The organism is Microcosmobacter mediterraneus (genome assembly GCF_031846265.1).
Taxonomy (GTDB): domain Bacteria; phylum Bacteroidota; class Bacteroidia; order Flavobacteriales; family Flavobacteriaceae; genus Microcosmobacter; species Microcosmobacter mediterraneus.
The window spans coordinates 1-57,671 of record NZ_JAVRIA010000004.1 but is presented as its reverse complement, the minus strand read 5'-3'; the positions used below and the strand labels follow the sequence as shown (position 1 = coordinate 57,671).

General features: G+C 33.2%; 58 protein-coding genes (1 of these 58 running past the window's edge). 22 read left to right on the top strand and 36 right to left on the bottom strand.

Annotated elements, in window-relative coordinates; genetic code table 11:
• The 16 genes from hisH to RM697_RS08440 all read right to left on the bottom strand — a co-directional run.
• Positions 1-359: the 5' portion of an imidazole glycerol phosphate synthase subunit HisH gene (gene hisH / locus RM697_RS08515; RefSeq protein ID WP_311427453.1), read on the bottom strand. Its footprint begins 223 nt before the window's first position; the window shows 359 of its 582 coding nt (coding positions 1-359); its start codon is at positions 357-359; the stop codon falls past the left edge of the window.
• Positions 360-439: 80 nt separating this feature from the next.
• The gene (hisB, locus tag RM697_RS08510; RefSeq protein WP_311427452.1) at positions 440-1,576 is read right to left on the bottom strand and encodes a bifunctional histidinol-phosphatase/imidazoleglycerol-phosphate dehydratase HisB; all 1,137 of its coding nucleotides are present in this window, start codon (positions 1,574-1,576) and stop codon (positions 440-442) included.
• Positions 1,577-1,774: 198 nt separating this feature from the next.
• Positions 1,775-2,821 (bottom strand): histidinol-phosphate transaminase, encoded by a 1,047-nt coding sequence (gene hisC / locus RM697_RS08505; RefSeq protein WP_311427451.1) that lies wholly within the window; start codon positions 2,819-2,821, stop codon positions 1,775-1,777.
• A 52-nt stretch (positions 2,822-2,873) separates the two neighbouring features.
• Positions 2,874-4,157, bottom strand: a complete 1,284-nt coding sequence (gene hisD, locus RM697_RS08500; RefSeq protein WP_311427450.1) for a histidinol dehydrogenase — start codon at positions 4,155-4,157, stop codon at positions 2,874-2,876.
• A gap of 64 nt (positions 4,158-4,221) precedes the next feature.
• Entirely contained in the window at positions 4,222-5,079 is an 858-nt protein-coding gene (hisG, locus tag RM697_RS08495; RefSeq protein WP_311427449.1) for an ATP phosphoribosyltransferase, read from the bottom strand.
• 264 nt (positions 5,080-5,343) lie between these two features.
• Positions 5,344-6,156 (bottom strand): prohibitin family protein, encoded by an 813-nt coding sequence (locus RM697_RS08490; RefSeq protein WP_311427448.1) that lies wholly within the window; start codon positions 6,154-6,156, stop codon positions 5,344-5,346.
• A 23-nt stretch (positions 6,157-6,179) separates the two neighbouring features.
• Complete coding sequence (locus tag RM697_RS08485) at positions 6,180-8,213, bottom strand: VWA domain-containing protein (protein ID WP_311427447.1); 2,034 nt, start codon at positions 8,211-8,213, stop codon at positions 6,180-6,182.
• 47 nt (positions 8,214-8,260) lie between these two features.
• Positions 8,261-9,007, bottom strand: coding sequence for a 3-oxoacyl-[acyl-carrier-protein] reductase (fabG, locus tag RM697_RS08480; protein WP_311427446.1), 747 nt, complete (start codon positions 9,005-9,007; stop codon positions 8,261-8,263).
• 151 nt (positions 9,008-9,158) lie between these two features.
• A complete protein-coding gene (gene sucD, locus RM697_RS08475) occupies positions 9,159-10,031 on the bottom strand; it encodes a succinate--CoA ligase subunit alpha (protein ID WP_311427445.1) in 873 nt (290 codons plus the stop codon).
• A 73-nt stretch (positions 10,032-10,104) separates the two neighbouring features.
• Positions 10,105-10,515: a nuclear transport factor 2 family protein gene (locus RM697_RS08470; RefSeq protein ID WP_311427444.1), complete on the bottom strand. Its 411-nt coding sequence runs from the start codon at positions 10,513-10,515 to the stop codon at positions 10,105-10,107.
• Positions 10,515-11,456, bottom strand: a complete 942-nt coding sequence (locus RM697_RS08465; protein WP_311427443.1) for a UDP-3-O-(3-hydroxymyristoyl)glucosamine N-acyltransferase — start codon at positions 11,454-11,456, stop codon at positions 10,515-10,517. Before RM697_RS08465 ends, RM697_RS08470 begins: the two co-directional genes overlap by 1 nt.
• Positions 11,457-11,493: 37 nt before the next feature.
• Entirely contained in the window at positions 11,494-12,060 is a 567-nt protein-coding gene (gene efp, locus RM697_RS08460) for an elongation factor P (RefSeq protein WP_311427442.1), read from the bottom strand.
• Between the two features lie 50 nt (positions 12,061-12,110).
• Positions 12,111-12,896, bottom strand: coding sequence for an acyl-ACP--UDP-N-acetylglucosamine O-acyltransferase (gene lpxA, locus RM697_RS08455; protein ID WP_311427441.1), 786 nt, complete (start codon positions 12,894-12,896; stop codon positions 12,111-12,113).
• Between the two features lie 5 nt (positions 12,897-12,901).
• Positions 12,902-14,308 carry a bifunctional UDP-3-O-[3-hydroxymyristoyl] N-acetylglucosamine deacetylase/3-hydroxyacyl-ACP dehydratase gene (locus tag RM697_RS08450; RefSeq protein WP_311427440.1) on the bottom strand — a complete coding sequence of 469 codons (1,407 nt, stop codon included), beginning with the start codon at positions 14,306-14,308 and terminating at the stop codon, positions 12,902-12,904.
• Complete coding sequence (lpxD, locus tag RM697_RS08445; protein WP_311427439.1) at positions 14,295-15,323, bottom strand: UDP-3-O-(3-hydroxymyristoyl)glucosamine N-acyltransferase; 1,029 nt, start codon at positions 15,321-15,323, stop codon at positions 14,295-14,297. Before lpxD ends, RM697_RS08450 begins: the two co-directional genes overlap by 14 nt.
• A gap of 25 nt (positions 15,324-15,348) precedes the next feature.
• On the bottom strand, positions 15,349-16,578 hold the full coding sequence (locus tag RM697_RS08440; protein WP_311427660.1) for an HD domain-containing protein: 1,230 nt from the start codon (positions 16,576-16,578) through the stop codon (positions 15,349-15,351).
• Positions 16,579-16,611: 33 nt separating this feature from the next.
• Here RM697_RS08440 and porX point away from each other — a divergent pair, with 33 nt between their 5' ends.
• The 3 genes from porX (at position 16,612) to RM697_RS08425 (ending at position 19,697) form a co-directional block, all read left to right on the top strand.
• Positions 16,612-18,165 carry a T9SS response regulator signal transducer PorX gene (gene porX / locus RM697_RS08435; RefSeq protein WP_311427438.1) on the top strand — a complete coding sequence of 518 codons (1,554 nt, stop codon included), beginning with the start codon at positions 16,612-16,614 and terminating at the stop codon, positions 18,163-18,165.
• 283 nt (positions 18,166-18,448) lie between these two features.
• Positions 18,449-18,904, top strand: a complete 456-nt coding sequence (gene tsaE, locus RM697_RS08430) for a tRNA (adenosine(37)-N6)-threonylcarbamoyltransferase complex ATPase subunit type 1 TsaE (protein ID WP_311427437.1) — start codon at positions 18,449-18,451, stop codon at positions 18,902-18,904.
• Between the two features lie 241 nt (positions 18,905-19,145).
• Entirely contained in the window at positions 19,146-19,697 is a 552-nt protein-coding gene (locus RM697_RS08425) for a hypothetical protein (RefSeq protein ID WP_311427436.1), read from the top strand.
• Between the two features lie 63 nt (positions 19,698-19,760).
• Here the strand turns inward: RM697_RS08425 and RM697_RS08420 are convergent, their stop codons facing one another.
• The 3 genes from RM697_RS08420 to RM697_RS08410 are packed head-to-tail and all read right to left on the bottom strand — an operon-like array spanning position 19,761 to position 23,277.
• A complete protein-coding gene (locus RM697_RS08420) occupies positions 19,761-21,074 on the bottom strand; it encodes an MFS transporter (protein ID WP_311427435.1) in 1,314 nt (437 codons plus the stop codon).
• Positions 21,071-22,393, bottom strand: coding sequence for an MFS transporter (locus tag RM697_RS08415; protein ID WP_311427434.1), 1,323 nt, complete (start codon positions 22,391-22,393; stop codon positions 21,071-21,073). Before RM697_RS08415 ends, RM697_RS08420 begins: the two co-directional genes overlap by 4 nt.
• A gap of 53 nt (positions 22,394-22,446) precedes the next feature.
• Entirely contained in the window at positions 22,447-23,277 is an 831-nt protein-coding gene (locus RM697_RS08410) for a M48 family metallopeptidase (RefSeq protein WP_311427433.1), read from the bottom strand.
• Positions 23,278-23,470: 193 nt separating this feature from the next.
• Between RM697_RS08410 and msrB the strand changes: the two genes are divergently transcribed.
• The 3 genes from msrB (at position 23,471) to RM697_RS08395 (ending at position 25,039) form a co-directional block, all read left to right on the top strand.
• A complete protein-coding gene (msrB, locus tag RM697_RS08405) occupies positions 23,471-23,950 on the top strand; it encodes a peptide-methionine (R)-S-oxide reductase MsrB (RefSeq protein WP_311427432.1) in 480 nt (159 codons plus the stop codon).
• A gap of 83 nt (positions 23,951-24,033) precedes the next feature.
• Complete coding sequence (locus RM697_RS08400; RefSeq protein ID WP_311427431.1) at positions 24,034-24,588, top strand: DUF1572 family protein; 555 nt, start codon at positions 24,034-24,036, stop codon at positions 24,586-24,588.
• A 22-nt stretch (positions 24,589-24,610) separates the two neighbouring features.
• On the top strand, positions 24,611-25,039 hold the full coding sequence (locus tag RM697_RS08395; protein ID WP_311427430.1) for a DUF4268 domain-containing protein: 429 nt from the start codon (positions 24,611-24,613) through the stop codon (positions 25,037-25,039).
• Here RM697_RS08395 and RM697_RS08390 read toward each other — a convergent pair.
• The 3 genes from RM697_RS08390 to RM697_RS08380 are packed head-to-tail and all read right to left on the bottom strand — an operon-like array spanning position 25,029 to position 26,882.
• Positions 25,029-25,523, bottom strand: coding sequence for a GNAT family N-acetyltransferase (locus tag RM697_RS08390; protein WP_311427429.1), 495 nt, complete (start codon positions 25,521-25,523; stop codon positions 25,029-25,031). The two genes, RM697_RS08395 and RM697_RS08390, sit on opposite strands and share 11 nt — an antisense overlap.
• A gap of 56 nt (positions 25,524-25,579) precedes the next feature.
• Entirely contained in the window at positions 25,580-26,206 is a 627-nt protein-coding gene (gene trhA / locus RM697_RS08385) for a PAQR family membrane homeostasis protein TrhA (protein ID WP_311427428.1), read from the bottom strand.
• Positions 26,190-26,882: a DUF4294 domain-containing protein gene (locus RM697_RS08380; RefSeq protein WP_311427659.1), complete on the bottom strand. Its 693-nt coding sequence runs from the start codon at positions 26,880-26,882 to the stop codon at positions 26,190-26,192. The genes trhA and RM697_RS08380 overlap by 17 nt, the downstream gene beginning before the upstream one ends.
• A 113-nt stretch (positions 26,883-26,995) precedes the next feature.
• Between RM697_RS08380 and RM697_RS08375 the strand changes: the two genes are divergently transcribed.
• The 8 genes from RM697_RS08375 to RM697_RS08340 all read left to right on the top strand — a co-directional run bounded on the left by RM697_RS08375 (position 26,996) and on the right by RM697_RS08340 (position 34,892).
• Positions 26,996-28,084 (top strand): M42 family metallopeptidase, encoded by a 1,089-nt coding sequence (locus RM697_RS08375; RefSeq protein WP_311427427.1) that lies wholly within the window; start codon positions 26,996-26,998, stop codon positions 28,082-28,084.
• Between the two features lie 125 nt (positions 28,085-28,209).
• Entirely contained in the window at positions 28,210-29,364 is a 1,155-nt protein-coding gene (locus RM697_RS08370) for an aminotransferase class V-fold PLP-dependent enzyme (protein ID WP_311427426.1), read from the top strand.
• Positions 29,365-29,491: 127 nt separating this feature from the next.
• Entirely contained in the window at positions 29,492-30,037 is a 546-nt protein-coding gene (locus RM697_RS08365; protein WP_311427425.1) for a hypothetical protein, read from the top strand.
• Positions 30,038-30,158: 121 nt separating this feature from the next.
• Complete coding sequence (locus tag RM697_RS08360) at positions 30,159-30,707, top strand: NUDIX hydrolase (protein ID WP_311427424.1); 549 nt, start codon at positions 30,159-30,161, stop codon at positions 30,705-30,707.
• 3 nt (positions 30,708-30,710) lie between these two features.
• Complete coding sequence (locus tag RM697_RS08355) at positions 30,711-31,391, top strand: PrsW family intramembrane metalloprotease (RefSeq protein WP_311427423.1); 681 nt, start codon at positions 30,711-30,713, stop codon at positions 31,389-31,391.
• A gap of 30 nt (positions 31,392-31,421) precedes the next feature.
• Positions 31,422-31,907 (top strand): acyl-CoA carboxylase biotin carboxyl carrier protein subunit, encoded by a 486-nt coding sequence (locus RM697_RS08350; protein ID WP_311427422.1) that lies wholly within the window; start codon positions 31,422-31,424, stop codon positions 31,905-31,907.
• Between the two features lies 1 nt (position 31,908).
• Positions 31,909-33,351 carry an acetyl-CoA carboxylase biotin carboxylase subunit gene (gene accC / locus RM697_RS08345; RefSeq protein ID WP_311427421.1) on the top strand — a complete coding sequence of 481 codons (1,443 nt, stop codon included), beginning with the start codon at positions 31,909-31,911 and terminating at the stop codon, positions 33,349-33,351.
• On the top strand, positions 33,351-34,892 hold the full coding sequence (locus RM697_RS08340) for an acyl-CoA carboxylase subunit beta (protein ID WP_311427420.1): 1,542 nt from the start codon (positions 33,351-33,353) through the stop codon (positions 34,890-34,892). Before accC ends, RM697_RS08340 begins: the two co-directional genes overlap by 1 nt.
• Before the next feature lie 6 nt (positions 34,893-34,898).
• Here RM697_RS08340 and RM697_RS08335 read toward each other — a convergent pair whose 3' ends face one another.
• From RM697_RS08335 to RM697_RS08315, 5 genes are read right to left on the bottom strand one after another with little or no spacing between them, the layout of a single operon-like run.
• Complete coding sequence (locus RM697_RS08335; protein WP_311427419.1) at positions 34,899-35,537, bottom strand: DUF7103 family protein; 639 nt, start codon at positions 35,535-35,537, stop codon at positions 34,899-34,901.
• A complete protein-coding gene (locus RM697_RS08330; RefSeq protein WP_311427418.1) occupies positions 35,537-36,145 on the bottom strand; it encodes a DUF2306 domain-containing protein in 609 nt (202 codons plus the stop codon). The genes RM697_RS08335 and RM697_RS08330 overlap by 1 nt, the downstream gene beginning before the upstream one ends.
• A gap of 15 nt (positions 36,146-36,160) precedes the next feature.
• On the bottom strand, positions 36,161-36,631 hold the full coding sequence (locus RM697_RS08325) for a hypothetical protein (RefSeq protein WP_311427417.1): 471 nt from the start codon (positions 36,629-36,631) through the stop codon (positions 36,161-36,163).
• Between the two features lie 2 nt (positions 36,632-36,633).
• Positions 36,634-37,164, bottom strand: a complete 531-nt coding sequence (locus RM697_RS08320) for a GNAT family N-acetyltransferase (RefSeq protein ID WP_311427416.1) — start codon at positions 37,162-37,164, stop codon at positions 36,634-36,636.
• Between the two features lie 2 nt (positions 37,165-37,166).
• Positions 37,167-37,610, bottom strand: coding sequence for a DinB family protein (locus tag RM697_RS08315; protein WP_311427415.1), 444 nt, complete (start codon positions 37,608-37,610; stop codon positions 37,167-37,169).
• A gap of 73 nt (positions 37,611-37,683) precedes the next feature.
• Here RM697_RS08315 and RM697_RS08310 point away from each other — a divergent pair, with 73 nt between their 5' ends.
• Positions 37,684-38,928 carry a multidrug effflux MFS transporter gene (locus tag RM697_RS08310; protein ID WP_311427414.1) on the top strand — a complete coding sequence of 415 codons (1,245 nt, stop codon included), beginning with the start codon at positions 37,684-37,686 and terminating at the stop codon, positions 38,926-38,928.
• Here the strand turns inward: RM697_RS08310 and RM697_RS08305 are convergent.
• From RM697_RS08305 to RM697_RS08285, 5 genes are read right to left on the bottom strand one after another with little or no spacing between them, the layout of a single operon-like run.
• Positions 38,925-40,007, bottom strand: coding sequence for a proline iminopeptidase-family hydrolase (locus RM697_RS08305; protein WP_311427413.1), 1,083 nt, complete (start codon positions 40,005-40,007; stop codon positions 38,925-38,927). The two genes, RM697_RS08310 and RM697_RS08305, sit on opposite strands and share 4 nt — an antisense overlap.
• A gap of 9 nt (positions 40,008-40,016) precedes the next feature.
• Positions 40,017-41,924 carry an acetate--CoA ligase gene (gene acs, locus RM697_RS08300; protein ID WP_311427412.1) on the bottom strand — a complete coding sequence of 636 codons (1,908 nt, stop codon included), beginning with the start codon at positions 41,922-41,924 and terminating at the stop codon, positions 40,017-40,019.
• Between the two features lie 42 nt (positions 41,925-41,966).
• Positions 41,967-43,667 carry a sodium:solute symporter family protein gene (locus tag RM697_RS08295; protein WP_311427658.1) on the bottom strand — a complete coding sequence of 567 codons (1,701 nt, stop codon included), beginning with the start codon at positions 43,665-43,667 and terminating at the stop codon, positions 41,967-41,969.
• A gap of 13 nt (positions 43,668-43,680) precedes the next feature.
• Positions 43,681-43,941 carry a DUF4212 domain-containing protein gene (locus tag RM697_RS08290; RefSeq protein WP_311427411.1) on the bottom strand — a complete coding sequence of 87 codons (261 nt, stop codon included), beginning with the start codon at positions 43,939-43,941 and terminating at the stop codon, positions 43,681-43,683.
• Positions 43,928-45,313, bottom strand: a complete 1,386-nt coding sequence (locus RM697_RS08285; RefSeq protein ID WP_311427410.1) for an alanine/glycine:cation symporter family protein — start codon at positions 45,311-45,313, stop codon at positions 43,928-43,930. The genes RM697_RS08290 and RM697_RS08285 overlap by 14 nt, the downstream gene beginning before the upstream one ends.
• A gap of 203 nt (positions 45,314-45,516) precedes the next feature.
• Here RM697_RS08285 and RM697_RS08280 point away from each other — a divergent pair, with 203 nt between their 5' ends.
• Together RM697_RS08280 and RM697_RS08275 are read left to right on the top strand one after the other, a co-directional pair.
• A complete protein-coding gene (locus tag RM697_RS08280) occupies positions 45,517-46,389 on the top strand; it encodes an alpha/beta hydrolase (RefSeq protein ID WP_311427409.1) in 873 nt (290 codons plus the stop codon).
• A gap of 108 nt (positions 46,390-46,497) precedes the next feature.
• On the top strand, positions 46,498-47,592 hold the full coding sequence (locus RM697_RS08275; protein ID WP_311427408.1) for a heparan-alpha-glucosaminide N-acetyltransferase domain-containing protein: 1,095 nt from the start codon (positions 46,498-46,500) through the stop codon (positions 47,590-47,592).
• Here the strand turns inward: RM697_RS08275 and holA are convergent.
• Positions 47,582-48,589 carry a DNA polymerase III subunit delta gene (gene holA, locus RM697_RS08270; RefSeq protein WP_311427407.1) on the bottom strand — a complete coding sequence of 336 codons (1,008 nt, stop codon included), beginning with the start codon at positions 48,587-48,589 and terminating at the stop codon, positions 47,582-47,584. The genes RM697_RS08275 and holA overlap by 11 nt on opposite strands.
• 59 nt (positions 48,590-48,648) lie before the next feature.
• On the opposite strand from holA, the gene RM697_RS08265 reads away from it, so the two are divergent.
• The 3 genes from RM697_RS08265 to RM697_RS08255 all read left to right on the top strand — a co-directional run bounded on the left by RM697_RS08265 (position 48,649) and on the right by RM697_RS08255 (position 51,016).
• On the top strand, positions 48,649-49,092 hold the full coding sequence (locus tag RM697_RS08265) for a type I restriction enzyme HsdR N-terminal domain-containing protein (RefSeq protein ID WP_311427406.1): 444 nt from the start codon (positions 48,649-48,651) through the stop codon (positions 49,090-49,092).
• Positions 49,092-50,078, top strand: coding sequence for a glycosyltransferase family 2 protein (locus tag RM697_RS08260; protein ID WP_311427405.1), 987 nt, complete (start codon positions 49,092-49,094; stop codon positions 50,076-50,078). Before RM697_RS08265 ends, RM697_RS08260 begins: the two co-directional genes overlap by 1 nt.
• Before the next feature lie 86 nt (positions 50,079-50,164).
• Complete coding sequence (locus RM697_RS08255; protein ID WP_311427404.1) at positions 50,165-51,016, top strand: OmpA/MotB family protein; 852 nt, start codon at positions 50,165-50,167, stop codon at positions 51,014-51,016.
• Positions 51,017-51,065: 49 nt separating this feature from the next.
• Here RM697_RS08255 and RM697_RS08250 read toward each other — a convergent pair whose 3' ends face one another.
• A complete protein-coding gene (locus RM697_RS08250; protein ID WP_311427403.1) occupies positions 51,066-52,295 on the bottom strand; it encodes a class I SAM-dependent rRNA methyltransferase in 1,230 nt (409 codons plus the stop codon).
• Positions 52,296-52,297: 2 nt separating this feature from the next.
• On the bottom strand, positions 52,298-54,763 hold the full coding sequence (locus RM697_RS08245) for a zinc-dependent metalloprotease (protein ID WP_311427402.1): 2,466 nt from the start codon (positions 54,761-54,763) through the stop codon (positions 52,298-52,300).
• 128 nt (positions 54,764-54,891) lie between these two features.
• Between RM697_RS08245 and RM697_RS08240 the strand changes: the two genes are divergently transcribed.
• Together RM697_RS08240 and RM697_RS08235 are read left to right on the top strand one after the other, a co-directional pair.
• A complete protein-coding gene (locus RM697_RS08240) occupies positions 54,892-55,176 on the top strand; it encodes a DUF3817 domain-containing protein (protein ID WP_311427401.1) in 285 nt (94 codons plus the stop codon).
• Positions 55,177-55,179: 3 nt separating this feature from the next.
• Positions 55,180-56,424 carry a mechanosensitive ion channel family protein gene (locus RM697_RS08235; RefSeq protein ID WP_311427400.1) on the top strand — a complete coding sequence of 415 codons (1,245 nt, stop codon included), beginning with the start codon at positions 55,180-55,182 and terminating at the stop codon, positions 56,422-56,424.
• Here RM697_RS08235 and RM697_RS08230 read toward each other — a convergent pair.
• The gene (locus RM697_RS08230; protein ID WP_311427399.1) at positions 56,411-57,487 is read right to left on the bottom strand and encodes a DUF3667 domain-containing protein; all 1,077 of its coding nucleotides are present in this window, start codon (positions 57,485-57,487) and stop codon (positions 56,411-56,413) included. The two genes, RM697_RS08235 and RM697_RS08230, sit on opposite strands and share 14 nt — an antisense overlap.
• Positions 57,488-57,671: the final 184 nt, after the last annotated feature.

Sequence of the window (57,671 nt, the reverse complement as noted above, 5' to 3'; positions counted from 1 at the left end):
TTGATGGTATTCCAACCCATTTGTGGCACTTTTACCTTACTTGAAAAGCGTTTCACATTGGTATTGAATATCCCTAGACCTTTAGTGCCACCTTCTTCAGTATGGTTACACATCAATTGCATACCCAAACAAATTCCTAAAACCGGTTGTTTAAGTTTTGGGATGAGTTTATCTAAACCACTTTCTTTTAGTTTTTTCATGGCTGAACTAGCTTCTCCTACTCCAGGAAATATCACCTTATCTGCTTTAAGAATTTCGTTTGAGTCTGATGTCAAAATAGCATCATAACCCAATCGCTGAAAAGCAAACTGAATGCTTTTAATATTTCCAGCTCCGTAATTGACTATTTTTAAATTCATAATTATTTTTTGTCATTTTGACCGAATGTGAGAAATCTCATAATGAGATTCCTCGTCGCTACGCTCTGTCGGAATGACATTTACAACATCCCTTTTGTTGATGGCAAAATCATTTTTTCTACATCTTGTTTTACAGCCATTTTTATGGCCTTTGCAAACGCTTTGAATATGGCTTCAATCTTGTGGTGTTCATTGGTGCCTTCGACCTTAATATTTAAGTTACACTTTGCGCCATCAGTAAAAGATTTAAAGAAGTGATAAAACATTTCTGTTGGCATTTTACCAATCATTTCACGTTTAAAATTGGCGTCCCAAACCAACCAATTCCGACCACCAAAATCTATAGTCACTTGTGCTAAACAATCATCCATTGGTAAACAAAACCCATAGCGTTCTATACCTAATTTATTACCTAAAGTTTTTGAAAAAACTTCTCCCAAGGCAATAGCTGTATCTTCAATAGTGTGATGCTCATCTACTTCTAAGTCACCATCAACTTTAATGTTTAAGTCCATTTGTCCGTGACGTGCAATTTGGTCTAACATGTGATCAAAGAATGCTATTCCTGTATCTATATTGCTTCTACCTTTACCATCTAAATTTAAGTCGATCTTAATCTTAGTTTCATTGGTATTCCGTACAATTGAACCAACACGTTCTGTTGTTTTTAAAAATCTATATATAGTCTCCCAATCACTAGTTTCTAACGCAATAGAATCTTGTAACTCATTAGGACTAATGTTCACTTCGTCAGTTCCAAGATTGGTATTGTCATTAATAAATATGCCTTTAGAACCTAAATTCTTGGCCAATTCAACATCCGTTAATCGATCACCAATGACAAATGAATTTGCTAAATCGTAATCTTCAGAAAAATACTTGGTTAATAATCCAGTATTTGGCTTCCGTGTTAGTGCGTTATCTTTTGCAAAAGTTCTATCAATAAACTGCTCTTTAAATACTACGCCTTCATGCTCAAATGTTTTTAAAACAAAATTATGAACTGGCCAAAAAGAATCTTCAGGATAAGCATCTGTGCCTAATCCATCTTGATTTGTAATCATTACGATTTCAAAATTCAATTCCTTTTCAATTTTACTTAAGTATTGAAATACTTTTGGGTAAAACTCTAGCTTATCAAAAGAGTCTATTTGTTCGTCTGCTGGTTCTTTTATTAAAGTTCCGTCTCTGTCTATGAATAGTACTGTTTTTTTCATCTTTTTTGTCAATCCTGCATAGGCAGGAATCTATTTTTATTTGTGCTTCAAAGTTGATTCCGCATCAAGTGCGGAATGACAACCTTAGTTTTTATATGTTTTACGTCAGTTCGAGTGATTTTCTTTTTGAAAATCGTATCGAGAACCCATTACATCTTGATACAATTTCTCATACTTCGAATTCACTCGATGTGACGTTTATAGTTCATTTAATATTTTAATTAGTTGCTTATTTTCATTTTGTGTACCCACTGTAAATCGTAAGCAGTTTTCACATAAAGGCTGTGTAGTTCTGTTTCGTACTACAATGCCATTGTCAATCAATTGGTCATAACGCAAATTGGCATTGTCTACTTTGACTAATATGAAATTCGCATCCGAAGGATATATAGTTTTAATAAATGAAATTTCTGACAATTGCTCTATTATAAACTCTCGTTCTTTTAATATGGATTCAACTTCACTATTAACTTTGTCTAAGTTTGACAAACGTTCTAATGCCTTATCCTGAGTTAATTGATTTACATTATATGGTGGTTTGATTTTGTTTAGAATTGATATGATATATTCGGATGCATAACAAATACCAAGTCTAATTCCTGCTAAGCCATAAGCTTTAGACAACGTTTGTGTAACTACCAAATTTGGAAACTCATTTAACCTACCTAACCAACTTTCTTGAGAAGAAAATTCAATATAAGCTTCATCTATAACAACTAAGCCATTAAAGCCATTGATTAATTCTTCTACTTTATAAGCATTAAAACTATTTGCTGTTGGGTTGTTTGGAGAACATAAAAACAGAATTTTTGAATTCTCAGTTTGAGCTGCAAGGATTTCAGGTACTTTAGGCTCAAAATTAGTGTCTAATTCAACAGATAATATATCTATAGCGTTTAAATCTGCTAGTACTTCATACATACCATATGTTGGTGGTAACGTAATTACATTATCGTTTTTAGGTTCACAAAATGCTCTAAACAAAAGGTCTAAAATTTCATCGCTACCATTGCTTAATAGGATTTGAGAAGTTGGTACACCTCTAATTTCAGACAATCGTTCCTTTAGTTTACTTTGTTGAGGGTCTGGGTAACGATTCACCTTGGTTTGAAATGGATTCTCATTTGCATCCATAAATATCATATCTGCAGAGGCATCCTTGTATTCATCTCTGGCAGATGAATAGGATTCCAAAGATTTAATATTTTCTCTTACTAAATTATTTATTTTAAAATTTCGTTTCATTTGATTAGTTGTTCTTCAAATTGGATTCCGCATCAAGTGCGGAATGACAAAATCATTTTAAATCATTCAATCTTTTTGTTATCGCATTCTTATGAGCTTGCAAGCCTTCAGCTTCAGCCATTAATTCGATTGCTGGTCCAATATTTTTAATACCTTTTCGAGATATTTTTTGAAAGGTCATACTCTTCAGAAAACTATCGAGATTCACACCAGAATAAGCTTTCGAAAAGCCGTTAGTAGGCAAAGTATGATTTGTACCAGATGCATAATCACCAGCACTTTCAGGTGTATAATCACCAATAAATACTGAACCTGCATTTCCAATATTATCTACAAAGAAATTGTTATAATTTGTACAAACTATAAAATGTTCTGGACCATATTCGTCAATTAATTCTAAAGCCGTTTCGAAATTATCCACAACAATTGATTTAGAATTATTGATAGCATTTGTAGCCATCTCTTTTCTAGGTAAATCTTTAAGTTGTGATTTGACTTCTTGATTGACTTGCTCAGCAAATTTCATTGAACTGGTAACTAAAATAACCTGACTGTCTGAACCATGTTCTGCCTGACTCAACAAATCTGAGGCCACATAAGCCGAATTTGCAGATTCATCTGCCATGACCAATAATTCACTAGGACCAGCTGGCATATCGATAGCGACACCATATTTTGTTGCTAGTTGTTTAGCAACTGTTACGTATTGATTTCCTGGTCCAAAAATTTTATAAACCTTAGGGATAGTTTCTGTACCAAACGTCAGTCCTGCTATAGCTTGAATTCCTCCTACTTTTATAATTTTAGTTACACCACATAATTGTGCTGTATATAAAATTTCATCAGCAATCTTACCATCTTTATTTGGAGGAGAGCAGAGCACAATTTCATCACAGTCAGCAATTTGAGCAGGTACAGCAAGCATTAAAACTGTCGAGAATAAAGGTGCTGTGCCACCAGGAATATATAAACCAATTTTTTGAATAGGTCTTTTTTCTTGCCAGCATTCTACACCTTCTATCGTTTCTAGAAAAACCCTATCCGTTTTTTGAGCTGAATGGAATTTTTCAATATTCGATTTTGCCAAATTAATGGCTTCTTTTAGTTCCTTTGAGATTTTATTGGAAGCATCATTTATTTCATCTTCGGCAACTAAAAAAGTAGTCAATTCAACTTTATCAAACTTTGAAGTATAATCAGCAACTGCTTTGTCTCCAGATGTTTTAATAGCATTAAAAATAGCATTAACAATAGTTTCAATATCGCCTACAGTCTCTGATGGACGCTTAAGCAACTCTGACCATTCGGATTTATCTGGATTTATATATATTTTCATTTTTAAGTCCTTACTAAATTCATTACAATTAATTATGAGATTCCTGCCTTCGCAGGAATGACATTTATAGCACCATATTTTCAATAGGACAAACTAATATACCCTCTGCGCCATTTTGTTTGAGCTCATCAATAACTTCCCAGAATTCATTCTTATTAATTACTGAGTGTAGCGAACTCCAGCCTTCTTTTGCCAGTGGTAAAATAGTTGGGCTATTCATTCCTGGTAGTATTTTGATGATATCCTCTAATTTCTCATTAGGTGCGTTAAGCAGTACATATTTGTTTTGCCTCCCTTTTAATACAGATTTTAGTCTAAATTGAAGTTTATCTACTAACTTTTGATTCTCATCTAAAATCAATGGAGACGTGGCTAGAACTGCTTCAGATTTTAAAAGAACCTCTACTTCTTTTAAACCATTTTTAAAGAGTGTGCTTCCACTAGAAACAATATCACAGATTCCATCTGCTAGCCCAATATTTGGAGCAATTTCTACAGAGCCGTTAATAATATGTAATTGGGCATTTATACCTTCTGTCTCTAAAAACTGATTTACAGTATTTGGGTATGAGGTTGCTATGCGTTTATCTTCTAAATCTTTAAGACTTTTGGCATCCGAAGATTTAGGCACTGCAATAGACACTTTACACTTAGAAAACCCTAATCGCTCAACAATTGAAATGTCCTTTCCTTTTTCAATTAACACATTCTCTCCAATGATCGCTGCATCTACAACACCATCTCTTAGATATTGAGGTATGTCGCCATTTCTTAAATAGAAAACTTCTAAAGGAAAGTTTCGAGCTGAGGCCTTTAACTGATCTTTACCATTGTCTACGGAAATTCCTATTTCCTTTAGGATTTTCATTGAATCATCATGAAGACGACCAGATTTCTGAACTGCAATCTTTAATTTACTCATAACTTTTTTCCGAGAAAGCGGAAATCTTTTGTTTTATGTTTGAGTAAATCTTTTCGGAGGAATTTCCAATTTCATGGAAATAAAAAACCGCTTGATTTACTCAAACGGTTTTAAAAATATCTTGATTTATTCAATACATTTTCAGCTCGCTTGAGTGCAAGTATGAAAATGATGGTGATGTAATTGAATAAAATTCATATCAGTTTTTGTTCTGAACAAAGTTTCAGAAAATAAATTCATAAAACCAAGTCTTTTATGAAATTTTTATTGGTTCCCTAAAATTATTGGCATACCTGAGTCTCCAGATCCAATGACAATAACCTTACTATTAGGCGATTCAGACAATTTTATTGTTGCTTCAATCCCTTTATCCTGAAGGATTTTATCTGTTAACGAAGCACTTAAAATTCGGTTTGCATCTGCTTTACCTTGCGCTTCGATTCGTTGTTTCTGTGCTTCTTTGTCTGCTGTTACAAGTCTAAACTCATACTCTAAAGATTCTTGCTCTTGTTTCAATTTACGCTCTATTGCTCCTTTAATTGTTGGAGGCAATTGCACATCTTCAACTAGCACTCGCTTTACGATTAAATATTGGCCATCTAATAACTTTGTAACCTCATCTAATATTTCTTGTTCAATAACATCACGCTTACTAGAATACAATTGTTCTGGTGTGTAACGACCAACAACACTTCGAGCAGCTGCATTAATAGCAGGATCCAGAAGTTCGTGTTCGTAATCTTCACCTTTAGTTTTGATTAATTTACCAAGGTTACTATACTCTGGTTCGTACCATATAGTTCCGTTTACCTTTACTTCTAGTCCATTTACTGAAAGTACATTCATTTGATCTGATACTGACTGTTGTCGAACTTTACGAACAATCATGTTATTCCAAGGTGCTACAATATGAAATCCTTCACCATAAGTTTTCTCAGTATTGATACCTTCTCCTAAACGCTCAAAAATAACTCCGCCTTCACCTGGACCTATAGTTACTGCAGACTTAGATATAAGTATTATTAAAACAATAATTGCAATTAAAATTGGCAATCCAATTTTTGGTAATTTTTCCATAGTATATGTTTGTTTTTTTAGTGTTAAATAAGGCCTTTATATTTTCTCATAAACCACTCTATAGCAAGGCTTAAAGCTATTAGAGCCAATAAATATTTAAAGTCTATCAAAGGTACGATATTTTTAGTACTCTTTTGTATGATTGCAAAGCGATTGTCTTGTAATAAAACATCAATTAACTCTTGGGATTCTGTATTAAAAAATGCTTTACCATTGCTATTAGTAGCCAATCGCTGTAACTTTGTTACATCTGCATTTAAAAATTGTTGCTCAACATTATAATCTAGTATTTTAATGGAGCTAGATCTTGAAATGTTCTCTCCGTTGACGCTTACTGTAAATTGATAATCACCAGCTTTAATACCACTTATATCTACTTCGTAACTGTTTGATTTTAAAATAAAAGGAAATTGAATCGTAGAATTATTATCTATGTTCTTAAGAGTTATAGTTAGATTTTTATCGCCATCAAATTCATAATTTTTATTAAAATATTGTGCAGAAATAATAACATTATCGTTTCCATTGTAAAAGGATTCGTAATCTATATTTAAGCGATTTCTTCTAAAATCAGATCCTAAATACTGAACCAACTTACCTATAAAATCATCAAATTCATTAAAATCATTTTTACTTAAATAGCTCTGAGCTCTCCATTTCCAAAGATGCTCACCTAATAAAATAGCTTCTCTTATTCCATTAGTTTCATAGGTTGCTAATAATGGTTCAGTAGTTTCAATACCATTTACCGTTTTATATAAAATAGTCTCAATGGGTAAATTAAAGGTTACTTCTCCAAAATTACCTTTAAGTGGTGGGAAATTATCAAAGCCAATATCTTCTACTATGAAAGAACTATAGTTTCTATTTAAATTAGCTTGAAAATCTTCTACCTGATTTGTGATTTTATAATTGTAATTAGCTTGTAATGCATTAAGCAATGCCCAATTAGTTTTTGCTCCAGCAACAAGAAAGCTATTCAACTTTTTAGCTTGAATTTCTTGAATAACTGATCTAAACTTATTATTTGGCTGATACAGTATAACCAATTGATAATCATAAATTTTACTTAAATATTCTGTTGGTTTAATAATTCTAACTTTTCGTTGTTCGTTACGTTCAATGGCAGATTTTAATGCACCTAAATCTGGATGCGTAATATCTGAAACTAAAGCTACATTAGTTTGCTGATCTATAACTTCTACAGCAAAACTTTTAGCATTATTAATGGTATTTTTCTCCGTAGATAATGGTTCTACTACTGCTCTAAAAGTTTTAACACCAACACGATTTGCTGGTAGATTAAATGAAATAACTTGTGAAGAATTTGTTTTACTAAAATTCAGATTTTTACTGAATACTATTGAGTTTCCTATATTCACTTTAAACGTAGTGGAAACAGATTCTGTTCCATTATAGACCACAATGGCTTCAACAGGGAATTGATTCTTTAAATATGCGTATTTATTAACATTTAACTTCTGAAGCTTTAAATCTGCGTATGTAATGGTATCTCCTAGTATAACTGGGAAAATAGGTTGCTTAAACTTACTTGCTGAAAACTCATAGTCATTTCCGTAAGTTTGGTTTCCATCTGTTATAAATACAATGGGTGTTATTGAACTCTCATAGACTTCTTTAAAGCGTTCAAAAACTAAGTTTAAATCAGATTGTGAATCTTTAAAACTGAGAGTATCTAACTGTTGAACAGAATTACCAAAAGAGAATTGTTCTACATTAAAGCGTTCTTGTATTTCAGGATTGTTTGTTATAGATTCTAAGAGTGACTTTACATTCTCATCCTGATCTAAATAAGCAATGGATTCTGAATTATCTACGGCAATTACCAAATTTGGTTTTTCGTTAAAGTAAGAACGTTTTTCAAACTTTGGATTAATTAGTAATACCAACAGTGCAAAAACAGAGATAAATCTTAGCAAAGCTAAAATGAAAATATTCTTATGAATAAACTTTCCTTTAGGTTTATATTGAAATAGCGCTACAAGTAGCGCTAAAATTCCTGCAAGGATGATATATACTATGGTTGTTGAACTCATTAAAATTTTAGGCTTTGTAGAATACGATTCCTGCTTAACTAGGAAAGTTAGGTTAGCATTCCTCCATCAACGTTTAAGGTCTGACCTGTAACGTAAGCAGACATATCACTTGCTAGAAAAACACAAGCATTAGCGATATCTTCTGGAGTTCCGCCACGTTTTAATGGAATTGCTGAACGCCAACCATCAACTGTAGCTTCATCTAATTTTGCTGTCATTTCTGTCTCAATAAAACCTGGAGCAATTACATTACTTCTAATATTTCTAGATCCTAGTTCTAAAGCTACTGATTTTGAAAAGCCAATAATTCCGGCTTTTGATGCTGCATAATTGGTTTGACCTGCATTACCTTTTACACCTACAACTGAACTCATGTTTATTATTGAACCCTTACGCTGCTTTAGCATGGTACGTTGTACAGCTTTAGTCATGTTAAAAACTGACTTTAAATTAACTTCAATGACTTTATCAAAATCTTCTTCAGTAATACGCATTAACAAATTATCCTTTGTAATACCAGCATTATTAACCAATATGTCTATACTTCCAAACTCTTCTTTAACGGCTTCAGCTAAGGTTTGTGCATCATCAAAACTAGCAGCATTACTTTGATAGCCTTTTGCTTTTACTCCTAATCCATTCAATTCTTTTTCTAATGCATTCGCAGCGTCTACGGATGAACTGTAAGTAAATGCTACATCTGCTCCATGTTCGGCAAAAACTCTCGCAATACCTTTACCAATACCTCTACTAGCTCCTGTAATTATGGCTGTTTTTCCTTCTAATAATTTCATTCTTAATTGTTAATTAGTTGTATATCAAATATAGCAAATACAAGTTGCATCAAATAAAAAAACCTCACAAGATTTTGTAAGGTTTTTAACAGTTTATGTAAGATCCTGAAACAAGTTCAGGATGACAAGTCATTAAAATTATAACTTAAAATTAACCAAGTACCTCAGCTACTTTCTTTCCTATTTCTGCAGGTGAATCTACTACATGAATACCACATGCTCTCATAATTTTCTTTTTTGCTTGTGCAGTATCATCACTACCTCCAACAATAGCTCCTGCATGACCCATTGTACGGCCTGCTGGTGCTGTCTCACCTGCAATAAAACCTACAACTGGTTTATTACTACCACTCTCTTTGTACCAATTAGCAGCATCTGCTTCTAACTGACCTCCTATCTCACCAATCATAACTACAGCTTCAGTCTCTGGATCATTAATTAATAGTTCCACAGCTTCCTTGGTTGTTGTTCCGATAATAGGATCTCCACCAATACCAATAGCAGTTGTAATCCCAAGCCCTTGTTTAACTACCTGGTCAGCAGCTTCATAAGTTAATGTTCCAGATTTTGAAACAATTCCTACTTTACCTGACTTAAACACAAAACCTGGCATAATACCAACTTTAGCTTCACCTGGAGTAATGACTCCTGGACAGTTAGGACCAATAAGTCTACAGTTTTTATCTTGTATATAGTCTGAAGCCTTAATCATGTCAGCTACAGGAATTCCTTCAGTTATTGTAATAATTACTTTTATACCTGCATCAGCAGCTTCCATAATAGCATCTGCTGCAAATGCTGGTGGTACAAAAATAATCGTAGTATCTGCCCCAAGTTTACTAACAGCCTCTTCTACAGTATTAAAAACAGGCTTATCTAAATGCGTTTGTCCTCCTTTTCCAGGAGTTACACCTCCTACAACATTGGTTCCATATTCAATCATTTGACCAGCGTGAAAAGTACCTTCACTACCAGTAAATCCTTGTACAATTATCTTTGAATCTTTATTAACTAATACACTCATTATTTGTGATTATTTTTTTTAAATTTTCGTTGAGCAAAAATAAGAGTTTTGTCACGTAATTACGACCTCTTTTTTATAATTTTCTTTTAGCGTATGAATCCATACTTGACTTATCTGTTTCATCTGCTTGCTGACTAATTTCATAGCATCGGAAAAGCTTATTATCTTTTACTTCCCATATAGCCATAAAATGCCCTAAAGCCATTTCACTTTCAGAATTTTCTATGGTTTGAGCATAGAGCGTATGTCTTGTTACTACGCTATCATTAGCTTCAAATAGGTGTGAGAATTCAAAGCGTAATTGGTGGTAAGATTTTCTTATTCCTTCAAAAAAATCAACAATTCCATCATAATTTAATAGCATAAAACCCTGGCTACCTGTCCAATGCAATTCACAATCTTTGTGAAATATTGTTTTGATAATGTCACTATCATTTGCTAAATCGCTATTGTAAAATGATTTTACGAGTTCTAATGCTTGCATTATATATTATTTTCTTTTAAGCGTTGAAGTATATCTGGTATTTGCCTAATATTAGCAATCTCCTTGTATTTTGTTCTAAAATCTTCTGCAGGAATTCCAAAATAATGTTTATTCCCTTCCAAAGATTTACTTACACCTGCTTTGGCAGAAATTACCGTTTTATCACCAATAGTGATGCCACTAGTAATACCTACTTGTCCCCAAATAGTAACCTCATCTCCTATGATAACACAACCTGCAATACCTACTTGTGAAGCAATTAAACATTTTTTACCAATAACAGTATCGTGTCCTATTTGGATTTGATTATCTAACATAGAGCCTGCTCCAATAGTTGTATCTGCTGTTACACCTTTATCTATAGTGCACAATGCACCTAAATGCACATTATCTTCTATGACTACTCTACCACCTGATAACAATTGATCGAATCCTTCTGGTCGTTTTTTGTAGTAAAATGCACTTCCTCCTAAAATAGTTCCTGCGTGGATAACAACATTATCTCCAATAATGGTATCGTCATAAATGCTGACGTTTGAATGAATAACACAATTATCTCCTATAACCACATTATTCCCTACAAAACAATTGGGTTGTATGATGGTTCCTTTACCTATTGTAGCTGATGGTGATATTGATGAACTTGAAGCTGTAAAGGGTTTAAAATAATTAGTAAGTTTGTTAAAATCTCTAAAAGGATCGTCACTAATAAGTAAAGCTTTACCTTCAGGACACTCAACTTCTTTGTTAATCAATATTATAGTCGCAGCAGAATTAAGTGCTTTATCATAATATTTAGGATGATCAACAAATACAATATCTCCTGGTTCTACAACATGAATTTCGTTCATACCTAAGACCGAAAATTCAGAAGAGCCTACAAATTGGCAGTTAATAATATCTGCTATTTCTTTTAATGTATGCTTTTTTGGAAACTTCATAATGAAATGCTCATTTCGAGAGCCTCAATGACCATTTTTAATCCTTAACTCTTTCTTTATAAGTACCTTTTGCTGTTTCAATTTTTATTTTGTCACCTTCGTTGATAAACAATGGGACATTAACAGTAGCACCTGTTTCTACTGTTGCAGGTTTAGTTGCATTAGTCGCAGTATTGCCTTTAACTCCTGGTTCTGTATGAGTAACTTCAAGTATAACACTTGCTGGCATGTCTACAGAAAGCGGCAAGTTATCTTCTGTATTAATTAACACAGTAACCACTTCACCCTCTTTCATTAATCCTGGCGCATCTAATGCTGCTTCTAGTAAACGTATTTGGGTGTAGTCAGCTTCATTCATAAAATGATAAAACTCGCCATCATTGTATAAGTATTGAAATTTGTGCGTTTCTACTCTGACGTCTTCTATTTTGTGTCCTGCTGAAAATGTATTATCAACTACTTTACCTGTTGTAACACTTTTTAATTTAGTCCTCACAAATGCTGGACCTTTTCCAGGTTTTACATGAAGGAACTCTATGATTTTATATATATCGTGATTAAATCTGATGCACAATCCATTTCTTATATCTGATGTACTTGCCATATTTGAGTATTTATTTATTAGTCCTCATGCAAAAGTTTTAGAGGATAAATTTAATTTGATTTAAAATAGCCTTTCATAATACCTCGATGCGAATTTTTGATAAACTGTAAAATCTCATCGCGTTCTGTAGTAGCTTCCATTTCTGCTTCAATAATTTCTGAAGCTTGGGTATTATTATAATTTTTCTGATACAGTATTCTATAGATATTCTGTATTTCTCTAATTTTTTCTGTTGAAAACCCTCTTCGTCTTAATCCTACTGAATTAATACCAACATAAGATAATGGCTCTCGAGCTGCTTTAACAAAAGGAGGTACATCTTTTCTTACTAAGGATCCACCTGTAACAAAGGCATGATTACCAATAGAGCAGAATTGATGCACAGCAGTCATACCAGCCAATACCACAAAATCACCTACATTAATATGACCAGCAAGTGTACTATTATTAGAGAATATACAGTTATTACCAACGATACAATCGTGAGCAACATGGCAATAAGCCATAATTAAACAATTATCTCCAATAACTGTTTTCATCTTATCTGTGGTACCTCTGTTTATAGTAACACACTCTCTTATAGTAACATTATTACCAATCTCTGCAGTAGTATCTTCATCATTATATTTTAAATCTTGTGGCACAGCAGAAATAACTGCTCCTGGAAAAATATTACAATTTTTTCCGATGCGAGCACCTTCCATAATAGTAACATTGCTTCCTATCCAAGTTCCTTCTCCAATAACAACATTATTATGTATAGTTGCAAAAGGTTCAATAACTACATTCTTGGCGATTTTTGCTCCAGGATGTACGTATGCTAAGGGTTGGTTCATTCTATTTATTTTACTTTAGAAATTTGTGCCATGAGTTCTGCTTCTGCACAAAGTTTACCATTAGAATAGGCATAACCTTGCATATGACAAATACCACGTCTAATAGGTGTAATTAATTCGCACTTAAATATTAATGTATCACCAGGAACTACTTTTTTCTTAAATTTTACATTATCAATTTTCATGAAAAACGTCAAATAATTTTCAGGATCTGGTACAGTACTTAATACTAGAATTCCTCCTGTCTGTGCCATAGCTTCAACAATGAGTACTCCAGGCATTACAGGTGCTCCAGGAAAATGACCAGCAAAAAAAGGCTCATTCATAGTGACGTTTTTCATACCTATAACACGAGACTCTGTTAACTCAAAAACTTTATCTAATAATAGAAATGGTTGCCTGTGAGGTAACATATTCATTATCTGATTGACATCCATTAAAGGTTCTGCATTCAGATCTACAACCGGAACATTATTTCGTCGCTCATTTTTTATAATCTTTGACATTTTTTTTGCAAACTGCGTGTTCACAAAATGTCCTGGTTTATTTGCAATTACTTTTCCTTTTATTCTGGTTCTAATTAATGCTAAATCACCTATAACATCCAAAAGTTTATGCCTAGCTGCTTCATTAGGATGATGCAAGGTTAGGTTATCCAAAATACCATTAGATTTCACTGCAATACTATCTTTATTGAAAGCAATACGCAACTTCTCCATAGTTTCAGGAGATAGTTCTTTATCTACATAAACAATAGCATTGTTAAGATCACCTCCTTTAATTAAACCATGTTCAAGAAGAGTTTCTAACTCATGTAAAAAACTAAACGTTCTAGAATCTGCAATTTCTGTCTTAAATTCTGAAACATGATTTAAAGTAGCGTTTTGGGTTCCTAAAACTTTGGTTCCAAAATCTACCATAGTAGTTACCTTATAGTTTTTAGAAGGCATGATGAGTATTTCACTACCTGATTCTTCATCAGTATAAGAGATGACATCTGTAACCACATACTCTTCTCTGAAAGCATCTTGCTCTTCAATACCAGCAGATTCTAAAGCTTCTACAAAGAATTTTGACGAACCGTCCATAATTGGTGGTTCTGAAGCATTAAGTTCAATTAATGCATTATCAATATCTAAACCAACTAATGCTGCTAAAACATGCTCACAAGTTTGGATAATAACACCATTTTTTTCAAGCATTGTGCCTCGTTGCGTATTGGTAACATAATTAGCGTCTGCTTCAATAATTGGACTTCCTTCTAAATCAATTCTTTTAAAAGCGAATCCTTGATTAGTTGCAGCAGGTTTAAAGGTTAAGGTTACATCTTTGCCTGTATGTAAACCAACACCTTGTAATGACACCTCACTAGCAATGGTTCGCTGTTTTGTTTCGGTATTAACTATTGCCATTTACTGTTTTTTGAATTTCATTTAAATCCTTCACAATCTTAGGAAGGTTTTTAAAATATACGTATGATTTGTTATAATCGCCATAGCTTAAAGCTGGTGATCCTTGGAGTACTTCATTATCCTTGACGTTTCTTCCTATACCAGATTGAGCCTGTATCTTTACATTATTACCAATAGTAATATGGCCAACAATACCTACTTGTCCTCCTATTTGACAGTTTTCACCAATTTTAGTAGAACCTGCAATTCCTGTTTGGGCAGCGATAACTGTGTTCTTACCTATCTCAACATTATGTGCTATCTGAATTTGGTTATCTAACTTAACTCCTCGTCTAATGACTGTAGAACCTAGCGTTGCTCTATCTATCGTAGTACCAGCTCCAATATCTACAAAATCCTCTAAGATTACATTACCTGTTTGTGGTACTTTAGAATACTCCCCTTTTTCGTTTGGTGCAAAACCGAAACCATCTGCTCCAATAATTGCTCCAGAATTTATAACACAACCATTACCAATTAGACATTCTGCATAAATCTTAGCTCCTGAAAAAATCATAGTATTATCACCAATGGTAACATTGTCTCCTATATAACTATTTGGAAAAATCTTTACATTATTACCAATGACGACATTATCTCCTAAATAACTAAAAGCACCAATGTAAATATTATCGCCTTGTTTTACACTTTCAGAAATGAAGCAAGGCTCCTCTATACCAGACTTATTAAATTTTATTTGATTATAATATTCTAATAACTTAGAAAACGCTTTATATGCATCCTCAACTTTTATAAGTGTCGTTGTAATTGGATTCTCTGGTTCAAAAGCTTTATCTACAATTGTTATTGAAGCTTCGGTTGAATAGATATAGGATTTATATTTTGGATTGGCTAAAAAGGTTAAGGTCCCTTTTTTACCTTCTTCAATTTTTGCAAGTTTAGAGACTTCTACTTCAGGATTGCCAACGACATCACCTTCTAAAATTCCTGCTATTTGTTGTGCTGTAAATTTCATGTTCCGCAAAAATAGAAAAAATGTATTACAATCTGTCTTTAGGATAACATATATAGTACTTGGTTACTGGTTTAGAAAGTGCTTTAAGGTTTAACTGATCTGAAGCCTTAACTATATCCTCTATTTTACCAGATTTATGAAGAATGTTAATATTCTGCTTTTTTAACTCATAAGCCTGATTAGAAATCTGACCTAAAAACACAAAATATTCAGCTTCACCTCTAGTGATTTCATATTTACCAATAAGCTTATCTATATGCTCATTAAGCAATTCTTTTTTAATGGGTTTATTTTTTAGTTTTATTTTTAATAAATCCCTATTAATTAGCATATCTGAGAGATTACTTAGAACAAAATCATCACTGTATTGCCATGCTTTCATTGCAGAAATAATATCGTAATCATCTAGCTTAGCAAAAATATTCAGTGTGTTTTCATCAAAACTATCGTGCTTAATATTATGACTTAAAAAGTAATTTAAGGCTTCACTAGAATCTAGTTTTACGCCGTGTTCAGTTAATTCTTTGGCTCTCTTTAGTACACGCATTAGTAATTCTTCTGCAACTAATCCTGTTTTATGCAAATAGACTTGCCAATACATTAATCGTCTCGCAACTAAAAATTTTTCTGCACTGTATATGCCCTTTTCTTCAAGTACTAACAGATCATCAACCACATTAAGCATGGTTATTAAACGTTCAGAATTAATGTTACCTTCAGCAACACCTGTGTAAAAACTATCGCGTTTCAAATAATCTGCTCTGTCCATATCTAACTGGCCAGAAATCAACTGATTCATAAAAGGTCTATGATATTCTCCTTTAAATATTTTTATCGCTAATGCTAATTTTCCGTTAAATTGTTTATTTAATTCTTGCATAAATAGTAATGAAATTTCCTCGTGAGAGATATCATTTACTATACTATGTTCCATGGCATGAGAGAATGGACCATGCCCAATATCGTGTAATAAAATAGCTATTAAAAGTCCATTTTCTTCATCATCAGAAATGCTAACACCTTTAAAACGAAGCACATTAATAGCATTTTGCATTAAATGCATTGAACCTAAAGCATGATGGAATCTTGTGTGGTGCGCACCAGGATAAACAAGGTAAGACATTCCCATTTGAGTTATCCGTCGAAGTCTCTGGAAATATTTGTGTTCTATAAGATCAAAAATTAACGCATTAGGAATTGTAATAAAACCGTAAATTGGGTCGTTAAATATCTTAAGTTTGTTCTTCGTTCTCAAACGTTGATCTTCCATTAATTTAAACAAATATACATGAACAATATAAATATTCTCTGGGTTGATGATGAAATTGATTTACTTAAACCTCATATTCTTTTCTTAGAGAAAAAGCAATATAATGTAACCACTTGCCAAAGCGGAACCGAAGCTCTAGAGATTATTGGAGATACAAATTTCGATATCGTATTCCTAGATGAGAATATGCCAGGACTCACAGGTCTTGAAACGCTTAATGAAATTAAGGAGAAACGTGCTAACCTTCCGGTTGTAATGATAACCAAAAGTGAGGAGGAGTATATTATGGAAGAAGCTATTGGCAGTAAAATTGCTGATTATCTAATAAAACCTGTAAATCCAAATCAGATTTTATTAAGCCTAAAAAAGAATCTTGACCTCTCAAGACTTGTATCTGAAAAGACTACGTCTAATTATCAGCAAGAATTTAGAAAAATTGCTATGGATTTATCTATGGTAAATACATTTGATGGCTGGGCAGAACTATACCAAAAACTTATTTATTGGGAATTACAACTAGAAGATATTGAAGATATTGGTATGACTGAAATTTTAGAATCTCAGAAAACCGAGGCTAATCTTCAATTTGGAAAGTTTATAGAGAAGGAATACGCCTCATGGTTTGATCATAAGAATGATGCACCTATAATGTCTCATACTTTATTTAAAGACAAGGTTGTTCCTGAACTTTCAAAAAATCAACCAACACTACTTATTGTAGTAGATAATTTGCGTTTTGATCAATGGAAATCGTTTGAGCCTACGATTACTAATTACTACAAGAAAACATCAGAAATACCATTTTATAGCATTCTACCAACAGCTACTCAGTATGCCAGAAATGCCATATTCTCTGGATTAATGCCAAGCGATATGGAAAAATTATTTCCTAAATACTGGAAAAATGATACTGACGAAGGTGGAAAAAACATGTTTGAAGCAGAATTTTTAGAAGCTCAATTAAAACGCTTAGGATTAACGCATTTAAAACACGACTATTTTAAAATCACAAATCTTAAAGCAGGGAAAAAATTAGTTGATAATTTTAAATCCCTAAAAGATAATGACCTCAGTGTTATAGTATATAACTTTGTAGATATGCTATCACACTCCAAAACCGAAATGGAAGTTGTAAAAGAATTAGCATCTAATGATAAAGCTTACAGATCTTTAACACAAAGTTGGTTTAAAAACTCACCATTATTAGAAGTGATACAACAGGCGCAACAATTAGGTTTTAAACTCATTATTACTACAGATCATGGAACTATAAATGTTGGGAGTCCATCTAAAGTTATTGGAGACAGAGATACAAGTCTTAATTTAAGATATAAAACAGGTCGAAGCCTCACTTACCAAGATAGAGAAGTTATGGCTGCAAAAGATCCTAGAGAGATTCATTTACCTTCTATGAGTATGAGTAGCTCTTTTATTTTTGCTAAAGGCGATTACTTTTTAGCGTATCCAAACAACTATAATCATTATGTAAGTTATTATCGTAACACCTATCAGCATGGTGGTATATCCCTAGAGGAGATGATTATTCCATTTGTAGTTTTAGAACCGAAATAGTTTTGTTAGTTGTTAGTTGAAATACAATTAAACCCTACAATTCAAATTCTGAATAGTATGTTTTGCTTTAATCTCTATATTTTTATGTTTACAGGTTATTAGTTAACACCTATAGGTATATGTTTTAAATCATAGCTAAAACTAGATGCTATTTAAACAGTAAATTCAGAATAAAAATTCTACGTAATGCATAAAAAACCGACGAAATGCACTTTTTTCTAGGTTTTTCCAATAAAATTTACTATCATTGCTTGATTTGAATTTTATATTCAGGTAAACTATAATGGAACGAACCTACACTTTACAAAACATAGATAATGTAGCCGAAGAGCTTTTAGCGTCCTTAAGCAGTAAAACGTTGTTGTTTTATGGTGCTATGGGAACTGGTAAAACTACTTTAATTAAGTCGTTAATAAAGACTTTAGGTAGTGAAGATACTGTTAGCAGCCCTACATTTTCTCTTGTAAATGAATACCACACACCTGAGTCCAAGATTTATCATTTTGACTTATATCGCATAGAATCGTCTGAAGAATTATACGATTTTGGTATAGAAGATTATTTGCATGCTGACTGCTATAAATTTATAGAATGGCCAGAACGTTTAGAAGAAATCGTTATTGATGATGTGAATTTTCTTACAATTAAAATGCTTGAAAATGGTGCTAGACACCTAAAATTAAAAGAAAATAATCGTTTAACCCCAAATTTGCCAATGTACACACAACATTTATTGTAAAAAAATGGCAATTTGCCGCCACGTTATTGCTAAAGACTACGGAAAAACCGTAACTCTTAGCCCTTATAAACACTGGGTTTTAACATTTCTTTAACACTAAGAAATGACACTTCATTTTAACTTTGGAGTATTAATTAATTAAATCCCTTTTGAATTATGAAAGCTAAGAAACTAGTTTTAGCGATTGCGATTTTCGGCGGTATGTTGTTCACTGTACAGGCAACAAATATTATCGACCTTGATGGACAATCAACAACAGAACTTAAAAAGAAGAAAAGACCAATCGCTGGTAACGGATAAACCGACTGGAAAATCTTTAATAATAGGGAGTATTATTGCAACATTTATTGCAATTACTCCCTATTTGTTTTATCTATATGAAAGTATTCCTGAGACTCAAGTTTGGGAAAACTGGCTATTTACTTATGATAGTAAAAGTTGGGCCGATGCCAACTTTGCGATGTGGGTTTTTACTAATAAAGTTATTCCATTTTGTTTTATTTTAATATGGTTTTTCACATGCAGACATTGGTGGTATCATGTATTACTTGTTCCTATTGCAATGTATATCTATCAAATTGTGGGAATTTTTAACGATAATATTGAACATATAGATAAATTTGAGTTGCTCCATTTAATTCCAGTGATGGCAATAGTAATACCTTCTATTTATTTATTAAGAGCTAGGATGTTTAATAAGCTGAATACAGCTGATAAAACAATGCAAGAATTAGAGGAAGAATTTATGATTAAACCAAAAGGTTTAGTAGGAAAACTTAAACAGTATTTTTAAACTATTTTGCTAATACATAAAACAAAAAAGGCGCTAATTTAATTAGCGCCTTTTTTGTTTTAATTATCTCACATACTTGGTCTTCTTAATAGTACTTAAAATAATAAATGCTATAACGAAGAAAACTCCTAAAGACAATACTGACCATTGCATAGAGCCTCCTGTTAAAGCTATAAGCAATCCAAAGACGAGCATACCAACAACAATTGCTAATTTTTCTGTAACGTCATAAAAGCTAAAATATGTAGTCGTATCTTCTGTCTCTGGTAATAATTTTGAATAGGTAGAGCGTGATAACGACTGTATTGCTCCTAAAACCAAACCTAATAAACCACCTAAAGCGTAAAAATAAATAGCTACATTCTCCTGAGATTTATCTATAAAAAAGGCTATGAAACATACTAAGGTCCATATAGCTAAAGTTATTTTTAATGTCGATAAATTTCCTATCTTATCTGATAATCTAGAAAATAAATAAGCACCTACAACGGCTACAAGTTGTACCAATAATATGGTAACTATTAAGTTTAGAGTTGGCAAACCTAATTCATCACTTCCAAAGATTCCTGCCATATAAATAATGGTTTGAGCACTTACGCTAAAAAAGAAAAAAGAAAACAAAAATGTTTTTAACTGAGGATAGTTAGCAACCTCCTTAGCAACATTCTTTAATTCTTTGAATCCTTTCCAGATATAATCTTTTTCTGGTTTTCGTTGATGTATGTTGTTAGGTAATCTTCTGTAAGTTATTTGGGCAAAACCAAGCCACCAAAGGCCTACTAAAATAAAAGATAATTGTGTTGCAAGACCTTTATCAATGCCAAACATTTCATTGCCTTCTATAAGAACTAAACAAATAATAAGCAATATTACAGAACCTACATAACCAAAAATAAAGCCTTTTGCACTGACTTTATCTTGTTGTTCAGGATGAGCAACTTCTGGTAAATACGCATTATAAAATACGATGCTGCCCCAAAATCCTATACCAGCTGTAATAGTCAATACTATACCTAACCATAAGGTCTCTTCTTTAAAGAAAAACAAGCCCATTACTGATAATGATCCCAGTAAACAAAAGCGCTTTAAAAACCCTAATTTATTACCTGTATAATCAGCAATACCAGATAAAATTGGGGAAATAATTGCCACAACCAACATATAAAAACCTATCGTATAATTTAATAATGTTGTAGAATACCATTCAGATCCTAAAAACATAATTTTACCATCTGCATTTTCTAAATTTTGAGTAACAGTACTATAATAAATTGGAAAGATAGCTGTACTTATTACCAATGAATATACAGAGTTTGCCCAATCGTAAAAAGACCATGCATTTATTAGTTTTTTACTTCCTTTCTCGTAAGTTTTCATATATCTTTTATTAAATGTTCTTGTTTTGGCACTCTTAATAGTAACACGATTCCAATAACAAAAAACACGAATAAAAATAGTATTGACATTCGCATGCCTTTGTATTGATCAACGATACCATAAATGAGCATGCCTAAGATAATTCCTATTTTTTCAGTGATATCATAAAAACTGAAAAAAGATGTAGAATCTTCCGTTTTTGGCAAAAACTTGGAATAGGTAGAGCGTGATAATGCTTGAATTCCTCCCATAACAAGTCCAACAACAAATGCAGCGACATAAAAGTGAATAGGCTCAATCATAAAATAGGCGTAAATGCAAATACAAACCCAAATACTATTTATACCAATTAATGTTTTAATGTTTCCAAATTGAGCAGAAGCCTTAGAGGTAAGAAAAGCTCCAAGTATAGCTACTAATTGAATAATTAAAATACTAATAATTAATCCTAGAGTTTTTTCATCTTTAGAATGCCATAAAATTTCTTGCTCACCAAAATAAGTAGCCATTAGCATTATGGTTTGCACAGCCATACTATAAACAAAAAAAGCAACCAAATAGCGTTTTAATCTTTTGTTTTGACTAAGTTGTTTCCAGACTAAAGACAATTCTTTAAAACCGTTTGATAACACTTTTTTGAATGCAATATCCTTAGTTCTATTATTATGTTTTGGTAAATGATAAAACGTATATTGACTAAACACCAACCACCAAATACCCACTGATAAGAATGAATATCTCATAGCTTGTATAGCTGGCTGTTCTCCTTCTATCCCAAAAGTATCAGGATACATAACCATAGCCAAATTAATTAATAACAATAGAACACTTCCAAAATAACCTACAGAGAAACCTTTTGCGCTAATAGCATCTTGTTGCTCTTTATAAGCAATGTCAGGCAAGTATGAATTATAAAACACCAAACTTCCCCAATATCCCCAAAGTCCAAGAAAATAAGTAAAAAGACTCCAATAGATAAGATCTAAACTAAACCAGTACAAACCAAAACATCCTATACTGCCCATATAAGAAAAGAATTTAAGAAATAGCCTTTTGTTTTTTATATAGTCTGCTATACCTGATAAGATTGGTGATGAGATTACAATAACTAAAAATGCAAAGGCAGTTACAAAAGATATTAATACCGTATTTTTTAATGTAAATCCAAAAACCTCAATAGTATTCGTCTCAATAAATAGTTCACCATAAAAAATAGGAAATACAGCAGAGGCTATAGTGAGTGTATAAGGAGAATTAGCCCAATCGAAGAAAGCCCAAGCATTGAGAAGTTTTTTACTTCCTTTTTTAAGTTTAGTCATAAAAAAAGCTGTTCTATTTAAGAACAGCTTCTAAATTAAAACTTTTATGTAAACTAAAAGCTCGAAATTGGTCTAAAAGAGGTTACGCCAAACTTCTTAGCTTCAGCTTTAGCTTGTGGAGCCCAATTTGTTAAATTCTGGATTCTCGTATCATTAGATGGATGTGTACTTAAAAACTCTGGTGGTGCTTGTCCTCCACTATTGGCTTTCATACGTTTCCAAAGTTCAGCAGCTTCATCTGGATTATAACCAGCAATTGCCATTAAATAGGTGCCAATTTGATCAGATTCTGACTCATGACCTCTACTAAAAGGTAACATTAAACCAACATTAGAACCAATACCATAAGCTTGATTAAAAATTGCTCTATCTTGATCATTTTTAATCGCGAAATTACCAGCTAAGGCTACACCTGCTTGGATATAACTAGCACTCATACGTTGCTGTCCATGATTAGCTAAAGCATGAGCTACCTCATGACCCATTATAGCTGCAACTCCTGTTTCATTTTGGGCAATTGGCAAAATCCCAGTGTAGAACACAATTTTACCTCCTGGCATACACCAAGCATTAACAGTCTTATCGTCTACCAAATTGTATTCCCATTTATAATCTTTAAGGTAACCTTGTTGACCGTTGGCATTTAGCCAACGCTCAGCAGCTACTGCAATTCTCTGACCTACACGCTTAATCATTTCAGAATCCTTAGTGCCATTGAGAACTTTATTCTCAGTTAAAAACTGATCGTACTGGGCAAAAGCAGTTGGAAATAATTGAGCATTAGAAACTAACGCTAATGTTTTTTTACCAGTGAAAGGATTAGTAGAACATGCTAAAAATAGCAATATAGTTCCTGTAGTTATTATGATATTTTTAAATCGCATTACCTTAGAATTTTGATGATTGTGATGTTTTAACTATAAAGTTACAAATTAACTTTTAAACTTTAGACACTACCATACAGAATAAGTCACACACATATTGTAAAAAATGAAATTGAGAATTAAATTACATTTCTGTAATGTTACTCATCTAGTATCGACTTATAAAACATTAAAAATACCTTATCTTTACATTATGAAAAAGATCATTCTATTAGTTGCGTTAATGCTATGTTTTAATTGTAATTCTAACGCTCAAAAAACTCAAAAAGCTGAAGTTTATAAAATTACCAAAACTGATGCCGAATGGAAATCTCAGTTAAGTGCATCAGCTTATAATGTTCTAAGAAGAGCTGGTACTGAACGTCCTTTCTCTAGTCCACTAAACAAAAACTATAAAAAAGGAACTTACCATTGTGCTGGTTGCGATACGCCATTATTTAAAAGTGAACATAAGTTTGATTCTGGAACAGGTTGGCCAAGCTTTGATCGTGAGATAAAAGGTAACGTTGCCTTTGGAACAGATAATAAATTAGGTTACAGCAGAGATGAAGAGCATTGTGCCACTTGTGGTGGACATTTAGGTCATGTATTTAATGATGGGCCAAGAGAAACAACTGGGAAACGCCACTGTATTAATGGTGTAGCACTAAAGTTTGTTCCTGCTGAGGACTAAAAATCTAAAAGTATAATTAACGTATTGATAGAAACGATAGATCATTTGATGTATCGTTTTTCTTTTTGAATAACTTTAAACTTATGGAAACATCTTATTTATCTAGCGCAATAAAACAGTTTGAGTATTACCAATCACTTGGAGAGAAAACTTTTAAACAACTTAAAGAAGCAGAACTCCATTGGCAATACAATAACGATTCTAATAGTATTGCTATCGTTGTAAAACATATGGTAGGTAACATGCTAAGCAGATGGACTAACTTTTTAACTGAAGATGGAGAAAAAGAATGGAGACAACGAGATGATGAATTTATAGATTCACTAAAAACTAAAACAGAATTATTAGAATATTGGAACAAAGGATGGGATTGTCTTTATAATGCAATATCACCTTTAAAATCTAAAGATACTGAACGTATTATTTTTATTAGAAATCAAGGGCATACAGTTACAGAAGCTATCAATAGACAATTATCTCATTATGCTTATCATGTTGGTCAAATTGTATTAATAGGTAAACTTATTAAAGGTGAACGATGGCAATCTCTTTCTATACCCAAAGGTCTATCTACCGATTACAATAAAGATAAATTTTCTAAGGATAAAAGAAGAACTCATTTTACTGATGACCTTTAATTTTCTTTTCTATTTTTGATTTGTGTTTAGTAAAGAACAAAGTAGATTATTAAGAGAAAACTTCTGGACAAGTTTTGGGAAATCGTTTCCCAAAAAGTGGATTCTGTACAATACAAAAATTAAAGGGCTCTCATTTAAGTTTCATTTTGATACTAAGAGAGCACTGGTTGCTTTAGATTTAGAGGATGATTTGGAAAACAGAATTAATTGTTGGGAAAAACTCCTAGTCCTTAAATTTATTTTACAATCTAAGTATTTACCAAAGGCACTTTACGAAGAAGAGTATTATCTAGAAAATGGCAAAGAATTGTCTCGAATCTATGTGCCTTTAGAACTTAAAGTCTCCATACATAATAAAAATTCGTGGCGAGATGTCATGGAGTTCTTCAATGAAACGATGTCTAAGTTTGAAGCGTTTTTTGAGGAATATAAAGATATCATTAAGAGATGAGTACCTTTTCCATCCTATAATCATCCATTACAAAACCATTCCCTATATCAAAAACAACAGCTTCTGTTATTTTAAATCCCATACGTTTGTAGGCTTCTATACTATTTGAGTTGTATTTATTCACAGTAAGTTCTATTTTTAAACAATTAAGGCTATCTGCTCTCTCATTTATAAAATTTAGAGCTTGTTTACCAAAACCTTTACCTCGTTCAGATTCAAGAACATAGAACTTACTTAAAAACAAAGCAATTTTACGTTTCTGGATACTAAAATAACCGATAGATTTATTGCTATTCTGGATAAGGTAGTACTCATAATCTTCAGAAATCTGACCTTCAATCGCATCTTTAGACTGAAATTTATCGAGCATATAAGTAACTTGCGCAGCGCCAATTATTGGTGTGTAATGTGACGACCAAATGACCTTAGCTAAGACTTCAACTTCATTAATTTGTTGACTACTATTAACCTTAATAATTTTCATTTCCTTTCAATAAGAGATTGCCTCGTCGTAGTACTCCTCGCAATGACAACTCAAAGTTAAATGACATATCCAAATATCATAAAAAAATGAAAAATGGCACCAGCTAAAACAAACAAATGCCAAATCACATGATTATAAGGAATCTTTTCTACAGCATAAAAAATGATTCCAACTGTATAAGCAACACCACCTGCTATTAAAAGATTAAGTCCAGCGGAATCTATTCGTTCTGCTAAGGTTGAAAAATCGAAAACTATAAGCCAACCCATTACTAAATACAACAGCGTTGAAAAGGTTTCCCATTTTCCTGTAAAAAACAGTTTGAGAATAACACCAAAAATGGCAATACTCCATACAACCCAAAACAATAACCAACCTTTACTATCTGCAAGAAGTATTAGAAGCACTGGTGTATATGTTCCTGCAATAAGAAGATATATACTAATATGATCTACAATTCTAAAATAATGTTTTCTGCGTTCTCCTGTGACAGCATGGTAAAATGTAGATGCCATAAAAAGAATAATAATTGAAATACCGTAAACAATAACACTAAAAAGATCATAATCAGCATTTTTATTACTAAAAACAATTAACAAAACTAATCCAGCAATACCAAGTGCAGCACCAATAGCATGGCTCCAAGCATTTAATTGTTCTTCTAATTTAGTCTGTACTCGCATTATTAGATGTTTTATTATGAATCCACTTATCAGTAAGATCATAAAAATCAATATCAAAAGCTGGCTTCTGTCGATCTAATCGACCATTCTGAAAGGCACGCTCTAGAATATCTTCAATTAAAAAATCCTCTTTAATGTTAATGGGTTGAAATTTTTCCTTCAAAGAAATATCAAATAATTTAGCTGTATTCTGAAACCAAAATGCTCGCCAACCACTACGTAATTCCTTAATCAATTCAAAGGTAGTTCTACCTGTTTGTCTGTGTATGAGTTTTATTAAAATCTGGCCTTCTGTTCGCGTTAGCTTTTTTAATTCTGCAGAAAATTCATCTTCAATGTATTTCTGAATACGCTTGGCATATTTACGTCTTTTGCGTTTAGAATCTAATGTTTCAAGTCGCTCACTTAAGGTTGTCAAACGTTCTGCAGCAAGTTTAGCATAAGGATAAACCTTAATGGTCTTCCGTTTTAAAATTAAATACTTAATACGTTCGTCCTTAGATTCAAATTTTAATTTATGGAGTACAATAACCTCATCAAGATCAATGATTGATTTAGGTATAGAATCACCTTCAATAATATAATATTCAACATCAGTAGAATCTTGAGGAAAGGGCTGTTGTTGAGACATTACCAAAAACGGAATCATAAATATTATGTGCAGAAGTTTTTTCATCATTTACTTAGAAAGCCAAAACCGTTCCAAAGCATATTCAAAATTAAGCATTTAGTTAATCTTTAACCTTAAAATAAAGTGAATATTGTTATTTTAGAGAAAAATTTTAAAACATGGCAAAAAAGAGCATTCTGAATAAAAAATCTTTAGATTTTCTTGAAAAATACTTAAACAATGCTGCACCAACAGGTTATGAATGGGATGGTCAAAAATTATGGATGGATTATCTAAAACCTTATGCAGATGAGTTTATTACTGATACTTACGGAACTGCAGTTGCCGTTATTAATCCTAAAGCAAAATATAAAGTTGTTATTGAAGGTCATGCCGATGAAATTTCATGGTATGTTAACTATATTTCTGACAAAGGGTTAATCTATGTCATTAGAAATGGTGGAAGTGATCACCAGATTGCGCCAAGTAAAGTGGTAAATATTCACACTAAAAAAGGCATCGTAAAAGGTGTATTTGGCTGGCCTGCTATTCATACAAGAAGTCGTGCTAAAGAAGTCCCTCCTAAACCAGATAACATTTGTATTGATGTTGGTGCAAAAGACAAGGAAGAAGTAGAAAAAATGGGAGTTCATGTTGGTTGCGTAATCACGTATCCAGATGAATTTCATATCCTGAATAAAGACAAATTTGTATGTCGTGCTTTAGATAATAGAATGGGTGGATTTATGATTGCTGAAGTTGCTCGCTTACTTCATGAAAATAAAAAGAAATTACCTTTTGGATTATACGTTACGAATTCTGTACAAGAGGAAATTGGTCTTCGTGGTGCAGAAATGATTACGCATACCATACAACCCAATGTTGCCATTGTTACTGATGTAACGCATGATACGACTACACCAATGATCGATATGAAAAAACAAGGTCATGCCGAAATAGGCAAAGGTCCTGTTGTTGCCTATGCACCTGCGGTGCAGCAAAAATTACGCGATCTTATCACAGATACTGCTGAAGAAAAGAAAATCCCATTTCAACGCGCTGCATTATCTAGAGCAACTGGAACAGATACTGACGCCTTCGCTTACAGTAATGGTGGTGTTGCCTCTGCTCTCATTTCTTTGCCTTTACGTTATATGCATACCACAGTAGAAATGGTTCATAGAGATGATGTAGAAAATGTAATACGAATGATTTATGAAACGCTTTTAAAAATTAAAGCAGGAGATACATTCTCGTATTTTGAGTAGCAATGTTATCCTGAACGTGATTCAGTATCAAAAAATAACACAAGTCAGTTCGAGCGCAGTCGAGAACTAATCATTATAAGAATTTCAATACCTCTCGACTACGCTCGAGGACACAACTCATAACTATGCTACAAAACCAAAAGCATCTTTTTGATATTCCAGAAGATGTCACTTATTTAAATATCGCCAGTCAGTCACCAGCTTTTAAAGCTATTTATGAAGCTGGATTGGAAGGTTTAAGACAAAAGCAAGAACCTTACAGGATTAGACTCTCGGATTATTTTGAACCCGTTAAAGAATTGAAGCAGCTCTTTGCCAAATTAGTGGATGCGGATGATTACAATCGTGTGGTAACCATTCCTTCTGTGTCTTATGGCATGGCTACTGTAGCAAAAAACATAGCTATTAATGAAGGTGATGAAATCCTAATCGTTGATGAGCAATTTCCGAGTAACTATTATGCTTGGAAAAAATTAGCAGATGCAAATGGTGCAATTCTAAAAACCATTGCTCACCTAAAGTCAAATGAACAGTCTGTTAAACAATGGAATGAAGATATCCTAAATGCTATTTCAGATACTACTGCTTTTGTAGCTATGGGAAATATCCATTGGTCTAATGGATGTTTATTTAATCTGAAAGCTATACGTAAAAAGACAAAAAAACACAACGCGTTATTAATTATTGATGGAAGTCAGACCATTGGTGTTTTGCCTTTTTCGATAAAAGAGATTCAACCAGACGCATTAATTTGTGCTGGTTACAAATGGTTATTTGGGCCTTATGGTTGTGCTTATGCCTATTATGGTTCGTACTTTGATCATGGCACTCCAATTGAAGAAAATTGGTCTAATAGACTTAATAGCGAAAACTTTGCAGGACTCACTAATTATGAATCAGAGTATAAACCTTTAGCTAATAGATATTCTGTAGGTGAAAGCGGAAACTTTATTTATGTTAGGATGCAAATAGCAGCTCTAAAACAAGTTATTGAATGGACACCTAAAGCTATCCAAGAGTATTGTAAAACGATCTCTGCTGAGGCTGTTGCAGAGCTCAAAAGATTAGGTTGCAAAATTGAAAATGATGATGATAGAACGCATCATTTATTCGGTATAGAATTACCTGAGAATTTAGACCTCCATGCTCTAAAAAAAGATTTATTCAATAGAAAAATATTTGTGTCGTTTAGAGGAAACTATATTAGAATTTCGTGCCACCTGTATAATACACCAGATGATTTTAAACCCTTAATTCATTGTTTAAAATCTCACGTATAGTATACGAACATAGATAAACTATTGGTGTAGTTATAATCTGCAAATTTGTCGTTTTAAAGTTTAGAGTAATACAACTGATGACATTATTAGTTTTATTCGATGTTTAATAAACAATAAAAATATCGACATGAAATCTAAACTTCTTTTAATTGTACTAAGTATCTTTATTGCATCTTGTTCTAACTCGGATGATAACAATGATGATTCTTTATCTTCAATGGAAACATTCATTATCACCATCGATAAGGATACTGTAAACGAAATCCTTATTGATATAGATGATCCTGACTCAATTCTTGATTGTGTAACTTTTGATTTTACAATTCCAGATGGTAATTATGAAGGAATTTTAATTAGTAACTTTTTACTTTCAACACCAGACAATACAACAATAAATGAAGAAACAATAAATATTGGTGATACAGTTTTAGATTCTGATATGTTTCCTATTTTCTGGGGATTTGAAATCGTTATTGATAATAAATCCTTTGAAGCTACTTCTGGAATTTTAAGCATTACAGAATATGATGATAGTAATTTTACTACAATAGGTGATATTGTCTTTATTAGTGGTTCCTTAGATGTTGTTGTGACAGAAATTGGTGGATCAGAAACACGAACTATTTTAATTAGCTTCAATGATGTTGAGTCTGAAGTTTTTGGTGCTTGCTAGTACCTTCATATTTTATCACAATAATTTGTAACGCTTTAATTTCATAGACTACAAATTACAGCATAATTATTCGTCATTTATTTTCTTTTTGATGAATTTATTTTGTTGTAATTTTATTTTAATGGAAGAGTTAATTGATATTGTTGATAAAAACGGAGAGCCAACAGGAGAAACTGCCTTAAAGTCTGTTATTCATTCTAAAGGGTATTATCATAATACAGCTCATATATGGTTTTACGCTTCTGACAGAAAAATACTATTATCACAAAGAGCTGCTTCTAAGACCATATGCCCTTTACTTTGGGATGTTTCAGTTGCTGGACATGTTGATGCAGGTGAAACGATTGAACAAGCTGCAATACGTGAAACTAAAGAAGAATTAGGCATAACTATTAAAGGATTTGATTTAAAAAAAATTGGAGTTTATCCTTGTTTCCAATTGTATGACAATGGCATCAAGGATAACGAATTTCATCATACATTTATCGCAAAATTATCAGCTAAAGTTGAGTCTATTCAATTTGATTTCAATGAAGTAGAAGCCATTAAATTGGTTTCTATTTCAGAGTTTAAGGCACTTCTAAAGCTAAGTGAAACTAATAGTCATTTTGTAGCTTCAAATAAAACGTATTATTACAATGTCTTATCTTGTATCGAAAATGAACTCTAATTTATGAAACTACTCATTGCTGCTCTATTGCCAATTCTTGTTGTTGTTTGTCTTATCTATTATTTAGACAAATATGAGAAAGAGCCTAAAGGGCTTTTAATTAGGCATTTTTTTCTTGGAGCTATAGTCAGTATTATCATTACAACTATTATTTATGTAGCATTTGATTATGTTCTACCATTGAAAGATGACTTTAGTATTATTCAGCAATTTATTAAAGCCTTTATCGTAGTGGCTCTCACGGAAGAGTTTAGTAAGTATGTTATCGTAAAATATGTGGCACAGCCTAACAAAGCCTTTAACGAACCTTATGATGGTATTGCCTATGCTGTTATGGTATCTATGGGTTTTGCTGCTACAGAAAACATAATGTACGTTATTGATGGTGGATTAGGAACTGCTGTTGTAAGAGCGTTTACTGCTGTTCCTGCTCATGCCACTTTTGCGGTGTTAATGGGTTATTATATGGGAAAGGCTAAGTTCTCCAACAATAGAGTAAAACTTAACTTAATTGGCCTTTTACTAGCAGTAGTATTCCATGGCGCTTATGATTTCTTCCTGTTTATTGAGTTTATTCCAGGTATTTGGATTGGTGCATTTGTATCCTTAGGAATTGGATTAGTGTTATCTAGAAAAGCAGTTATAAAGCATCAAAACAACTCACATTTCAAGGAAATTAAATAGTATCTTTAAGTCATTCAAAAATTATAATAAATGAATTCAAACTATAAAATCAAAGTCAATAGCAACTATACTTTTGATATTGATTCTGAGACTGCAACAAACTTGGATAGTACAGAAATTGCCTCAAGGAATTACCACTTACTAAAAGATAGTAAGGCTTACGATGCCAAAATTATTAATACTGATTTCAACTCAAAATCCTACGTATTAGAAGTGAATGGCAATTCTTATAACGTTGAAATTAAAGATGGCTTAGATCAGCTTATTTCAGAAATGGGTTTTTCTATCGGAAATTCAAAAAAGATTGATTCTATCAAAGCACCTATGCCTGGACTAATTTTAGAGATCAGTGTTTCTGAAGGACAACAAGTCGCTGAAGGTGATAATTTAGTAATTCTTGAAGCCATGAAAATGGAAAATGTCATCACGTCTCCAAGAGATGGCATTGTAAAATCCGTTGAAGTAAAACAAGGCGATGCTATTGAAAAGAATACACTCATCCTCAAATTTGAGTAAAATGAAAAAGATACTTGTAGCCAATAGAGGAGAAATTGCCATTCGTGTTATGCGTACCGCAAAAAAAATGGGAATTACTACTGTTGCTGTATATTCTGATATCGATAGACATATGCCTCATGTTACTGTTGCAGATGAAGCGGTTTGTATTGGTAAAGCACCTTCTTCTGAATCGTATTTGAGAGGTGATAAAATTATTGAGGTTGCTAAATCTCTGAACGTAGATGGAATTCATCCTGGTTATGGGTTTTTAAGTGAGAATGATGAGTTTGCCGAATTATGTGAGAAAAATGATTTGACCTTTATAGGTCCAAAATCGAAAGCTATAACGGTTATGGGAAGTAAGCTTGCAGCCAAGGAAACGGTTAAAGCTTACAATATTCCTATGGTTCCTGGAACCGATGAAGCTATAACAGATATCCCTGAAGCCAAAAATATTGCTAAGAAGATTGGGTTTCCCATCTTGATTAAAGCATCAGCTGGTGGAGGCGGAAAAGGAATGCGTATCGTTGAAAATGAAGGCGAGTTTGAATCTCAAATGGATCGTGCTATAAGTGAAGCCGTAAATGCGTTTGGTGATGGTTCTGTATTTATTGAAAAATATGTAGGATCGCCTCGCCATATCGAAATACAAGTTATGGCAGATATGCATGGCAACGTTATTCATTTATTTGAACGTGAGTGTAGCATTCAAAGACGACATCAAAAAGTAGTAGAAGAAGCACCTTCAACAGTCCTAACACCTGAACTCCGAGAAGCCATGGGACAAGCTGCAATTAACGTTGCAAGGTCTTGTGATTATGTTGGTGCAGGAACTGTTGAATTTCTTTTAGATGAAAACAAGAATTTCTACTTCTTAGAAATGAACACGCGACTCCAAGTTGAGCATCCAGTTTCTGAAATTATTGCAGGTGTTGATTTGGTAGAACTTCAAATTAAGGTAGCTCGAGGTGATGAACTCCCTTTTAAGCAAGAAGACTTAACCATTAATGGCCATGCCTTAGAATTACGTGTTTATGCCGAAGATCCTTTAAATGATTTTTTACCTAGTGTTGGTACTTTAGAAACCTATAAACTGCCTGTTGGAAAAGGCATCAGAGTGGATAATGGTATCGAAGAAGGTATGGATGTTCCTATTTATTACGATCCAATGTTGTCTAAGCTCATCACTTATGGTGAAACACGAATGGAAGCTATTCAACTTATGAAAGAAGCCATTGACAACTACAACGTAAAAGGTATTGAAACCACATTACCTTTTGGGAAGTTTGTTTGCGAACATGACGCCTTTATTTCAGGAGATTTTGATACGCATTTTGTAAAGCGTTATTATTCACCTGAAGTCTTAGAGGAACAATATAGAGCAGAGGCTGAAATTGCAGCATTATTGGCTTTAAATCACCATTTAAAAGAACGTAAAATTTTAAGATTACCAAATTCATAATGAAATCAAAAATAGACGCACTCAACGATAAATTACAACAATCCTATTTAGGTGGTGGCCAAGCTCGAATTGATAAGCAACACGAAAAGAAAAAACTAACAGCTAGAGAACGAATTACCTATCTTCTCGACGATAATTCTTTCGAGGAAATTGGTGCTTTAGTCACACATAGAACCAAAGATTTCGGAATGGAAAACCAAAAATTCTATGGTGATGGTGTAGTCACAGGTTATGGCACTATTGATGGTCGACTCATTTATATTTTCGCACAAGACTTTACAGTATTTGGAGGCTCATTGTCTGAAACTCATGCTGAAAAGATTTGTAAGATTATGGATATGGCTGTCAATGTTGGTGCACCTTTAATTGGTCTTAACGATTCTGGTGGAGCACGTATACAAGAAGGTGTGCGCTCTCTTGGTGGCTATGCTGATATCTTCTATAGAAATGTACAAGCTTCTGGTGTAATTCCGCAAATCTCAGCGATTATGGGACCATGTGCAGGTGGAGCAGTGTATTCGCCTGCTATGACCGATTTTACAATAATGGTCGAAGACACAAGCTATATGTTCGTTACAGGACCAAATGTGGTTAAAACAGTTACGAATGAAGAAGTGAGTAGTGAAGCTTTAGGTGGTGCAAGTACACATTCTGCAAAATCTGGTGTAGCACATATTACCTCAGCAAATGATGTAGAATGCTTAGAAGATTTAAAACGCCTCCTCTCCTATTTACCGCAGAACAATACAGAACAAACAGCACAATTACCTTTTGTGCTTAAAGAGGAAGTTAAAGATGTGTTGTCCGATATTGTTCCAGAGAATGCGAATCAACCTTATGATATGCATCACGTTATTGAAGGCATTATTGATAACGATTCCTTTTACGAAATCCATAAAGATTATGCCGAAAATATCATTGTTGGTTTTGCTCGATTAGGTGGTCGAAGTATTGGTGTTGTGGCCAATCAGCCTATGTATTTAGCAGGTGTTTTAGATGTAAATAGTTCCAAGAAAGCAGCACGTTTTGTACGCTTCTGCGATTGCTTTAATATTCCGCTTTTAGTTCTAGAGGATGTACCAGGATTTTTACCTGGAACAGATCAAGAATGGAATGGTATCATTGTGCATGGTGCCAAATTATTATATGCGTTTAGCGAAGCTACTGTGCCACGAGTTACAGTGATTACACGTAAAGCTTATGGTGGTGCTTACGATGTTATGAACTCTAAACACATTGGTGCTGATATGAATTTTGCATGGCCAAGTGCAGAGATTGCGGTTATGGGAGCCAAAGGTGCTGCAGAAATTATCTTTAAAAAAGAGATTAAATCTGCTGATGATTCAGAAGCCAAATGGAAAGAAAAAGAAGCCGAATATGCCGATTTATTTGCTAATCCTTACAGTGCAGCCGAACGTGGTTTCATAGATGAAGTGATCTTACCTAAAAACACGAGACGCAAACTTATAAAAGCATTTGCAATGCTTGAAAACAAATCAGTAGATAAACCAAAGCGTAAACATGGGAATATTCCGTTGTAACTATTCTTAATTTTGCACCCAAATCCTGCGATTCTCGACTAAATAATATATAGCGACTAGCCAAAGCGCTATGGATTCTGCCCAAAACAAGGACAAATACTCATCTGAAAACAAGCCTATTGCAAGGCAAACTAAAGATCCAACAGCTAAGGTTCTACTATAAAAGCGATCTTGAGGATCGTGGATAAAAAACATCACGACTGCACTACCAGCAAAAAAGATGATAGCTGAAGCATAGTGTAAGTACATACTTAAATCGGTTCGGTTGTAATGAAATACAGCGACACCTATTAGCGCAATCCCAAAAACCAAGTTGTACCACTTCCCTATCTTCTTTTTATTATATAAAGTTTCATCAATGGTATAATTTGACTTTATAGAAGGGTTTAGTTTTTCGTCATCTTCTGCTTTAAAATAAAGTGCACCATTGAGGATAAATGCTGTACCAGCTATGCCAAACATGAGTCCAAATATATGACTGTCGCACATATTTACGTATTTACTAATACTGCCTCTAATTTCTTGGTCGCAATCCACCCAAATTAAAATACATGGAATGAGCATACATATAGCAACAATAATACTTTCTACAACGAGAAACATTTTATCGTCGTTAGTGTAATAATTTTGAATTTTGAATTGCATTAGTTAAGTTTTAAACGTTTCACAATAAAATATGCTACAATAATATTTGGCATCCAACATAACCAAGCTACGATTCTATATCCTTCGTTAAAAGTTTCAAACAAGGCCATTAAAATAGGAAGCCAAATACGAAGTGTAACAGCAGCAAAACATGCTGCATAACTATAAATCATCCATTTTTGGTGCTCCTTTATTTGTTTGTTCTTTATAGCATTAAAAGCTAAATAAGTAGTTGTAAGCCAAACTATACCTAAACAAATAAAACCTAAAGCAGCTACTATTCCTCCAGTTGCATGGTAACCAATATATAAACTTGCAAATCCACTTAGATAAGCTGAAATTAAATAAATATATCCTACTCTTTTATGTAGCTTAATTCGTTTATTCCTGAGCTTTTTATTAAACTGTAACCATCCTATTCCTAGAGCTAATCCTCCCAAAAATATATGTGTGTAAAATGCAATATTCCAAACATTATCAGTTAATAACTCTAGGGATTTGGAACCTAATAAGCCAAAGGTTCGCTCAAAAATAAAATAGATTAATGGATATAAACCAATGGAGACACATAGAAAAGCAAAAATCCCATACCCTATTTTTTTTATCATAACATAACCATTTATTTATAATTCATCTATTAATAATTGAAAGTCATATTGTAAATCTTCATGCAACTTAGCTATGGCCTTATTAGCCATTCGTAATTGGGTGTCATAGGAATTGACTAATACTTTATTGCGCTTATATGAAGGCTTCATCTCTGATAAGGTTTTACAAAAATAAATTAAGACTTCAGCTTCTGTTGCAGGCTTCTTGGAATATCGTATGTAACGTTTTACTTGGCGTAGTATCTTCCTTATACTTTTTTTGATGTAATGATAACTTACTGTATTTATAGTTTCGAACTCAGCAGAAATATAATTTTTCACACTTTCAATGTAAGCAGCTTCATCTTCAGACTCAAAGGCTAAATAGGTTAATAGTTCTTTACTTTCTAGCTTAAAGCGGGCCATTGCCATACAGTAATCTAGCAATTCTTCTTTGCTCTTAAACTTAAGCTCTTTTTTTAGTTCGCTAATTGAGGCTGCCTTCATAATTAATCAAAAATTCGTCCATAGTAGTTAAGGTCTACAACTTCACCTTTGGTCGTTTTATAATCACGTCGTATAGTTCCTTCGAGCTCAAATCCATTTTTAAGAATAACACGTATACTACCTTTATTTACAGGTGCTGCTCTACATAATAATTTTTTAAAGCCATACTGCTCAACAATATAGTCAATAACTAATCGTGTTGCTTCAGTCACAATCCCTTTACTTTCATAATGAGTATCTATAAATGCACCTAATTCTGCTTTTGGAATGGACCAATCTATATTCTTTACATCCACTAATCCAGCAAATTGATTTGTGTTAGTATCAATAATCATAAATGGGAAATAGGATTTTTCGGCAATACGCATTTCAATGACTTTGCTATACGCAATAGTAGCTTCTAAGGTTTCGGTTTTTGAAACTGTACCAGCAAAAAAATCTTCTAACCTAGATCGATTATTAGCAATTAAGCTAAAGAGCTGTTCGCCTTGAGAACTGTCTAAAAGTGAAATACTATACTGCTGAAAATTCATATCTATTCTAATAAGCGTCTATGGTAATTTATTTGACCCAAATGATATGACAAATGTGTCAATAAATGTATTAAGAAAAATTCGGCTGTCATAAACTCTTCAAATGGATTACGTCTATATTCCATCTGAAGTTCTTTGTCTGATAGTCCACTTAAAGATTTTTGAATAACTATTATGGTGTCGTCAATCTGATTCAAAATCACCTCTGAGTCTATGTGTTTAGAAGAAAACTCTAAATCGCGCTGTCTAATGTAACCTGTTTCTCCAAATTCTGCGCCAATGAAATGATTAAGATTACCAACTAAATGCAATGCCAAATTACCTGCTGAATTTGAAATTTGTTCTTTTGTTATCCACAGATTTTCTTCGTTCTTATACCTCTTAATTTCAACTTTTAGTTTATTAAGATCTCGAGTAAATAGTTTTATTAATGTATCACTAATCATAGTCTAAAAATAAGCAATAGTTATAACTTAGATTCCTACTTTCGTGAGAATAACAACTCTATAGGAAACCTCGATGCAACATCGTGGAGTTACTAGTAAATTCTTGTACATTTACGCAGTGCAAAACCAACCTAAACTGAAAATAGAATTTGTACTACTTATGGCAGCTTTAATGTCTTTAGTAGCACTGTCTATAGATGCTATGTTGCCTGCACTTCCTGATATTGGTAATGCATTGAATGTCGAGGACCCTAATAAAAATCAACTTCTAATTACCATGATTTTCTTGGGCTTAGGTGTTGGTCAACTGATTTTAGGTCCATTATCTGATAGTTTTGGAAGAAAACCAGTAGTCTATATTGGTTTCGTCATTTTTGCGATTGCAAGTTATTTATGCCTTACTACTAAGACCTTTGAACTAATGATTGCTGGTCGTATACTACAAGGGATTGGTTTATCCGCAATGCGTACTGTAGCGATTGCGATGGTTAGAGATTTATATGATGGTGATTATATGGCCAAAATTCTCTCTATTGTTGTCATGACGTTTATTTTAGTTCCTGTAATTGCGCCTACTTTAGGACAATGGCTTATGGATTTGTTTAACTGGGAAGCCATTTTTGTTTTCAACTTAATTTTTGGAATAGCAGTCCTTATCTGGTTTTGGCAACGACAGCCTGAAACTTTAAAACCTGAATATAAAATTCCGTTCACAGGCCGTTTGTTTATCGATGGAGGAAAAGAGTTTTTTAGACACAAAGATGCAGTAGCCTATACATTAGTTTCAGGTTTTATTACAGGTTCTTTTATGGTTTGGTTGAGTACCTCTCAGCAGATTTTTGAAATGCAGTATAATCTCAAAGCCGAATTTCCCTATATTTTTGCAAGTTTGGCAATAGCTGTGGGCTTTTCCACTTTTACAAATAGTAGAATTGTTGTGCGTTATGGTATGTGGAAAATTGCCTATTGGGCTATAATTGCCTATTGCTTGATTTCCATAAGTTATGTGTTATTTCATCTTAACGGCAATAATCCAAGCTTTGCTATACTTATCACATTTTTTGCTTTACAATTTTTCTCCGTTGGATTTATCTTTGGAAACATGAGAGCATTAGCCATGCAACCTTTAGGGCATATTGCAGGAATAGGCGCAGCAATTAATGGTTTTATTTCTACAGTAATGGCTGTACCAATAGCCAATTACATAGGTAGTTTTGTAGATACCTCTGTATTGCCGCTTTTTATTGGGTTTTCTATATTTGGAATCTTGTCTTTATTGACGTTCTTACGAATTAAGTATAAAAAAAACTTAAACTAAAAATCACCATTATCCACGTCCTTAATAAAGTCAATTAGACCTTCAAAAAACACTTTCTGATCATCGAATTGTGCTAAATGACTACCATCTGGACACAAAAGAAATCGTCCGTTTTGCACTTCAGTTGAAATCCACTTCATATGCTCAGGATCCATAGTATCGTGAGTAGCTCCAATTGTCAAAGTAGGAACACTTATTTCTTTAAGTCTGTCTTTTACATTCCAATTGAGTAAGGTGGCATTGCCCTTTATACCAAATTCGCTAGGTCCTTGCATGTTCACATACACATCTGGATTTAAGTGCTTGAAAGCTCTATTTATGGGTTCAGGCCATTTGTCAGCTGTCATTCGTATTACGTGTTTGGGATAATAGTTCTCTACAATTAAGTTTAGGTATTCTTCATTAGTATAATCTTCAGCTTCTTCATATTCTAATATTTTATCTAAAACAGCTTTAGGTAATTTAGGAGCTAAAACCTCAGCTGAGTATATATTATAATCATCTATTGATGCTACCATATTAGAAATGATTAGGCCTTTTAAATTGTCCTGATATTTTAAAGCATACTGCATACTTAATATTCCGCCCCAAGATTGTCCATAGAGATAAAAATTATCTTTATTTAAACCTAAAGCTATCCTTACCTGCTCTACTTCTTCAACAAAACGATCTAAATCCCAAAGTGATGTATCTTTTGGTTGATCACTGTAGTACGATCCTAACTGATCATAGTAATAATACTCTATCCCTTCTTGTGGAAAATAACCATCAAAACATTCATAGATTTCATGAGTCATTCCAGGGCCTCCATGAAGTAATAGCACTTTCATAGTTGGATTATTCCCAACGCGTTTGGTCCACACATTAAACTCACCTTTTGGTGTTGTAATTGGAATCATTTTTATACCACCAAGAAATTGGTCGCTTTCTCTAGGCTGCAAATAAGCATCATCTTGATGAGGGTTTTTATCATGATGTTCTTGATGGTCATGGCTATGGTCGTTATCGTGTTTATGTTCGTGTTCTCCTTTGCAGTTGAAACATAACGCTAATACTAGAAGGATTACTATTTTTTTCATATTTAAAGTTTATAAGGCATTATCAATTATATTTTGAACCACTTCTGGATTCAATAATGTGGACGTATCTCCTAGATTAGAAACCTCGTTATGAGCTATTTTTCTTAAAATGCGTCGCATAATTTTACCTGAGCGTGTTTTAGGTAAGCCTAAGGTAAACTGAATTTTTTCGAGCTTAGCAATTGGACCAATACGCTCTGTAATAAGTTGGTTTATTTCCTTTCTTAAATTGTCATGATTACGACTTTCTCCAACATCCTTTAGAGTCACATAACCATAAAGTGCATTGCCTTTGATGTCATGTGGAAAACCAACTATAGCAGATTCTGCAACAGCAGGATGTTCGTTAATCGCATCTTCGATTGGTGCTGTTCCTAAATTGTGTCCAGAGACGATAATGACGTCATCTACACGACCTGTAATACGATAATAACCAACCTCATCACGCAATGCACCATCACCTGTAAAATACATATTTTTAAAGGCTGAAAAATAGGTGTCTTTATAACGTTGATGGTTTCCCCAAATCGTTCTTGCCATGGAAGGCCATGGGAATTTTATACATAATCGTCCTGATACTTGATTACCAGAAATTTCATTTCCTTCTCCATCCATAAGTGCTGGTTGAATACCTGGTAAAGGTAATGTCGCATACGTTGGTTTGGTAGGTGTACTAAACGGAATTGGAGAAATCATAATACCTCCTGTTTCAGTTTGCCACCACGTATCTACAATTGGTGATTTTTTCTTTCCAATATTATCGTTATACCAATGCCATGCTTCTTCATTAATGGGTTCTCCAACAGTTCCAAGCACTTTCAAAGAGGATAAATCATAAGGCTCTACAACCTCTAAACCTTCTTTAGCCAATGCTCTAATAGCTGTAGGTGCTGTGTAAAACTGATTCACTTTATGTTTCTCTACAATTTGCCAAAAGCGACCAAAATCTGGATAACTTGGAACACCTTCAAACATAACTGTTGTCGCACCATTGGCTAATGGTCCATACACAATATAACTATGACCTGTAATCCAACCTATATCTGCAGTACACCAATACACATCTTCCTCTTTATACTGAAATACATTCTTAAACGTATAGGCCGAATACACCATATATCCAGCACAAGAATGTACCATACCTTTTGGCTTTCCTGTTGAACCCGAAGTATATAAAATGAATAGAGGATCTTCAGCATCCATAATTACTGCAGTAAACTCATTATAAGCATCATCTAGTAAAGGCTGTAGCCAGTGGTCTCTTCCGTCCTTCATTACAATATCGCTATGAATACGTTTGGCAACTAATACAGAGTCTACACCATTACAGTCTTCTAAAGCTTCGTCAACAATACCTTTTAAATCTATAGTTTTAGCACCCCTGAAGGAACCATCTGAAGTAATGACCATTTTAGCATCACAGTCGTTAATACGCGTAGCTAAGGCAGTCGATGAAAATCCTGCAAAAACAACAGAATGCACTGCTCCTATTCGCGCACAAGCTAAAACAGCATAAGCTAGCTCAGGAATCATTGGCAAATAAATACATACGCGATCTCCTTTTTTAATGCCTTTATCATAAAGTACATTGGCGAATTTGCAAACGTTTTGATGCAGTTCTTTATAACTTATATGTTGCGCACCTTCATCAGGATTATTAGGCTCAAAAATAATTGCTGTTTTATCACCTCTTACGTGAAGGTGTCTATCGATACAATTCTCAGTGATATTTAATTTTGCACCTTCAAACCATTTTACCTCAGGTTTTGAAAAATCCCAACTTAAAATTCTATCCCATTTTTTTCGCCAAACAAAGTGCTCTTCGGCAATTTCTTCCCAAAACAATTCAGGTTTTTGAACCGATTGTCTATAAACTTGATAGTACTCTTCAAGATGTTTTATGTGATAATTACTCATTTTGTTTTTTTACTTAAACATAAAAATGATTAGATGTCATTTTTAATGGTTTATGGATTCACCTGCACCAGATGGTATTCTAATGTTATCTACAATCTCTTGAACCTCCTTTGGTGGTGCTTTGGTAAAATTCATAACGACTATAGCCACAATAAAATTAAGAATCATAGCCACAGTTCCAAAACCTTCAGGAGAAATTCCGAACCACCACTCACTTTTATCTGGTAAAGTCTCATCAAACCAACCTAGCTTATATTTCATCATATATAATAGCATCGCAGTAATGCCTACAACCATTCCTGCAATTGCGCCTTCCTTATTCATTCGCTTATAAAAAATACCTAAGATAATCGCAGGGAAAAAGGATGCAGCTGCGAGACCAAAAGCCAGAGCAACTACAGCAGCAACAAAACCTGGAGGATTAATTCCGAAGTAACCAGCAATACAAACTGCACCAACAGCAGACAAACGCGCAGCAATTAGTTCGCCTTTTTCTGAAATATTTGGTTTGTACACTTTCTTAATCAAATCATGTGACACAGCAGAAGAAATTACTAACAATAATCCAGCAGCAGTGGATAATGCAGCAGCTAAACCACCAGCAGCCACTAAAGCAATCACCCAATTTGGCAATTTGGCTATTTCTGGATTAGCTAAAACCATAATGTCTCGATCTACAATTAATTCGTTTTGTTCTTTATCTGCGACATAGTTAATTAACCCATCGCCATTTTTATCTGTAAAGGTTATTAAGCCTGTAGTTTCCCATTTTTTAAACCATTCTGGAACTTCGGCATAAGGTTTATTCGAAACCGTTTCAATTAAATTAGTACGCGCAAAAACTGCCACAGCTGGTGCTGTAGAATACAATATCACAATTAACAATAAAGCAATTCCAGCAGATTTTCGAGCATCACGAACTCGTTTTACTGTAAAAAACCGAACAATAACATGAGGTAAACCTGCAGTACCAACCATTAATGCTAGCGTTATCGCGAATACATCAAACAAAGATTTAGAACCTTGAGTATATTCGGCAAAACCTAACTCTGCGCTTAGACCATCTAACTTATCTAATAAATACGTGCCTGAACCATCTGCAAGTTCACTCCCAAATCCTAATTGTGGAATAGGATTTCCTGTCATCTGAATGGAAATAAAAATAGCTGGTACCATGAAGGCAAAAATCAGAACACAATATTGCGCAACTTGCGTATAGGTAATACCTTTCATACCACCTAAAACGGCATAAAACAATACAATGAGCATACCAATAATTACGCCTGTATTTATGTCTACTTCCAAGAATCTTGAAAATACAATTCCCACACCACGCATCTGTCCTGCCACATACGTAAAAGACACAAGTAAGGCACAAATAACTGCAACGATTCTTGCTGTTTGGGAATAGTAGCGGTCGCCAATAAAATCTGGTACTGTGAACTTACCAAACTTACGCAAGTATGGTGCGAGTAATAGTGCGAGTAATACATAACCACCTGTCCAACCCATTAAATACACAGCACCATCATAACCAGCAAACGAAATAATGCCTGCCATTGAAATAAATGATGCTGCACTCATCCAATCTGCTGCTGTTGCCATACCATTTGCTAAAGGTGAGACACCTGATCCAGCAACATAAAATTCTTTGGTAGAACTTGCTCTAGACCATATCGCAATGCCTATATATAAAGCAAAGGTTAGCCCAACCAAAATGTACGTCCAATTCTGAACATCCATGACGAGTAATTTATTAATCAACATCATAGCCATAGGTTTTATCTAGTTTGTTCATTAATCGTACATACACAAAAATGAGAATGACGAAGACATACATTGCACCTTGCTGCGCAAACCAAAAGCCTAGTTTAAAGCCTCCTATTTTAATTGTGTTTAGTTCATCTTTAAATATAACTCCTGCGCCATAAGACGCTAAAAACCAAATCAATAATAAAATGAGCACATATTTAATATTAGTTCGCCAATAGCGCTTGGCTTTATCAGAATTCGTCATGGTTAGATTTTAATCGGATTATATACTGTTTTAACTCTTTGGTCACTTTTGGTGCTAATAAAATGGTTGCTATCATGGTTGGAATGGCCATCAATGCAAAAACGCCATCAATAAAATTTATCATGGCACTAAATGAAGTTGTTGCTGCCAAAATAATACTCGCTATATACAAATAATTGTAATAGTGTTTTCGATCTGCGCCTATTAAAAAGGACATACATTTTGTACCATAGTACGCATAAGAAAACAGCGAAGAAATACTGAATATGAATACGCAAATCATTAATAAATACTGTCCAATTCCTGGCATTGCATCTTTGAATGCAGAAGCTGTTAGACTCACACCATTATCTGAAGTGGTTTGCCAAACGCCTGTCACTAATATGGCAAGTGCTGTTAGTGTACAAACAATTAAAGTATCTATTACAGGACCTAACATCGCTACTAAACCTTCACGAACAGGTTCATCTGTTTTAGCTGCACCATGCGCCATTGGCGCTGTACCAATACCAGCTTCGTTAGAAAATGCACCACGTTTTATTCCCAAAAGAACTAAAGCGCCGAGGACACCTCCAAATGCAGCATCACCATCTATAAAATTAGCTTCAAATGCATCTGTAAAAATCATTACGAAATATTTTGGCACTTCGGTATAGTTGATCCCCAAAATAATTAGTACTAAAACAAAATAAAGGATGACCATAGAAGGCACCATTTTAGAAGCAATTGTACTAATTCGCTTTAGTCCACCAAGAATTACAATAGACGTAAAAACAACTAATACAGCTGCAATAATTAAGTCAGTCATAAGACTTACTTCGACACCATTAGGTATTAAGATAATATCATTTATGGCTTGTTTTAATTGGTTAACGTTGACTACAGGCAGTGCACCAAGCATACCAAAAATTGAAAATAGTATAGCCAGAAAGGTCCAGTTTTTGCCTAAACCTTCTCGAATAAAATACATTGGTCCACCTTGAAGTTGGCCTTTACTATCTTTACCACGATACATAATCGCTAAGGTCGACGTAAAAAACTTTGTAGACATCCCAACAATGGCACTTATCCACATCCAAAACATAGCGCCAGGTCCACCAACAGAAATGGCTAAGGCCACACCAGCAATATTTCCCATGCCAATAGTAGAGGATAATGCTGTAGTTAAGGCTTTAAAGTGGCTTATCTCTCCTGGATCATTAGGATCATCGTATTTGCCACGCAAAACTTGTATGGCATGACCAAAAAAACGGAATGGTAAGAATTTAGAACATATTAACAGATAAAGTCCTCCTCCAATCAGTAAGACTAATAGGGGAATTCCCCAAGCTAAGGATGAAAAATCTGCGAGTAGTTGGTCTAGTTGCTGCATTGGTTATAAAAGTACTAAACAGAATAGACTTATAGGATATTGTTAATAATTACTCATAACTGAAATTTCTAAAGCATTGGCATTAAGTAAATAAAAATCTAACTTAGCTTATCGGTCGATATAATCAATTAAAACAAATCATATCTTAGGCATTGTATGCAATTAAAATATTAAATACCAATAGCCATATTAAACGAACTATAATGAGACGTCTATTTATTCTTATAATTTTTATTCTTGTAACCGTAACAGTGTTTTCACAAGATTCAATTTATGAATTAGGACCATATTCTCAACGACAGTTAGGCGTACCCGAAGGAGTTGTTACAAAATATGAGTGGGAAAGTAAAATCTATAAAAATACTTTCCGGGAATACTACATCTATGTGCCAGCACAATATGATTCAACTAAACCAGCAGCTTTAATGGTTTTTCAAGACGGTCATGCATATCTAGATGAAGCTGGATATTTTAGAGTTCCGATAGTATATGACAATCTTATCCATCAAAAGAAACTGCCGATTACAATTTGCTTATTTGTAAATCCAGGACATAGTTCAAAAGAATATCCCCTTGTAAGATGGAAGGTAAGTAATAGACGGGAGGAATACGATGTGCTAAATGACAAATATGTGACTATGCTTCTGGACGAAATTATTCCGGAGGTAAAAAAGAAATATAATATCTCAAACGACCGGAAGATGCATGGGATTGGTGGTTTGTCTTCAGGTGCAATTTGTGCCTTTACAGCCGCTTGGCATAGGACTGATTATTTTCATAAAGTATTGAGTCATATAGGAAGCTACACAGATATCCGCGGCGGCCATAACTTTCCCTCTATGATTAGAAAAAATAAAAAAAAGGATATAAGAATTTTTATGCAAGACGGTAGCGATGATTTAAATAATGAATTTGGTGACTGGTGGTTAGGAAATCTGCAAATGGAATCCGCATTCAAGTACAAAAACTATGACTTTAAATTTGAAAAAGGTACTGGATCTCATAACGGTAAGCATGGAGGAGCAATTTTGCCAGAGTCATTAATTTGGTTATGGAGAGACCTTAATATTGAATAGTTAACAGAGATAATTAAAGACCAACTGCACAACAATGTATATGAAGCGTAGCCCTCCAAAATTCTATTAATTCCCGAAACCTTACCTTTGTAGCTTAACTAACCTTTTGTGAAGACCAGTCGTCTCTTTTTTATAGATGCAATGCGTGCATTTGCTATACTTATGATGCTGCAAGGTCATTTTATTGACGCTTTGTTAGATCCTGTATATAGAGATCCAAACAATATGATATTTAGAGTTTGGTCTTATTTTAGAGGAATTACAGCTCCTACGTTTTTTACTATTTCTGGTTTAATCTTTACTTACCTACTTTTAAAAGCTAGAGATAAAGGTGATGATAAGCGTCGCATGAAAAAAGGAATTTATCGTGGACTTATGCTTATTGGTATTGGCTACTTGCTTCGTATTCCTGTTTTTGATTGGATAGCTTTAAAATTTACACCATACTTTCTGGTTACTGATGTTTTACAGATTATTGGTTTATCGCTCATCGTACTCGTGGTCCTCTATCAATTATGTTTTAGAGTTTGCCTATTATATGGTATTGTTTGCTTCAGTATTGGTATTTGTGTTTTTTTAACAGAGCCACTATATAGAGATTTGAGATTGGAAAACGTTCCTGCTTTTATTGCTAATTATCTCAGTAAGGAGAATGGTTCAATATTCACATTTTTACCATGGTTTGGTTATATGACTTTTGGAGCTTCTATTGCTGTATCGTTTTATAGACATTTACATAGAAACAAGTTTAAACTTACTATGATTTTAACCTTTATCATCGTAGGTTATGTATTTGTAAATTATTCAGCACATGCTGCAAATTGGTTATACAATTTAACTGATATAGAGATGTTTAAAGATATTTCGTATTATAACTATCTATTCCCAAGACTTGGCAATGTTCTTCTGTTATTTGCCTTTTTCTATACCTTTGAACGGTTTTTAAAACAATCCTTAATTTTTAAAATTGGGCAAAAAACATTATCCATTTATGTGATACATTTTATCATTATATACGGAAGTTTTACAGGTTATGGTCTCTATCAAATTATTGGTAAAACACTAACACCTTGGCAAGCTATTTTTGGTGCATTGATGTTTTTATCTGTGGTGACCTTAATTGCACTATATCGTGTTAAGACCAATACTTTTGTCTATGGAAAACTGAAAGGTATACTTAACAGACTACAATCTAAGCGTTAAGAATTTTATTAAGTAGTTCTTTTAGTAAATCGCCTTGAGGCACTGCATTGGCACCAACACCTTTACTTTTTACATCAAAATCTCTAAGTGTAGAAACAATACTACTCACTTTTTTCATAGGAAAATTACGAGCTGCTGTAACATACTCATTAACAAAGTAAGGATTAATCTTTAGTGCAGAAGCAACATGCCTTGGGTTTTTATCCTGTAAACCATGAAAATGCAATAACTGAGAAAAGAAATTAAACAACAAAGACACTGTTACCACCATAGGATTATCCTTAGGATTATTAGCAAAATATTTTACAATTCTGTAAGCTTTGAGATCGTTTCTGCTTCCAATGGCTTTACGTAACTCAAAATTATTGAAGTCCTTACTTATACCAATATTCTCTTCAATATGTTCTGGTGAGATTTGTGTGCCTTCAGGTAATATAATTTGAAGCTTCTCTAGCTCATTGTTGATTTTACTTAAATCTGTACCTAAAAACTCAACCAACATTTGTGCGGCTTTAGGTGCAATACTAAATTTTTTACCTGCTAAAACACGTCTAATCCATTCTGCAACTTGATTTTCGTAAAGCTTTTTACTCTCGTAAACCAAACCTGTTTTCTGCAAAGCCTTATACAACGTTTTGCGTTTATCTATTTTTTTGTATTTGTAATTAATAACAAGGATTGTAGTTGGCTGCGGATTTTCAGCATAAGAGACCAACTTCTCTATGGTTCTCGATAAATCCTGAGCTTCTTTTACAATAACAACTTGGTGTTCAGCCATCATTGGAAAGCGTTTAGCATTAGATACAATATCATCAATGGAAACATCACGACCATAGAGCACCATTTGGTTAAAACCCTTTTCTTCTTCCGATAAGATATTATCTTGAATAAAATCTGAGATACGATCAATATAGTAAGGCTCCTCTCCCATTAAAAAATAAATAGGTTTAAGGTGCTTTGCCTTAATATCAGAAACGATCTGCTTTACTTGATCCAAAGGTGAAATTTTAAAACGCTAAACTGGCTGATATAACTTATTAATTTTACTTTTGCTATGTGCAAAAGCTAAACTTTCCAGACTGTAACATCAGGCTCAAAAATAGCGAAAATAAAACGTTAATTTTTGATCCTATTCGTAAAAAATTTGTAGTGCTTCAACCTGAAGAATGGGTTCGCCAACATTGCATTCAATTTTTAATAATCGCTAAGAAATTTCCTAAATCTTTAATTAATGTAGAAAAGCAAATTAAACTACATGGTGTTACTAAACGTTATGATATAGTCGTTTTTAAATCTGATGGAAGTATTCATCTTATCGTAGAATGCAAAGCACCAAACATTCCTATTAATCAATCGACTTTTGATCAGATTGCGCAATATAATCTAAAACTCAAAGCAGACTATTTAATGGTGACTAACGGAATTAATCATTATTATTGTGAGATGGATTTTAAGGCAGAACGTTATAATTTTTTAAAAGTGATACCAAGCTATAAATAATGACCATAGCAGTTGTAATATTAAATTGGAATGGTAAAACGTTATTAGAACAGTTTCTACCATCTGTTGTTGCATTCTCAAAAGAAGCTCGTATTTATGTTGCTGACAATGCCTCTACTGACGACTCCATAACTTTTTTAGAGACCCATTATCCAGACATAACTGTTATTGAAAATTTAGAAAATGGTGGTTATGCCAAAGGTTACAATGATGCTTTAAAACATATAAATGAAGATATTATTTGTCTTTTAAACAGCGATGTAGAAGTAACGAAAAATTGGTTAATACCAATTTTAAGAGCTTATAATACTGATCCGGAAACAGCTATAATTCAGCCAATGATCTTAGATTTTATTACTAAAGAAAAGTTTGAATATGCTGGTGCAGCAGGTGGTTATATTGATAAGTATGGCTATCCGTTTTGTAGAGGACGCATATTTAATACTATTGAAGACGATACAAATCAATATGGTGATGCTGAGATTTTTTGGGCATCAGGAGCCTGTTTCTTTATTAAGAATGAGGTTTTTAAAACCCTTGGTGGATTTGACGAAAGTTTCTTTGCGCACATGGAAGAAATTGATCTCTGTTGGCGAGCTCATAATAACAATCTAAAAGTTAATTATATCTCTGAAGCTGTTGTTTATCATGTTGGTGGTGCTACATTACTATCTACCAATCCAAAGAAGACGTATCTTAATTTTAGAAATAGTTTATTTACCATGACCAAAAACGCGTATGGTAATTTATTTTTATTAATATTTACAAGATTAGTTTTAGATGGATTAGCAGCAATTCAATTTTTAGTAAAATTTAAACTTGAATTCATTTGGTCTATTCTAAAAGCTCATTTAAGTTTTTACAAAAACTTAAGTCGATTATTAAAACAGCGAAAATCAGCTACTCAACTTCCTAATTACTTTAAAACCAAGTCAATAGTTTACCAATACTATTTAAAAGGAAAAACAGAATTTAATCGTTTATAAGTCGGTTAGTAAAAGTTTTGTTAATACTAAAGCAAGCCCTTGTATTTTATATATTTTTGGGCATTGGTTAATACAAATATTGAACTATGAAGAAAATAATTTATGGATTAAGCGCATTACTGATATTAAGTTCTTGCGTATCGAAGAAAGAATTTATGGCCTTAGAGGCAAAACAAAAAGAGACTCAAGATTTATTGAATACTGCTACTGTTAAATTAAACAGTTGCTTATCTGATAAAGCTGCTTCCATGGCTAGAGTTGAAACTATGAAAGATCAGCTAGAGGATTTAAGAAAAGCCAATCAAGATCTAATAGACACCAAAGGAAACTTAACAACCCTAACTCAAAAAGGTGCTGAGAACCTTGAAAAGTCTCTAGAAAGTTTAAAAGAAAAAGATTTAAAAATATCGCGTTTACAAGATGCCTTAACAAAAAAGGACAGTGTAACGTTAGCTATAGTATCTAGTTTAAAAAAGGCTGTAGGTATTGATGATCCAGATATTGAAGTTAATGTAGAAAAAGGTGTTGTATTTATATCTATTGCAGATAAATTACTCTTTAAAAGCGGTAGCTATAATGTAACGTCTAAAGCTAAAGATGTACTTGCTAAAGTTGCTAAAGTAATTAATAGCAAGCCTAACTTTGAAGCTATGGTAGAGTCGCATACAGATGATAAATCTTATGCTAAAGGTGTTTTGCTAGATAACTGGGATTTAAGTGTAAAACGTGCTACTTCTGTAGTTAGAGTTTTAGAAGAACTTAAAGTTAATCCTCAACAATTAATTGCTGCAGGACGTAGTTATCATGTGCCATTAGTAGAGAATGATACTGCAGAAAATAGAGCTAAAAACAGACGTACAAGAATAGTTGTACTTCCTAAGATTGACCAATTTTACGAAATGGTAGAAGAGGAAATGAAAAACTTATCTGGAGAATAAACAAACTCAAATAATTTCTGAAGAGGGCTCAATTTTAATTGAGCCTTTTTTATGATTCAAACTGATAATACGCACACTTTAAATACGCACCTTCAGGAAATGTAACAGGATGATCTATATCGTGATAGGTTGTATCTATAACTCTAAATAAACGATCTTGACGTTTTAGGACACCTAAGTTAATATCAAAAAAGGCTCTCGATGATACTCTACTAGAGCACGATGCTAAAACCAAAATACCATGTTTAGCTACTAGTTTTGCTCCAAGTTCTGCTAATTGAGAATACTTCTTTTTAGCTAATGTAGTTTCAGATTGTTGCTTAGCAAAACTTGGTGGATCTATAACAACAATATCATAGGTCTTACCTCTTTTAACCATGGTTTTCATTGCATCAAATGCATCACCAACTATGGTTTTATGAATGCCATTAAATTCATTAAGCTTTCCATTTGATTTTGCTACTTCTAAAGCTTGAGCACTTATATCTAAACTCGTCACTTCTAGGGCTCCATTAGCTAGAGCATGTACTGAAAATCCTCCAGCATAGGAGAATACATCTAATACAGATTTATCTTTGCTAAGTAGTCCAACACGTCTTCTATTCTCACGATGATCTAAAAAATAGCCTGTTTTATGGCCTTTAATAACGTTTGCAGAAAACCTAATTCCATGCTCCTTAAAAGGGACAACTTCATTGTGTAATTCTCCATAAACTACAAATCCATCATTAACAATAAGCTGCCTAGAACGCTGCAAATTTCTGCTTAAGCGAAGTACAACTGTTTTACATTCTGATACCTCAATTAAGGATTGAGTAATAATTTCAAAATAAGGCAACCAAATTTCAGAATACAACTTAATTACTAAAACAGTATCATAAACATCAGCAATTAAACCAGGAAAATTGTCATTTTCACCAAAAATTAATCTGTAACTATTAGTATCAGTTTCTAGTAATTGTAACCGTTTCTTATAAGCTTCATCTACTTTAGATTTATAAAAAGTGGCATCAATTGTGGCACTATTTCCATGATGCAGCAGCTTAACTCTAATTGGAGATTTAGGATCGTAGAGTCCTACTCCTATCACAGAATTATTTTTCTGGCTAAAAATAATAGCTATATCGCCAGGATTACCTTCTTTATTAATCTTATCAATTCGATTAGAAAATAACCATGGATGACCACTCAATACATGCTTCTCTCCACTATTAGACAATTTTAGGGCTAAACGTTTTGGTTTAGAATCTAACTCACAAATTGGATTTAACTGCTTCAATATTATTTAGGATCTAGGACTAGATTAATACGCTCTATACAATCTCTATAATGATATTTAGTTAGGGTATTTACTGCAGCATTTGATGCGCCAGACAACTTACGTTTTAAAACATTTAATTCGCCTCTAACTATAGCTCTAATATCAGATTGATTTACGTTAAAATATTGTCTAGAACGCTGTGGATTCAAATCTTCAGTCATTAAATACACCATTCTGTCTATATAAGCGCGTTGTAGATTTCTTCTGTAAACAGTGACATTAGAAGCTATATCTGCTTCTTTCCAAATGCCTTTTCTTAAATCGCGCAACATATTTAAAGCTGAATAATTTTCAGAACTTAAAACTTCTGCATCAATGAGTCTACCTATACGTTCAAAATTTAATATATTATTAAGATGACCTGCTTGTAACCTCCTAAAACGTTCGGTATAGCCAGCATAATCTATGTTCTGTAGAATCTTTTTATCAACCAACCATGTTGGCGAATTAAACGCATTTTTATGCAGCCATTGCATCGCTTGTTGTTGTTGTAACTTAGAAACAGGTGTATACACCACACCACTTTGATCTGGTGTTTTAGTATTTTCATAAACACCTCCAATATGTGTTGCTACATGACCTGTATAGCGTCTCCACACGCCGAGTAACTCTCCGTAAAGCTCTTCTAAATCGTCATAGTTATTGGTAGTGTCACTAGTCCATTTAGGTAAGTTTTCAGCAACATATTTCAAGTTTTTAAGTCCGTAGTCACTGGCTTTTATACTGTTATTACTAATATCTTCAGTCTGTGCTGTAGGATCAAAACGACTTCCTTGATTTCCAAATTTATACTTAGGATCTCCTGCTTTTTCCATAATCCATTTATGAAGTGTTTTAACTTCATCTTGTGGCGAATTTACATTAGGAATTACTCTGTAACCCCAATTTATGGCATAATCATCGTAAGGTCCTAATTGTCTTATAAAACGAATATTAGTATCACCAGGTTGTGCAATATAATTATATCTAGCATAGTCCATAATGGTAGCAGCAATTCCATTTTTCTGTGTGAATGCACCATTTCTATAACTCTCAACATCATAAGCACAACTAGCACTCATATTATGTGGTAAACCTAGAGCGTGGCCAACCTCGTGAGCAATCACCATTTTCATCATTTCGCCTATGTCTTCTGGTGATGTATTTAATGTCCTAGCTGATGGATTTGCTGCTCCAGTTTCAAGCATATAACGGTTTCTGTAAGAACGTAAGTGGTTATGATACCAAATAATATCACTTTCAATAATTTCTCCACTTCTTGGGTCTGAAACACTTGGCCCAACAGCGTTTCTTGTCTCACTTGCTACATATCTAACCACTGAATATCGAATATCTTCTGGACTAAAGTCTGGATCTTCTTCTTTAGTTGGTGGATCCTTAGCCAAAATGGCATTTTTAAAGCCAGCTGCTTCAAAAGCACGTTGCCATAACTCAATCCCTTCTTTCATGTAAGATCTGAGGTTTTCTGGAGTAGCAGGATCTAAATAATAAACTATTGGTTTTACAGGCTCTACTAATTCACCTCGTGCATATGCTGCAGGATCTTTTGGTTCTAATCGCCAGCGTCTTATATAACTCTTACGATCTGCTTTTAACTCTTCACTGCTATAATCTACCTGACTTATTGTAAACCAGCCAACTCTAGGATCAAATAAACGTGGTTGCATTGGTTCTTCTGGTAGCAAAATCATGGATTGATTTACCTGTATACTAATCGTTTCTGCACTACGACTAGATGGAGGTTCTGAGGCATTAAAAGTAAAATCTTGAACCACTTCAATATTCTTTGGGAAGCTTTTTACAGAATTAATGAAGCTTCTATTATTATCAAGGTTTCTGACTTTATATTGCCTTCTCATATAAGATGGTAAACCTGAAATAGCCTTAACATCACTACTATAAAATTTGGTTACATCTATTACAGAAGCTGAAGAATCTGGTGAAAATGCTTCAATTTTAAACGCATATAATGTAGGTTCATAATTATTAGCACGTACAGAAATGTTAATAGGCAAACTATCATCTGCAACAGCACTACTCGACTTTTCTTTTATGAGTATTCTATCTTGAAAACGCTCCCAATTAATAAGGCGTGTATTAGTTTTTGAACCTGCGTTTATATAACCACCACCTAAATTAGATGGTAATTTTGCTAAACGTGTAACCAATAGCATATCCTTAGATAAATAATCATTAGGAACTTCAAAATAATATTTATCACCTACTTTATGGGTTTTAAAAATACCATCATCAGAAATAGCTTCACTAGTAATAACCTCACTATATTTTTTAAATTTACTTTTTTTCTTCTTTGGTGTTGGAGCTACCTCAGTAGCCTGATCTTTCTTCCTCTTACGCTTGGATTGAGCCTCAGAAATATTCATAAAAAAGAGAGTTAAGACTAAAAGTAGTGCTAGTTTTTTCATAAGAATACAATAATTAAAATGCGAGCTTAAAGATAACTAATCTTGCACTAATTGTATTTTATTGATTAAAATTTAAAGGAAATTTTAAGAAACCATATTTCGCTTGTACTTTTGTGAAAATTTTGGGTATGGATTTATTAAAATTATTTCGTGTTGTCGCTTTTTTTGAAGGGATTTCTTATATTCTTTTACTCTTTATTGCTACTCCTATTAAATATCTTAAAGACGACCCTCAATATGTGAAACTATTAGGTATGCCTCATGGCTTACTATTTGTAGCCTATATTATTTTAGCGCTTATACTTTATAAAAAATTAAACTGGAGCGATACTATTTTAAAACATGTTTTACTCGCTTCTATCATTCCTTTTGGCACCTTTTATATTGACCGTAAATATCTTAAAACCAGTTAGTATATGAACATTCAGCATTGGTTATATGACCATTTAATAGCTATAGGAACTTCAGAATCAACAGCGCGGTTCCTTAATATGCTTGGCTTACTCATTGGTTTATTAATCCTAGTTTTTATTATTGGTTTCATTATTAGAAAAATCATTATTAGCATATCACATCGTATTGCTGAACGATCTAAAACTCATTTTGATGATATCTTAGTAAACAACAAAGTGCCTTTAAATATCGCTAGGATTATTCCGTTGTTTATAGCTATAGAATTTATGCCTAAGGTGCTTGTAGATTATCCTCTTACAGATAACTACATTGAAAAAATATTATTAGTAATAGGTATACTCTTTACACTGTGGATTGTTAGAAGTATTTTAAATGCCATAAAAGATTATCTAAAAACATTACCCAATTTTAAAGACAAACCTATAGATAGCTACATCCAAGTTTTTATGATTGTAGCTTGGTTAATTGGAATTATTTCTGCTTTTGCTATACTTTTTGAAATTCCATTTTTAAAGTTTGCAACGTCCTTAGGTGCTGTTTCTGCCATTATTATCCTCATTTTTAGAGATACCATACTAGGTTTTGTAGCAAGCATTCAAGTTGCAATTAATGATATGGTGCGTATTGGAGATTGGATTACGTTCGAAAAATATGGCGCAGATGGCGACGTTATAGAAATTAATTTAGCCACTGTAAAAGTTCAGAATTTTGATAAGACTATTACTACGATACCTACCTATGCATTAATCTCTGATTCTTTTAAAAATTGGCGAGGTATGATGAATTCTGATGGTCGACGTATTAAGCGTGCTTTAAACATTAGAATGGACTCTGTAAAATATTTAAAAACTGAAGACATAGAACAATTAATGCAAATAGAGCTTATCTCTGATTATTTAACACATAGAACTAAAATTATTGAAGCTCATAATAGCTCTAAAAACGTTAATAAAAATTTGTTACTTAATGGTAGAAATTTGACCAACTTAGGCGTCTTTAGAAAATACGTAGAAACATACATTCAAAACCACTCAGCTGTAAATAAAGATATGATGGTTATGACTAGACAATTAGAACCAACTTCTACTGGTATTCCTATAGAAATCTATGCTTTTAGTAGTGATAAGCGTTGGCAAAACTATGAATATATTATTGCTGATATTTTTGATCATATTATTGCAGCTGTGCCTTATTTTAACTTGGAAATATTTGAGTATAAATCGATTTTAGAACTTAGTAAAACATAAAAGATAAGAATCCTAAAATCACTAACGCAAAAGGTGTAACAACCATTAAATATAAAAAAGTAACGACACTTGTTTTAAACCAGGTTAAAAACCATCCATTTCCATAGAATCGTTTTGCTGCTAAATAAAAGTAGAAATATGTTGATAAAGCAACTAACCATCCTATCCAACTTGGTAAATCTAATAGTAAATTAAATAGATAGATTAACATAAAAGCTGTAAACAAAAAAGAAAAATAATATAAGCTAAAAACCAAGTGGTGAGCATATCGTCCTCTTTTATAATAAAACAGCTTTAAGAGTAATGCAAAAATCGGAAGCATAAAGAATAAAGCAATTGGTAAACTATCATAAAAGGTTTGCATAATTGAGCCAACACCTTTCTCTCTGTAAAACTTAAGCATTTGTTCAAAAAACTTTTTTGTAAAGAAATTTGGATTTTCTGGTCTTCCCATGGCTTTATAAATAGCATCATCAGAAGCTCCAATAGCAATGAGTGAGTCTACTTTCCTTTCATTAAAATTAAAAGCCAAGTTTGGAGCAGAGTTATTGCTTTTTAACTCCATCTTTGTAATAGAATCTAAAGCTTCTATATCTTCATATTTAAGTCCAAGAGCTTCTTTATTTTTTAATAAAGGTGCTTTTATTTTATCTAAATTAATGGAATCTATTACCTGTTGTTTATTAGGTATTGAATCCTTTACTGTATTAACAACTGAAGCATTTTTTAATTGCTCATCTAAATCTCTGGTTTGATTGTTTACATAAAACGAAAAGACAAAGAAAAATATAAACGCAACAAACAGATACATCTGTCCTGGATGTAAATACACTAAGCGTTTACCTTCAATAAATTTTTTAGGCAAAAAACCAGGTTTAAACATTAATGGAATAAATCCTTTTAAAAAACGAGCATCAAACGAAAAGTAATTACTAATGGTATTGTAAAACAAAACTCCTAAAGTAAGATCATCTTGGGTTTGCTGTCCACAATGCGGGCAAAACGAAAATCCCTGTTGGTAATCGTTGTCACAATTTTTACAAGTCACCAGTTCTTTAGGCATATTACTAATGGTTAGTGCTTAAAATTAATAAATCTTCTTAGTAATATGACGTTTAACAATTAAAAATGTAACGCCAATATATTTCGGAAAAATCCTAAATCTTATATTAAGCTTTAAATAATATGCTTTTCTGAGATTCCTGACTTCACTTCAACAAGCTCAGCATGACATGCAGGAATGACAT

Coding starts and splice junctions, on each gene's coding strand:
- hisB (WP_311427452.1), bottom strand. CDS start 1,576: ATGAAAAAAACAGTACTATTCATAGACAGAGACGGAACTTTAATAAAA.
- hisC (WP_311427451.1), bottom strand. CDS start 2,821: ATGAAACGAAATTTTAAAATAAATAATTTAGTAAGAGAAAATATTAAA.
- hisD (WP_311427450.1), bottom strand. CDS start 4,157: ATGAAAATATATATAAATCCAGATAAATCCGAATGGTCAGAGTTGCTT.
- hisG (WP_311427449.1), bottom strand. CDS start 5,079: ATGAGTAAATTAAAGATTGCAGTTCAGAAATCTGGTCGTCTTCATGAT.
- RM697_RS08490 (WP_311427448.1), bottom strand. CDS start 6,156: ATGGAAAAATTACCAAAAATTGGATTGCCAATTTTAATTGCAATTATT.
- RM697_RS08485 (WP_311427447.1), bottom strand. CDS start 8,213: ATGAGTTCAACAACCATAGTATATATCATCCTTGCAGGAATTTTAGCG.
- fabG (WP_311427446.1), bottom strand. CDS start 9,007: ATGAAATTATTAGAAGGAAAAACAGCCATAATTACAGGAGCTAGTAGA.
- sucD (WP_311427445.1), bottom strand. CDS start 10,031: ATGAGTGTATTAGTTAATAAAGATTCAAAGATAATTGTACAAGGATTT.
- RM697_RS08470 (WP_311427444.1), bottom strand. CDS start 10,515: ATGCAAGCATTAGAACTCGTAAAATCATTTTACAATAGCGATTTAGCA.
- RM697_RS08465 (WP_311427443.1), bottom strand. CDS start 11,456: ATGAAGTTTCCAAAAAAGCATACATTAAAAGAAATAGCAGATATTATT.
- efp (WP_311427442.1), bottom strand. CDS start 12,060: ATGGCAAGTACATCAGATATAAGAAATGGATTGTGCATCAGATTTAAT.
- lpxA (WP_311427441.1), bottom strand. CDS start 12,896: ATGAACCAACCCTTAGCATACGTACATCCTGGAGCAAAAATCGCCAAG.
- RM697_RS08450 (WP_311427440.1), bottom strand. CDS start 14,308: ATGGCAATAGTTAATACCGAAACAAAACAGCGAACCATTGCTAGTGAG.
- lpxD (WP_311427439.1), bottom strand. CDS start 15,323: ATGAAATTTACAGCACAACAAATAGCAGGAATTTTAGAAGGTGATGTC.
- porX (WP_311427438.1), top strand. CDS start 16,612: ATGAACAATATAAATATTCTCTGGGTTGATGATGAAATTGATTTACTT.
- tsaE (WP_311427437.1), top strand. CDS start 18,449: ATGGAACGAACCTACACTTTACAAAACATAGATAATGTAGCCGAAGAG.
- RM697_RS08425 (WP_311427436.1), top strand. CDS start 19,146: ATGGACAATCAACAACAGAACTTAAAAAGAAGAAAAGACCAATCGCTG.
- RM697_RS08420 (WP_311427435.1), bottom strand. CDS start 21,074: ATGAAAACTTACGAGAAAGGAAGTAAAAAACTAATAAATGCATGGTCT.
- RM697_RS08415 (WP_311427434.1), bottom strand. CDS start 22,393: ATGACTAAACTTAAAAAAGGAAGTAAAAAACTTCTCAATGCTTGGGCT.
- RM697_RS08410 (WP_311427433.1), bottom strand. CDS start 23,277: ATGCGATTTAAAAATATCATAATAACTACAGGAACTATATTGCTATTT.
- msrB (WP_311427432.1), top strand. CDS start 23,471: ATGAAAAAGATCATTCTATTAGTTGCGTTAATGCTATGTTTTAATTGT.
- RM697_RS08400 (WP_311427431.1), top strand. CDS start 24,034: ATGGAAACATCTTATTTATCTAGCGCAATAAAACAGTTTGAGTATTAC.
- RM697_RS08390 (WP_311427429.1), bottom strand. CDS start 25,523: ATGAAAATTATTAAGGTTAATAGTAGTCAACAAATTAATGAAGTTGAA.
- trhA (WP_311427428.1), bottom strand. CDS start 26,206: ATGCGAGTACAGACTAAATTAGAAGAACAATTAAATGCTTGGAGCCAT.
- RM697_RS08380 (WP_311427659.1), bottom strand. CDS start 26,882: ATGAAAAAACTTCTGCACATAATATTTATGATTCCGTTTTTGGTAATG.
- RM697_RS08375 (WP_311427427.1), top strand. CDS start 26,996: ATGGCAAAAAAGAGCATTCTGAATAAAAAATCTTTAGATTTTCTTGAA.
- RM697_RS08370 (WP_311427426.1), top strand. CDS start 28,210: ATGCTACAAAACCAAAAGCATCTTTTTGATATTCCAGAAGATGTCACT.
- RM697_RS08365 (WP_311427425.1), top strand. CDS start 29,492: ATGAAATCTAAACTTCTTTTAATTGTACTAAGTATCTTTATTGCATCT.
- RM697_RS08360 (WP_311427424.1), top strand. CDS start 30,159: ATGGAAGAGTTAATTGATATTGTTGATAAAAACGGAGAGCCAACAGGA.
- RM697_RS08355 (WP_311427423.1), top strand. CDS start 30,711: ATGAAACTACTCATTGCTGCTCTATTGCCAATTCTTGTTGTTGTTTGT.
- RM697_RS08350 (WP_311427422.1), top strand. CDS start 31,422: ATGAATTCAAACTATAAAATCAAAGTCAATAGCAACTATACTTTTGAT.
- accC (WP_311427421.1), top strand. CDS start 31,909: ATGAAAAAGATACTTGTAGCCAATAGAGGAGAAATTGCCATTCGTGTT.
- RM697_RS08340 (WP_311427420.1), top strand. CDS start 33,351: ATGAAATCAAAAATAGACGCACTCAACGATAAATTACAACAATCCTAT.
- RM697_RS08335 (WP_311427419.1), bottom strand. CDS start 35,537: ATGCAATTCAAAATTCAAAATTATTACACTAACGACGATAAAATGTTT.
- RM697_RS08330 (WP_311427418.1), bottom strand. CDS start 36,145: ATGATAAAAAAAATAGGGTATGGGATTTTTGCTTTTCTATGTGTCTCC.
- RM697_RS08325 (WP_311427417.1), bottom strand. CDS start 36,631: ATGAAGGCAGCCTCAATTAGCGAACTAAAAAAAGAGCTTAAGTTTAAG.
- RM697_RS08320 (WP_311427416.1), bottom strand. CDS start 37,164: ATGAATTTTCAGCAGTATAGTATTTCACTTTTAGACAGTTCTCAAGGC.
- RM697_RS08315 (WP_311427415.1), bottom strand. CDS start 37,610: ATGATTAGTGATACATTAATAAAACTATTTACTCGAGATCTTAATAAA.
- RM697_RS08310 (WP_311427414.1), top strand. CDS start 37,684: ATGCAACATCGTGGAGTTACTAGTAAATTCTTGTACATTTACGCAGTG.
- RM697_RS08305 (WP_311427413.1), bottom strand. CDS start 40,007: ATGAAAAAAATAGTAATCCTTCTAGTATTAGCGTTATGTTTCAACTGC.
- acs (WP_311427412.1), bottom strand. CDS start 41,924: ATGAGTAATTATCACATAAAACATCTTGAAGAGTACTATCAAGTTTAT.
- RM697_RS08295 (WP_311427658.1), bottom strand. CDS start 43,667: ATGGATGTTCAGAATTGGACGTACATTTTGGTTGGGCTAACCTTTGCT.
- RM697_RS08290 (WP_311427411.1), bottom strand. CDS start 43,941: ATGACGAATTCTGATAAAGCCAAGCGCTATTGGCGAACTAATATTAAA.
- RM697_RS08285 (WP_311427410.1), bottom strand. CDS start 45,313: ATGCAGCAACTAGACCAACTACTCGCAGATTTTTCATCCTTAGCTTGG.
- RM697_RS08280 (WP_311427409.1), top strand. CDS start 45,517: ATGAGACGTCTATTTATTCTTATAATTTTTATTCTTGTAACCGTAACA.
- RM697_RS08260 (WP_311427405.1), top strand. CDS start 49,092: ATGACCATAGCAGTTGTAATATTAAATTGGAATGGTAAAACGTTATTA.
- RM697_RS08255 (WP_311427404.1), top strand. CDS start 50,165: ATGAAGAAAATAATTTATGGATTAAGCGCATTACTGATATTAAGTTCT.
- RM697_RS08245 (WP_311427402.1), bottom strand. CDS start 54,763: ATGAAAAAACTAGCACTACTTTTAGTCTTAACTCTCTTTTTTATGAAT.
- RM697_RS08240 (WP_311427401.1), top strand. CDS start 54,892: ATGGATTTATTAAAATTATTTCGTGTTGTCGCTTTTTTTGAAGGGATT.
- RM697_RS08235 (WP_311427400.1), top strand. CDS start 55,180: ATGAACATTCAGCATTGGTTATATGACCATTTAATAGCTATAGGAACT.
- RM697_RS08230 (WP_311427399.1), bottom strand. CDS start 57,487: ATGCCTAAAGAACTGGTGACTTGTAAAAATTGTGACAACGATTACCAA.